Source organism: Brevundimonas vitisensis (assembly GCF_016656965.1).
GTDB classification, from domain to species: Bacteria; Pseudomonadota; Alphaproteobacteria; order Caulobacterales; family Caulobacteraceae; genus Brevundimonas; species Brevundimonas vitisensis.
In genome coordinates this window covers 57,672-115,224 of sequence record NZ_CP067977.1, presented here as the reverse complement: position 1 = coordinate 115,224, position 57,553 = coordinate 57,672, and the positions used below count along the sequence as shown (strand labels likewise).

The following is a 57,553-nucleotide window of genomic DNA, read 5'->3' as shown; positions in this document are numbered from 1 at the left end:
CGATTCCAGGCGTTTCGGGCTGTTTCTTCGCTTGAGAATGCACCCAGCTGGACCAGGGGACGGCTGGCTTCGCGGGGGGGCATGGCCGGGCGCAGTCCGGCGGCCTGGGCCGAACGTTGCGGCGCGATCCGGTGGGAGACTTCTCTGACCACGGCGTCCGCGACCACGGGTGCGGCAGCGGCTGCGATCTGGGGAGCCGCGGCCTGGGTTCCGCGCTCCATCGCCTCGCGGACATCCCACAGCTGATGGGGGTCATAGACCTCGACCTTCAGCGGCGCCGGGGTGGCGGGCCGCAAGCCGAGGTCGCGGGCCGTTCTGACCGGGGCGGTCGCCTCCTGGCCTGGGCGCTCCAGGCTGACGGGGATGGCCGCGATGCTCTCGGCCAGAGCCTCGAAACGCTGCGGGTCGCTCTCGACCATCCCACAGGCACTCACGACCAGCCCGAGGGCGGAGACCAGCACTGGACGGATCACAGGGGGCGGCGTCATAAGCACGACCCTAAACACGCCCGCTTCACACCCGGTTCACGAACACACTTAAATCTCAGGGTTAATACGCAAACCATGACCGATGCTGCCCCCGCCCTGCCCCTCGTCCGGACCGTGGCGGAACTGCGCGCCGTCGTCGCCGATTGGCGTCGTCAGGGCTTCAGCGTTGGCTTTGTGCCGACGATGGGGGCGCTTCACGAAGGGCATCTGGGTCTGGTGCGGGAGGCCGGGGCTCTGGCGGACCGGGTCGTCGCCAGCGTGTTCGTCAACCCGACCCAGTTCGCGGCCCACGAAGACCTGGGCACCTATCCTCGGCAGGAGGAAAGGGATGCCCAACTGCTCGCGTCCGCCGGCTGCGCCCTGATGTTCGCTCCGTCGGTCGAGGAGATGTATCCGCAAGGCTTCGCCACCGGCGTCACCGTGGGCGGTCCGTCACAGGGCCTGGAAACCGACTTTCGTCCGCACTTCTTCGCAGGGGTGGCCGTAGTCGTCGCCAAGCTGCTGAACCAGGCCCGCGCCGACGTCGCCGTGTTCGGAGAGAAGGACTATCAGCAACTGATGGTCATCCAACAGATGACCCGCGACCTGGACATTCCAACCCGGATCGTCGGTGCCGCTACGGCACGGGACGGTCACGGCCTGGCCCTGTCATCCCGTAACGCCTACCTCAGCCAGGACGAGCTTGAGGTTGCGCGTCGCTTGAACGGCGTCCTGGCCGAAGCGGCCGTCCAGGCCTCTTCCCGCCGCCCGCTGCCCGCCGTCGAGCGTGACGCCTATTCCGCTTTGCTGAAGGCTGGCTTTGAGCGCGTCGATTACGTCGCGGTGCGCCGCGCCGAGGACCTGTCGGTGTTTTCTGATGGTGTCGTCGACGGACCCGGCCGTATCCTGGCCGCCGCCTGGCTGGGCCGCACGCGACTGATCGACAACATGGCCGTGGCCGCCCCGCCTGGTTGAGCGCGCAAAGGCCACCTGTCAGTTGCAGATGGGTGACGTCAGCCGACTGTGAGGCTAGACCGCCATAGAACCGCCACGTCCGTCCGTTGCACAAGGGCGGCAAGACTCGACGCACGCCGCCAAGGACCGCCGCATGACCCTGCCCGCCGACGCCTCCCTGCTGAACCCGGTCGAGCTGTTTCTGACTGCCGATTGGGTGGTCAAGGCCGTGATGATCGGACTGGCCGCTGCCTCTGTCTGGTCCTGGACGATCATTATCGACAAGGCCTTCCGCTTCGCCGCCCTGAACCGTCAGGCGGATCAGTTCGAGACGGCGGTTTCATCCGGTCGATCGCTGGAGGATGTCGCCGCCCAGGCCGGGCCCGCGCCGAACCATGCCCTGCCCCGGATGCTGGTCCAGGCCATGACCGACTGGCGCGACGCCCGCTCGCGGGGAGGCCTGACAGATCACCAGACAGGCCTGCTGATCGCCCGCATCGACCGGGCGCTGGACAGCCTGATCGCGCGGGAAAGCCAGCGGCTCGAGAACGGCCTGGGCGTGCTGTCAGTGGTAGCCACTGCCTCGCCCTTCATCGGGCTGTTCGGCACGGTCTGGGGCATCATGAACGCCTTTGACGCCATCGCCACGGCGGGCAACACCAATCTGACCACCGTGGCCCCGGCCATCGCAGAGGCCCTGTTTGCCACGGCAATCGGCCTGGCGGCCGCCATCCCAGCCTACATCGCCTACAACAAGTTTTCGATCGACGCTGGCAAGTTCACCGGCCGGCTTGAGACCTTCGCCGACGATCTGCAGGCCGCCATCGCCCGCCGCCTGGGTTCCCCTGCCACGCCCGTCGCACCCCCGCCGCCTGCGCCGTCGGGTGACTTCAGCCTGCGCCGGAGCGTCTGACCATGGCCATGGGTGCCGCAGGCGGAACCGGTGGAGGGCGCGGACGCCGCCGCCGTTCACGCAAGAAGCCGCTCAGCGAGATCAACGTCACGCCTCTGGTGGACGTCATGCTGGTGCTGCTGATCATCTTCATGATCTCGGCTCCTCTACTGACCGTGGGCGTGCCATTGGAGTTGCCCAAGACGGAAGCCAGCGCCGTGGATGCCTCCGACGAGCCCGTCACGATCTCGATTGATCAGAACGGTGCCATCTTCATCGCCGACAGCGAGACCAGCTGGGACGGTCTGATCCAGGCCGTCGCCGATGAGGGTGGGGCCGACGCGCGCGAACGTCCGATCTTTGTGCGGGCTGATGGCCGTGCGCCCTATCAGGCGGTGGCGCGGGTCATGGCCCGGTTGTCGGCTTCTGGTTTCACGAAGCTGAACCTGATCACCGACACGGCCGCCTCCTCCACCCCGGCGGAGCTCTGAGGACGGTGGCGCGGCCCAGCCCGGCCATCATCGGATCGGTTGCCCTGCATCTGGGGGTGGCGGCCCTGGCCCTGGTCTCATGGCCGCAGAAGCCGCCGCGTCCGGTGACCTCGGCCGTGCCCGTCTCGATCGTTTCCGACGAGGTGGTGATCCGTGCCGCGCCCGCCGACAATCCTTCCGAGGAACTGATCACCGAGGACGCCGCCACCGCGCCCCCGCCGCCACCGGTCGAGACGCCGCCGACACCGGCCCCCACACCGACGCCGACCCCTCGTCCCGCGCCGACCCCGACACGCCCCGCGCCTTCGCCCCGGCCGGTGCCACCCCGCACCCAGCCCCAGCCCACGCCCCGCCCGGCCCAGCCGGCTCCGACCCCGCGCCGCGAGGAACCGTCGCTCGACCTCAACAATCTGGCGGGCGAGCGACGCAATCCGGGCACGCGCGGCAACCAGCGCGCCACGGGCCAGCAGGACACCGGCACCGCCCCGCGTGCGGTCGGCCGCGCCGATCTTCAGGCCCTGGGTCGCCAGATCACGCCGCACTGGATCTTCAACTGCGACCTGCCCGGCGCAGATGCGCTGGAAATCCGGGTCATCGTGCGCCTGAGTGCAGACGGCCGGGTGGTCGGCACACCGCGCATCCAGCGCGCCCGCAGCGACGCTGCGTTCCGTGCCGTGTCCGACAGCATGCTGCGCGCCATCCGCGCTGCTGCGCCGTTCGATATGCCGTCCGGCTATCAGGAGCAGGACATCCCCTTCTCGTTCCGAACCGCCACCCAGTGCGGGAACCGCTGACGGAAGCTGATGGTTCGGCATCGCTCGCCAACCGTCCCCAAAGTCGCCTCATTCACGCTCAAGCTGGCGATTGTCATAGGGGACGGCCATAACAGGTCGATCCACCCCATTGTCTGCCGGAGATTGCTCGTGCGCCTGAAGGTTCTTCTGTCACTGGTCGCTTCGCTGTCGGTTCTGGCCCCTGTCGCGGCCCTGGCCCAGGAGCCGACCGGCCCGACCGAGGACGTCATCGTCGACCAGGGCGTCATCCGTCCCTATCCGATTGCAGTCCTGCCCTTTGCCGGACAGAACGGTGCCGAACTATCCAGCGTCATTCGTGGCGACCTGCGGCGCTCGGGCTTTTTCGATCCGCTGGATCCCAACAGCTTCATCGAGACGGGCCTGACGCTGGCCAATCGCCCCAACTTCCCCCAGTGGACGAGCGTGGGAGCTCAAGCGGTGTTGTATGGCTCGGTCACGCCCCGACCGGATGGCCGCAACGATTTCGGCTTTCGCCTCTATGATCCCTATCGCCAGTGCCAGCTGGCCGCCTATCAGTTCACCGCCACTCCCGAACAGTGGCGCCGGATCGCGCACAAGATCGCCGATGTCGTCTATGGCCGGATGACCGGCGAGCAGGGCCTGTTCGACAGCCGGGTCATCTTCGTCGCCGAAAGCGGCACCCAGCTGAATCGCGTCAGCCGTCTGGCCATCATGGACCAGGATGGATACCTGCCGGTCTTCCTGACCCAAGGAGACGAGGTGATCATGTCGCCCCGCTTCTCCTTCTCCAACCCGGACGAGATCACCTATGTGGCACTGGGCAAGGACTACAGCCGGATCTACCTCTACAACCTGACCACGGGCCGCCGCGAAAGCCTGGGCGAGTTCGACGGTCAGGTTCTGGCGCCCCGCTTCTCGAACGACGGGTCGAAGGTCGCCTTCTCCATCATTCGCGGCGGGAATACTGACATCTATGTGATGGACCTGGGCACCCGTCAGCTGTCGCGCCTGACTTCGGATCCCGGCATCGACACTTCGCCCTCCTTCTCTCCGGATGGCAGCCAGATCGTGTTCAACTCCGACCGGTCGGGCACGCCGCGCCTCTATGTCATGCGCGCCGATGGATCCGGCCAGCGCGCCATTTCGCGCGGCGGCGGCATCTATACCGCCCCGGCCTGGAGCCCGACGGGCAATCTCATCGCCTTCACCAAACAGGCCGGCGGCCGGTTCTCGACCGGCATCATGAATGTCGATGGCTCCGGCGAGCGGATGCTGTCCTCCAGCTATTTCGAGGAAGGGCCCTCGTGGGCACCGAACGGCCGCTATGTCATGTTCGCGCGCCAGACCCGCGCCGGCGAAACCCGTCTGTGGACCGTCGACCTGTCGGGCCGTGTCGTGGCTCAGTCCGGCTATGACGGACGCGGCTCCGACCCCGCCTGGTCGCCGCTGCTGGACGAACAGCCCGCAGGCCTGGGCGTCACCCAGGGGGCCGACAGCTGCCCCACCTGAGGCCTGCCATGCACCCAACCGCTCAATCCGACGTTACCTGAGCTGGACCATCCCGACGACACCCTCTAGCTCTCACGAATACGGCTCAGCTTAACGCCTCGCCTCTCTGTCAGGATCACAAGGAGACCGACCGATGAACACGCCCCAGATCGTCCGACTGACCGCCGTCGCTGCACTGATGGCCGCCATGGCTGCCTGCGCACCGCGCACCACTGCCGACGCTGGCGGCGGCGCTGTGCCCGGTGGCACCGGCCCCGTCTATGACAACACCCCCCGCGGCGACGGCAATATCGGCGGTGCCAACGTGCCGCCCGCGCCCGGATCGGAACAGGATTTCATCGTTAACATCGGCGACCGCGTCTTCTTCGACCTCGACAGCTATGAAATCCGCTCGGAAGCCTACCCCCGACTGAATGCCCAGGTCAGCTGGCTGCAGCGCTATCCGCAGGTCACGATCCGGATCGAGGGCAATGCCGACGAACGCGGCACGCGCGAATACAACATCGCCCTGGGGGCCCGCCGCGCCGAGGCGGTCCGCAGCTATCTGGTCGAGCGGGGCATCTCGCCGGGCCGGATCGACACCATCAGCTATGGCAAGGAACGCCCGATCGCCGAGGGCTCGAACGAAGAGTCCTGGGCCCGCAACCGCAACGCCCACACCGCCATCGTGTCGGGCGCGGTTCGCTGATCTGACGGCACCGATGAGCAAGGGGAGGCAGGCCGACAGGCCGCCTCCCCTTTTTTTGTCTGGCGTTCAGCCGATGGCGCCGACGCAGCCTTCTGGCCCGCCCGGCGTCAGAGCCCCTTCCACCAGGGTCAGAGTCCAGCCGTGATGCGTATCCAGGCCCCAGCGGCGCGCGCCGGATCCGTCGCCGGCATCTCCGCCGACATTGACCACGACGCGACGACCTTTGGGCAGGGCCGCCGGGTCGATCAGGCCAACGGCCAGGGCCGTCGGCGTGGATGACGGGCCAAAACCCTCAAACACGCTGAGCGTCGACCATTCGTCGCGCAGGCCGCGCCACCAGGGATCGCCAGCATTGATGGCCAGCACCGCTACGCCGTGCCCCTCGGCTGCAAAGGCCAGGGCCGCACGGGGATCACGCTCGGCCCGCAGGTCCGCTGCCGCCCCGAAGCGCAGACGCGCAGCGTCGAACGCCCGCGTCGGCTCGACCGGAGCCCAAACCCGGACGCCGATCCGGCCCTGACGCGCCAGGCCCCAGCCGACGATTTCGCGCCACAAGGCTTCGACCGCCTCGGCATTGGCCGGGTCGGCCTGTTTCATCATGCGCGCCATAACCGCCTGTTCGCGATCAGGGCGCAGTTTGACGTGGGGCCCTTGGGGCGCGTCCTTGGCCTTGCCCACGCGGTCGGCAATGGCCAGGCGCAGCTGGAACAGGGCCAGGATTTCATCGTCGAGCTGGTCGATTTCCTGGCGCAGGGCGGCCAGGGCGCGTTGCTCGGCGGTCTGGTCGCCCGGTTCGGTCGTGTTGGGCCACAGATGCTGGATACTGGAAGAGGTCACGGAAAGCGGTCTTTCGATACGGGATGCCTGAGGGGGTTCGCATTTTGCGGGCTGCCGCGCCTTGAGGAGCGGTCGCCGGCGAGGCCGTCAGGATCGAGTGCCCGACGCCTCAGCCGGCGTATCGAAAGCCGTAAAAATAGAGGCCATAGGCATAGGGGCCCGCAACCGCGCAAGCGCAGGTCGGAAAGGTCGCAGCGAGGGCGTGCGAAAGGGCCATGACCCTACATCCAGAAAAGATCGTGCGCGGTCAAGCGGCGCGACGGCTCAACAGGACGAACCGCGTGCGGTTTTCCGCCGAATCCTGAAGATCGTTGCGCAAAATCGACAACCCATAGACTTCCGCCGCGCCGGCGGGTGCCAGGGCGGCCCTGGTAGGGTCGCCGGCCTGGGCCACGTCGCGAGCGGCCCCGGCGGTGTCGAACACCTCGACCACCTTCAGCCCCAGCTGCTGCAATGCGCTGGTGCATTGCCTGAGGGCGACGGGATGGCTCTCGACGGTGCGGATTCCGGACAGGGATGCGCCCGGCACCGCCATCAGATGCAGCCCGATCCGCCGCCAGACCTCGCCCACCTGTTCCAGGCCGGAGGTCGCGACCAGGGTTGCGGCGGGTTCGACCACACCGATGGTCGAGTTCTCAACCGGGATCAGGGCACAGTCGCAGCTGCCCGACCGGACGGCATCGATCGCCTGGGCAAAGGTCTCGAAGCCCACGGCCTCGTCCCATGGCCTCAGCACCAGACACGCCTCATGGCTGAAGGCACCCGGTGCCCCCTGATACGCCACGCGTCCGGCGGAGTCGTCGTTCTGGGGGCGGCCGATGTCAGTCATTTCCGATCCCTTAGACAGCCGCGCGATGTTTTCGCAATACGAGACATGGCGTCTGCATGATCGGGAAGATAGGCTCGCAGCGCACAATCTCGAGGTGCCGATGACCCGCGCGACCCTGAACACCCGTCGCTCGATACTGGCCGGTCTGGGTGGGCTCGGACTGGTCGGCAGCGTGGCGGGCTGCGCGACTGCTTCGGGGACGGCGACCGGGCCTTCGGCCACTGCCTTTGCACCACGCCGGCTCGCCCCGATCCAGATGTCGCCGCAGAGGATCATTCGGATCACGGTCTGCACGCGTCCTTTCCGCGCCGCCGGCCCGCGCCTGGATGTCGAGCGGATCGGCGACACGAAAGTCGTCCACAACTACGGCCACGGTGGCAGCGGCTGGTCGCTGTCCTGGGGATCCAGCGCCATCGCCGCCGACAAGGCCATGGCCCTGGCCGGGGAAATGGGAAGCACGCCGACCATCGCCGTTATCGGCTGTGGTGCCCTGGGCCTGACCTCGGCGTTGCAGCTTCAGCGACGGGGTGCCCGGGTCGTCATCTATGCGGCGGAGCGGACACCCTTCACCCGATCGATGCGGGCAACGGGCAGCTGGACCCCCGACAGCCGCATCGCTGATGCCGACAAGGTCTCCCCCGACTTCCCCCAGCTGTGGGAGCGGATGGCCAGGGAGAGCTTTGCCACCCATCAGACCTGGCTGGGCACAGACGGAGACCCGGTGATGTTTCGCGACCAGTATCAACTGGCCGCCGCCTCTCGTCCCACCAGACCGGCCTCCCGGCCGCTGAAGCTGACTGGCCCCGCACCGGTGCGCTTTGCCGAGTACAGGGACCGCATCGCAGGCTTGGCCCCTCGCAGCGTCCCGATCCCGGTCGAGTCCACGCCCTTTGCGGTCGGATCGGCCCGCGTCGGTTCACAGATGCAGTTCAACATCTCCGAACTGGCGCGCCGCCTGATGGAGCAGGTTCTGGCCCAGGGCGGCCGGATTGAGACCCGGCTGTTCCATATTCCGACCGAGATCGCCGCCCTGCCAGAGACGGTTGTGGTAAACTGCACCGGATACGGTGCCCGGGCGCTGTGGAACGACCAGACCATAGTCCCCGTACGCGGCCAGATCGCCTGGCTCGCGCCTCAGGCCGAGGTCGACTACGGCCTCTATTACGACGGCGTGGTCGTGGTCTCGCGCGCCGATGGCATAGTGGTTCAGAGCACGCGCGGGGGCGACATGCTCGGCTATGGCGTCGAGGACGAAACCCCGGACAGGGTCGATGCGGAGGCGACGATCGCGCGCGCCGCCACCGTCTTTTCGCCGGTCAGGCCGCCTCGGCCCGGTTGACGCGACCGGACTTCAGCCGCTCCGCCACCAGGAAGGCCAGCTCCAGAGCCTGGTCGGCATTCAGGCGCGGGTCGCAGTGGGTATGATAGCGGCTGGACAGATCGTCCTCGGTCACCTTCTGGGCACCGCCCAGGCATTCGGTGACATTCTGGCCGGTCATCTCCAGATGCACGCCGCCAGGGTGGACACCCTCGGCCTCGGCCACGTCGATGAAGCTCTTCACCTCGCCCAGGATGCGATCGAAGGGTCGGGTCTTGTAGCCGTTGGCCGCCTTCAGCGTATTGCCGTGCATCGGATCGATCGACCAGATGACGCGCTTGCCGTGGTCCTTGGCCGCCTTCATCAGGCGCGGCAGGCGGTCGCCGACCTTGTCGTGACCAAACCGCCCGATCAGCGTCAGGCGTCCGGGCGTATTGTCCGGGTTCAGCGCATCGATCAGCGGCAGTAGGTCGTCCGGCTCCATGGTCGGGCCGCACTTGACGCCGATCGGGTTCTTGATGCCGCGCATGAACTCGACATGGGCCCCGTCCAGCTGGCGGGTCCGCTCGCCAATCCACAGCATGTGGGCCGAGGTGTCGAACCATTCGCCGGTGCCGCCATCCAGCCGCGTCAGCGCGCTTTCCAGGTTCAGCAGCAGGGCCTCGTGGCTGGTGAAGACCTCGACGCGGCTCAGGTCCGGATGGGTCTCGGGCGTGACACCGACCGCCTCCATGAAGGCCAGGGCCTCGCCGATCTTGTCGGCCAGTTCGCGGTACTTGGCCCCGTAAGCGTTGTCGGAGGCGAACCCGATCGTCCAGCGATGGATGTTGTACAGGTCCGCATAGCCCCCGCCCGCGAACGCCCGCAGCAGGTTCAGCGTCGAGGCGGACTGGTTATAGGCCTTCATCAGCCGCTGGGGATCGGGCACCCGCTCCTCAGGCGTAAAGCCCATGCCGTTGATGATGTCGCCGCGATAGCTGGGCAGCTCGACATCGCCGATCTGCTCCACCGAGGACGAACGGGGCTTGGCGAACTGACCGGCAATCCGGCCAACCTTCACCACCGGCTTGCGCCCCGCAAACGTCAGGACCACCGCCATCTGCAGGATCAGACGGAAGGTGTCGCGGATGTTGTCGGTCGAGAATTCCTTGAAGCTCTCGGCACAGTCGCCGCCCTGCAACAGAAAGGCCTTGCCCGCCTCCACGTCGGCCAGCCGGTCCTTCAGGCGGCGCGCCTCTCCGGCAAAGACCAGCGGCGGCATGGCGCGCAGCTCGTCTTCCACCCGCAGCAGGGCGGCGGGGTCCGGATAGTCCGTCGGCATCTGCACGACGGGCTTCGATCTCCAGCTATCGGGGGTCCAGCGTTGGGTCATCATGGCGGCAAGATAGGCGTGTGACGGTTCAGGGACAATGAAACTGCGTCAATATCGCGTTTCGACGTCTTCCTTTGCGTGCGCCGTCGCTGCCGGGCAACAGAAGCGGTTGCGGATTGCGCTGCCAGTCAACACATTGGCGGACCGTCGCCGGAGACTTTGCCGCCATGATCGCCCGCTTCTTCGCCATTCCCCTGTGGCAGCGCACGGCCGCCGGTTTTGCCCTGGGTATTCTGGCGGGCCTGATCATGGGTCCGGCAGCAGAGGTCTGGCTGCAACCGATCGGCGACGTCTATCTGAACCTGATCCGGATGGTGGTTGCCCCCCTGGTCCTGTTCACCATCGCCTCTTCGATCGCGAAGTTGGGCGAAGGCGTCGGGGCGGTGCGCCTGGGCGTACGCACTATCGCATGGTTTGCGGCGACGTCCTTTCTCGCGGTGCTGGTCGGTCTGGGTTTCGGCCATCTGTTCGATCCGGGCGTCGGCCTTTCCAACCTGCCGCTGGGTGAGGTCAAGGACCGGGTCATCCCCACCCCGCTGGACGTTCTGATCGGCATCGTCCCGACCAATCCCTTTGCCGCCCTGTCAGAGGGCAAGGTGCTGCAGATCATCTTCTTCTCGGCCCTGGTCGGCACGGCCCTGGTGGCGCTGGGCGACCGGGCCCAGGGCGTGCGGCGTCTGGTGGATGAGGGCGCGGCCATCATCTTTCGCATCACCCGCTGGGTCATCCAACTGACGCCCTTTGGCGTGTTTGGCCTGATCGGTTCGGTCGTCGGGGGCTATGGCTGGGAGGCCCTGCTGCCGCTGGGGAAATTCATCCTCGCCATCTATGCCGCCTGCCTGTTCCACATCCTGGTGGTCTATTCCGGATTGCTGAAGCTGCATGGGCTGAAGGCCACCAGCTTCTTTCGCGGGGCCTTCGCGGCCCAGCAGACGGCGTTTGCCACCTCCTCCTCGCTGGGCACCCTGCCCATTACTCTGCGCCAGACGGTCGAGCGACTGGGCGTGCCCCAGGCCTATGCGGCCTTCGCCGTGCCCCTGGGGGCCAGCGTCAAGATGGACGGCTGCGGGGCCATCTATCCGGCGATCGCCTCCATCTTCATCGCCCAGTATTTCGACATCGACCTCAGCCTGACCCAATATGTCCTGATCGGCCTGACGGCGGTCCTGGGATCGCTGGGCACGGCGGGTGTGCCCGGCACCAGCATCGTCATGCTGACCCTGACCCTCTCGACCGCGGGCCTGCCGCTGGAGGGCATCGGCTATATCGTCGCCATCGACCGGATCATCGACATGATCCGCACCGCCACCAATGTCACCGGCCAGATGCTGGTCCCCGTCCTGGTCGCCAGGGAGGAAAACATTCTGAACCAGGGCATCTATGACGGCCACGTCGCCTGGCTGCCCGGCGACCCGGACGCCGAGACCCCCGAAACCGTCAAGGCCGCCGGCATCTGACCCTTGCAAGCCCGAGGCGACCGGGCTATGTCCCCGCCTCCCGTTTCACCACGGGCCCGAGATGGATGCTTAGCTCAGCGGGAGAGCACCTCGTTCACACCGAGGGGGTCGCAGGTTCAATCCCTGCAGCATCCACCATTCTCTCCAGGCATTGGCTAGTCGTCGGGAACATCGCTTCCCGGAATGGCGGGTTGCTACCAGGTTCGGCAGTCAAAGGTCCGCTTTCGCGAAGAGGGCAGATAGCCGGGCCCGAACCACTGCGGACATTCCTGCAGGCGGGCTATTCAACCGGCGCAACAGCCAGCAACCGGAAAACGACGGCTGCGGTTGCTCCGACCAGTCCTGTCTTCCAAGCCATGTCTAGCGCGGCCACGACTGTCAAAACGTCCAAATCCGAAAATGCGAGAAGCATCAACGGCCAAGGTGCGGCTCCAAGAAAAAAGCCCAAAGCTGTCCCGGTCCAGCCATTCAGCCAGCCCCAGCGGTATCGCTGATGAGCGATAAGAAGCGGTGTGATCACGAAGATTTCTACGGCCAGTGACATCCAGCCACCGACCGTCAGAATGAGCCAGAGCACGCTTATGGACAGGCTGTTGCCGAACTCTGTGGGCAAAAGGACGAGCCAGAGCACGGTCAGGCCGATTAAAGGACCGGCGACGTAGGCGACCGTCGCAGCCCTCCAAGATCGAACCTGTAATCGCCTTTTGTGCATGACGAAGCTTAGACATTGGGATCGACAAAAGTCGAATGTCCGCCTGTTGCACCTATTATGCTGTCCGCTCCCGACCCAGAGCGGACGCTTTGCAAAATGCCCTGAATGCTGAGCATCCTTCGCGAATAAGGAAGGAGCGGTATGAAATGAAGGAACAGAAACCATCGCTGGCGCACAGGTTGGCGTGGCTGTTTCCGCCAGTCGGCATACTTGTTTTTGCCTTCGTAATCGAAGGGCCAAAGCTGTTTAATTTCAACGACCCCCGAAACATGTGGGGAGGTATCGCTATGTTCGTTTATTTCGTGGGCTACGCAGCAATTCTTGCGAGGGACGCGATCAGACGACGGCAATTGTAGGCGCGTGCTCTGCCGCATCACTATCACTTAGGGTTTGGCTCAGGCCAAGGTCCGCTTTCCACCCTCAGCAGACTTCGAGAATGTCTGTTTTCAGGACGGTGCGTCCCTGCCCCGTCGCGCGGATGGCTACAGGCTGACCTGCCTCCAAGAAAGTTTCCGCAATCACCTCGACTTGCCGTGAACGGACCTGGAAGGTCGCGTGGACATGAAGGAGTTCGACATGGCCGATGAGCGGCGGTTCGCGGGGATAGAGGCCGGGGGTACCAAATTCGTCTGTGCTCTCGCGACAGCGGACGGTCGAACCCTGGCGCGCGAGCGGATCGGGACCGCCGACCCGGCGCTCACCCTATCGCAGACTCTTGAATTCTTTGGCCGGGCCGGACGCGAACATGGCGCACCCACCGCAGCGGGCATCGCCAGTTTCGGCCCGCTGGACCTGGACCCCGCCTCCCCTGCCTATGGCCGCATCGTCTCCACGCCCAAGCCGGGCTGGTCAGACGTCAATATTCTGGCGGCCGTGCGGGACGGTCTGGGCGTGCCGACGCGCATCGACACCGACGTCAATGCCGCCGCCATGGCCGAGGGTCGCCACGGCGCGGCGAAGGGATGCCACACCCATGCCTATGTCACCGTCGGCACAGGCATCGGCGTCGGCCTGGTCGCCGGGGGGCGTTCGCTGATCGCGCGCGGCCATGCGGAGATGGGCCATATCCCGGTGCCCCGCGCGCCGGGCGACGACTTCACCGGGGTCTGTTCCTATCACGGCGACTGTCTGGAGGGGATGGCGTCGGGCCCCGCCATGGCGGCGCGATGGGGATGCCCGGCCCAGGATCTGGTGCCCGATCATCCCGCCTGGGCGATGCAGGCCCACTATGTCGCCGCCCTGTGCTGCACCCTGATCTATACCGTCCGGCCGGATCGCATCGTCATCGGCGGCGGGGTGTTCGAGCAGCCCAGCCTGCATGCCCATGTCCGGCGCATGCTGGAGCCCATGCTGGCCGGTTATGGCCTTTCGCCCCACGAGCGCGACCTGCACACCCTGATCGTGGCTCCGGGCCTGGTCGAGACACCGCCCGGCCTTCTGGGCGCGCTGGAACTGGCCCGTCAGGCGGCGGACGGTTGATCCGCCGCTGTAACCGGTTACGCTGACTGCAAAACAAGACAGGGACAGGAAACCGATGGCCGATGTGCGCCTGAGCGGGGTGAAGAAGCGTTTCGGCGCGACCGAGGTGCTGAAGGGCGTCGATCTGGACATCGCCGATGGCGAGTTCGTGGTCTTCGTCGGCCCCTCCGGCTGCGGCAAGTCCACCCTGTTGCGGACCATCGCCGGCCTGGAAGAGCTGGACGCCGGGGAAATCGCGATCGGCGGACGCTCCGTCACCGGCCTATCCCCGTCCGACCGGGGCATCGCCATGGTGTTCCAGTCCTATGCCCTCTATCCGCACATGTCGGTCTATCAGAACATGGCCTTCGGCCTGACCCTGGCCAAGACGGACAAGGCCGAGATCGACCGCCGGGTGCGCGCCGCCGCCGCCGTGCTGAACATCACCGACTATCTGGATCGAAAGCCCAAGGCCCTGTCGGGCGGACAGCGCCAGCGGGTCGCCATCGGCCGGGCCATCGTGCGCGAGCCGCAGGTCTTTCTGTTCGACGAGCCGCTGTCCAACCTCGACGCCGCCCTGCGGGTTCGCATGCGGTATGAGTTCGCCCGCCTGCATGCCGAGCTAAAGACCACCATGGTCTATGTCACCCACGACCAGGTCGAGGCCATGACCCTGGCCGATCGCATCGTGGTGCTGTCGGCAGGCCGGATCGAGCAGGTCGGCGCGCCGCTGGACCTGTACGAATACCCCGCCAATCTGTTCGTGGCCGAGTTCATCGGCAGCCCCAAGATGAACCTGATCGCGGCAGAGGTGCTGGATGCGACCGGCATGGGCGCGACGGTTCGGACGGCGGGCGGCGACGTGATCAATGTCGCGGTCGATGCGGCCAAGGCCCGCCCCGGCGATGCGGTGACCCTGGGCATCCGCCCCGAACACCTGACCCTGAGCGGCAGTGGCGGCACGATCCAGGCCAGGGCCGCCTTCGTCGAGACCCTGGGCCATGCCACCTATGCCTATGCCGCCCATGGACAGGCGACCGAGACACTGACGGTCCAGCTGCCCGGCGAGGTACGCCCGGCGGTCGGCGATGCCCTGACCCTGTATGTCCCGGCCCATCAGGCCCATCTGTTCGCCGCCGACGGCACGGCTTTTCGGCGCCTGGCGCTCTGAGGCGACACCTCGGCTCCATGGCACAGCTTGACCTGAGCCGGGCCTCAGCCGACCCTTGAGGCTCCCCCCCGCGGTTACAGCAAAGTTGCGTCATGATTCATCGCTGCCTCCCTGCCACCGGACTGGCCTTGCTTCTGATGGTCTCGGCCGCGCCGGCCCTGGCCCAGCAGGGCACCCCCGATGCCAGCGGGGTCGTTCGCACGGTGCCTCGCCCGCTGGACCGCCCCTACCCCGGCGTGATCCGGCATCAGGTCGATGCCAGCGACGTGGAGCGCAAGATCGTTCGGGTGCGCCAAACCATGCCGGTGACCGGCCCCGGTCCCCTGACCCTGCTCTATCCGAAATTCATTCCCGGCAATCACGCGCCGACCGGTCCGATCCAGCTGGTGGCGGGCCTGGCCGTCATGGGCAATGGCGAACGGATCGCATGGCAGCGCGACACCCTGGACCCCTATGCCTTCCACCTGGACATCCCGGCGGGCGTCGATGAGATCACCGTCGATTTCCAGTGGCTGACCCAGCCGGACAACAGCGTGTGGCGCGTGGTCATGACGCCCGAGATGCTGAACCTGCAATGGGAAAAGGCCCTGCTCTATCCGGCGGGCTACGCCCACGACCAGATCACCTTCCAGACCTCGATCCGCCTGCCTGATGGGTGGCAGTATGGCGTGGCCCTGGATACCGCCTCCTTTGCCGACGGCGTCGCGACCTTTGCTCCGATCAGCCTGGAGATGCTCGCCGACAGTCCCCTGTTCGCCGGGGCCCACTATCGCCGCATCGACATCGATCCGGGCGGCCGCACCCCGGTGCACCTGCATATCGTCGCCGACAATGCCGCCGCCATCGCCCCGACGCCCGAGCAACTGGCCGGGTTCGAGGCCATGGTGGATCAGGCCGACCTGTTGTTCGGCGTACGTCCCTTCGACCGCTACGAGTTCCTGCTGGGCCTGACCTCTCGCATGGGCGGCATCGGGCTGGAGCATCACCGTTCCAGCGAGAACACAGCCCCGCCCGGCTTCTTCACCGAGGAAGGCTGGGCCGACAACTACAACTCGCGCACCCTGCTGCCGCACGAGTTCGTCCACTCCTGGAACGGCAAATTCCGTCGCCCCGCAGATCTTCTGACGCCCAATCTGAATGAGCCGACCCAGAACAGTCTGCTGTGGGTCTATGAGGGCCAGACCGAATACTGGGGCGAGGTTCTGTCGGCCCGCGCCGGTCTGGTCTCCAAGGAAGAGGCTCTGGTCAATCTGGCCGACGTTGCCGCCTTCTACGATCATCAGCCGGGCCGTGAGTGGCGCCCCCTTCAGGACACGACCAACCACAACCTGCTCGGCTATCGCACCACCAATCCGTGGTCGTCCTGGATGCGCGGCACCGGCGACTATTACCGTGAGGCCCTGCTGGTCTGGCTGGATGTCGACACCCTGATCCGGGCTGAGACCGGCGGCCGCAAATCCCTGGACGATTTCGCCCGTGGCTTCTTCGGGATCGAGGACGGCGTGTGGGAGGCTCGGCCCTATCGGTTCGAGGATGTCGTGGCGGCGCTGAATGCCGTCCATCCTTATGACTGGGCCGGCTTCCTGCGGAGCCGGCTCGATGCCGTGGGACCGGACGCACAGGCACCTCTGGATGGTCTGGAGCGTGGCGGCTACCGCCTGACCTATGTCGAGGAACCGTCAGAGGTCGAGCAGCGCCTGATCGGCGGCCTGGCCAACAATTTCCAGTATTCGCTGGGCTTCAACCTGTCGGGTACCCGCATCACCGGCATCCGGTGGGGCGGCCCGATGTTCGAGGCGGGGGTCGGCCCTGGTTGGACCCTGACCACGGTCAATGGTGAGCCCGGCTCGGCCGAGGCCCTGCGCAATGCCGTGACGGCGGCCAAAGGCGGTACCGAACCCATCGTGCTGGGCCTTCGCAACGGTGATCGCGAACGCACCGTGAGCTTCGACTACCACGACGGACTTCGCTATCCGCGGCTGGAGCGTATCCCCGGCACCCCCGACCGCATCGGCGACATTCTGGCACCGCGATCGCGATAGGGGCGAGGACCTACATGCCCCAGCATTCGCGGGGCATAGGCGTGCGCTCCAGTGCGGCAAAGGTTTCGGTGCACTGCGTGATGACCTGATCTGGCGACAGGGCCGCCCATTCCCCCCGAAGGGTGAGCAGCTCGGTCGCCAGGTCCGCATCCGTCTTGCCCTGACCGCGCTTCAGGTCGCACTGGTTCATCTGGAACTTCAGAGAGGCGATCGGCTTGCAGGCCGTCGGCAGGCCCTCAAACAGGGCGATCGCGCGCGCGGCGGTCATTGGGCCCTCGTTGACCGGCGGCACCGGGGCGGCCGGAGCGGCGGGCACCTCAGGCGCAGAGGGGGTCTTCTGTTCGGCTTCGCTGCACGCTGCGATCAGGGCAGTCAGAGCGAGCATGAGGGCGGCGGTCGATTTCGGCATGACTATCCCCTGTCGGATCAGGCCGTGATGAGGTCACAGGCGTCCGGTCCTGTCCATTCCGGATGCAAAGAAAAACGGGCCGGAGGTTGCCCCCCGGCCCGTCCTGTCTTGTCTCCTTCCCCGTGAAGGGGAGGGAAATCCGCTTACTTGACCTGCACCTTGGCGCCGGCTTCCGTCAGCTTCTTGGCCACTTCTTCAGCCTGCTGCTTGGAGACGTTCTCGACAACGTTGGTCGGGGCGCCTTCCACCAGGTCCTTGGCTTCCTTCAGGCCCAGGTCCGCACGAACGCCGCGGACTTCCTTGATGACGTTGATCTTCTTGTCGCCGCCGTCCAGCAGGACGACGGTGAACTCGGTCTGCTCTTCAGCAGCTTCGGCGGGGGCGGCGGCACCGCCACCGGCCGGCATGGCCATGGCGACCGGAGCGGCGGCGGAAACGCCCCACTTTTCTTCCAGCAGCTTGGACAGTTCGGCGGCTTCGAGGACGGTCAGAGCGGACAGGTCTTCGACGATCTTGGAGAGGTCAGCCATTGTAGTCTTCCTTCGGATGGATTGGGTTTTCTAGGAGGTATGCGGAGATGGAAGGGGGCGCTTAGGCGGCGTCCTTGGTGGCATAGGCGTTGAACACCCGGGCCAGTTGGCCGGCCGGTGCCTGCAGCACGCCTGCGACCTTGGTCGCCGGCGCATTGATGAGGCCCAGCAGCGACGCGCGGATCTGGTCCAGCGAGGGCAGCTTGGACAGGGTGTCCACGCCCTTGGCGTCCAGAACGGTGTCGCCCATGAAGCCACCCTGGACGACGAAGCGATCGTTGCCCTTGGCGTATTCGGCCGTGACCTTGGCGGCCGTGACGGCGTCGGGGGCATAGGCGATGCCGACCGGACCCTTGAACAGGGCATGGTGCGGACTGCCGTCAGCGGCCTCGAGCGCCTTCAGAGCCAGGCGGTTCTTCACGACCTTGAACGCGCCGCCTTCTTTACGAAGACGGCCACGCAGATCTTCCATTTCCGCGACGGTCAGGCCCAGGTTGTGGGCCACGACCACGGCACCCGCGTCGTTGAAGACGCCCTTCAGCGTCTCGATCGACTCGGCTTTTTGAGCGCGGTCCATAGCGGTCTCCGTTCGCGGTTTCGACGCCGGGAACAGCCCCGACGCCGCATAACCCAGGACGCAGGCGATTGCTCGCTCACGGCTCGGGTCGTCAGATTGTCCGAAGGAAGCGGCGGATGCCGTCGTCCGCACAAGGCGGTCGATCGACGATCGTTCGCGAACCAATCTCCCCACGGTGCCAGAGGGCTCTCTGGCGATTACGGCGCGGGTGACCCCCGTGCCCCGAAGTTCTCGGACAGGTCCATCACGACCGAAGTCGCGACGGGAAGGCGCGCTCTATACACCGCTTGTGCCGAAAATCAACCGCTGCTCGCAGCGGTCCTGTCCTCAGCGGGCCCTTATCGCGTACGGCTCTTGCTCGCCGTCGGCAGGCCATTCGGATCGCAGGCGAACTCGGCGCAGTATTTGGTCATCAGTTCGATCAGGAAGGCAGACAGCACCGGTGTCATCAGCTCCTGCATTTCGATCCCGACTTCCATCTGCTTGACGGCGATGGATTGCCCCATGGGCCCTTCAAAAAAGGCCACCAGAGCTTCCAGCTCCGTCTCGGTGAAGCGTTCCGCATACAGGGGCACGACGTCGGCCATCAGCCCTTCCATGGCCCGCATCAAGATGCCGGGCATGTTCTCGGCCATCCAGGCCCGCTCGGCGGCGGGCAGATTGTCCGTCTTCAGGAGTTCGTCCCTGACCTGAGCTTCCAGAACGTCGGCCAGATGATCGCCCACGGACAACTGAACATACCGCTCGGCCAGGGCCATCCGCCGCGACGCGCCCTCATCCTGGGCCAGAGCAGGTCCCGCCACCATCAGAACGGCGGCAAACAGAACGGCGAACACTCTCATCACAGGACCACCCCAAAGACCTCTTTCTTCAGCACAGTCCCGGTCCGCAGCCGATCTGGCAAGGGCCACCCTTGCCGCACGCAACAAAAAAGAGGCGGCGACCCTGCGGTCACCGCCCCTTTCCTGCTCAGTTTTGCGCTGTGGATCAGGCCGTCAGCGAGGCCGGATCAACCTTCACGCCCGGTCCCATGGTCGAGGACAGGGTGATGCGCTTGACGTAGGTCCCCTTGGCGCCGGACGGCTTGGCGCGGTTCAGGGCCTCGACATAGGCTTTCACGTTGGCTTCCAGGGCGTCCTGGGTGAAGGAGGCCTTGCCGATGCCGCCGTGGGCGATACCGGCCTTTTCGACGCGGAACTCGACCGCACCGCCCTTGGCGTCCTTGACGGCCTGGGCGACGTTCGGAGTCACGGTGCCGACCTTGGGGTTCGGCATCAGGCCGCGCGGACCCAGCACCTTACCCAGACGGCCGACCAGACCCATCAGGTCCGGCGTGGCGATCACGCGGTCGAACTCCATGAAGCCACCGTTGATCTTCTCGAACAGATCCTCGGCACCCACGATGTCGGCGCCGGCGGCGGTCGCTTCGGCGGCCTTGGCATCCTTGGCGAAGACGGCGACGCGGACGTCACGGCCGGTGCCGGACGGCAGGTTCACGACACCGCGGACCTGCTGGTCGGCGTGACGCGGATCGACGCCCAGGTTGACGGCGATCTCGATGGATTCGTCGAACTTGGCCTTGGCGTTTTCCTTGACCAGTTTCACGGCCTCGGAGAAGGACACCAGGTCCTGGGTGACGCCGGTACGGGCTTTCTGAGCCTTGGTTTGCTTTGCCATGGTCTTAGCCCTCCACCACTTGGAGACCCATCGCGCGGGCCGAGCCTTCGATGATCTTGGACGCAGCGTCCAGGTCGTTGGCGTTCAGATCCTTCATCTTCTTCTCGGCGATCTCGCGGATTTGGGCGCGGGTCACCTTGCCGGCGGTCTCACGGCCCGTCTTGGCCGCACCGGACTTGATCTTGGCCGCTTCCTTCAGGAACCAGGTCGCCGGCGGCGTCTTGGTGAAGAAGGTGAAGCTCTTGTCCTGATAGACGGTGATGACGGTCGGCAGGGGCGTGCCCTTGGCGATCGTTTCGGTCCGGGCGTTGAACTCCTTGACGAAGCCCATGATGTTCACGCCGCGCTGACCCAGGGCCGGGCCGATCGGGGGCGAAGGCGTGGCGGAACCCGCCGGCACCTGCAGTTTGATATAGCCCAGAATCTTCTTGGCCATTGGTCTCTCCTATGGAGCCCCGAACCCAATCGGGGCGGATGAGCCGTGGTCCGGCATGGCTGCCTCCCACGGATTTGTCCCGCCGCCGAAGCCACGGGAGGCGCGCGTGTAGCAGAAGGGCGGATGGGGGGCAACGTCTTCTCCCTCCCAGTGCGCGGGAGGGAGACGTGAGCTCGCCTCTTAGCCTGCGGTCTTCTCGACCTGATTGTATTCCAGATCGACCGGCGTCGGACGGCCGAAGATGGACACCGCAACCCGCAGACGCGCCGCGCCTTCGTCCACGCTTTCCACCTGGCCGTCGAAGCTGGCGAAGGGTCCGTCGATGACCTTGACCGTCTCGCCGATGTCGAAGCGGATGGTGGGCTTGGGACGCTCGACGCCCTCCTCTACCTGGCCGATGATCTGCTGGACCTCACGCTCGCTGACCGGCAGCGGCTTGGTGCCGCCCGCGGCGCCCAGGAAGCCGGTGACCTTGGGCGTGTTCTTGACCAGGTGATAGGCGTCGTCGGTCATCTCCATCTTCACCAGCACATAGCCGGGGAAGAATTTGCGCTCGGCGTTCACCTTGCGGCCGCGGCGGATCTCAACGACGTCCTCGGTCGGGACCAGAATCTCGCTGAAGCAGTCGGCCAGGCCCTGCTGGCGCGCCTGATCGCGCAGGTGCTCGGCGACCTTCTTCTCGAAGTTCGAATAGGCGTGGACGATGTACCACTTGTGGCGGGGATTGGCGGGCGCGGGGGTCGCGACGTCGGTCATGAGCGCGTCTCCTTACGAGCCGAAAGCGATAATAGCGCGGAAAGCGATGGTCAGCAGCGAATCGACCACGAAGAAGAAGACAGCAGCCAGCAGCACCATGATGAAGACCATCACCGAGGTGATCCAGGTCTCCTTGCGGCTCGGCCACACGATCTTGCGCCCTTCGGCGCGGACCTGGGCAAAGAACTGCATCGGCGAGACGCGCGGCTTGGCCGGACCTGCGTCCACCGTCACCGTCTGGCCCGCCGGGGCGGTCTGGGGTCCCGGACGGCGACCGCCCGGAGTTTTGGCCTTGGCCATTATCGTCTCTTCAAACACATGATCCTGTCACCCCAGATGGGAAGACCCGACCGGTTGCGACAGAGGGAAGGATGGCAGGAGTTGGGGGACTCGAACCCACGACCCCCGGTTTTGGAGACCGGTGCTCTACCAGCTGAGCTAAACTCCTAGACAAATCCCGAAGTCCCATGAGCGAACTCACGGGCGATCGACTTCGCCAGAGCGGGGCGTATGCCCGACCCGGCGAGGCATTTCAAGCGCGAACACGGTCTGGCCGGTTCAGTCGTCTGCGCGCTCGGCGATGGCGGCGGCTTCGGCAGCCTTGTTGACGACCTGTTTGAACAGCAGCTTGTCGATCCGGCGGTCGTCCATATCGACGACCTCCACCTCGAACCGGCCGATCTGCAGGACTTCGCCTTCATCCGGCACGCGCGACAACTGGTGCAGCACCAGGCCTGCCACGGTGTGGAAACCCTCGGCCTCGCCGAAATCCTCGCCCAGGATGTCGGCCAGTTCGTCCAGATCGGTCTGGCCGTCGACCATCCAGGTGCCGTCCTCACGCTCGCGTACATTGACGTCGGCATCATCGTGCCCCTCGTCGAAGTCGCCGGCGATCATTTCCAGCAGGTCAGTGGCCGTCACCACCCCCTCAAAGGCCCCGAATTCATCGACCAGAAAGGCCATGTGGACCTTCGACGCCTTCAGAATCTCCAGCGCTTTCAGCACCGAGGTCGACTGGGGGATGAAGGCGGGGATCTGGACGTGCTTCTCGATATTGAACTCGCCATTGTCCAGCAGGCTGTCCAGCAGGTCCTTTTTGTGCACGACGCCCAGCGGATTATCGACGTCGTTCTCCTTGGCCACCACGATGCGCGAATAAGGGCAGGTCCGCACTTCCTCGCGCAGAACGGCTTCCGAATCATCCAGCGCGACCCAGAACACCTCGTGGCGCGGGGTCATGGCGACGCGGATCGGCCGATCGCCCAGACGCAGGATCTCCTCGATCATCGTCTGTTCCTCGGGCTCGATCAGACCCGACGCCGTACCCTCGGCGATCATGGTCTCGACCTCCTCCTGGGTGACGTCGCTGCCGTCCCGGTCCTTGACCCCCAGCACCTTCAGAATGCCCGAGGTGGAGGCCGTCAGCAGGACAACGAACGGATGCAGCACGATTGCCAAGGTCGAGATGGGTGCCGCCATCTTGGCCGCGATGCTCTCGGGGAAGATCAGTGCCAGCCGTTTTGGCACCAGCTCGCCCACGATCAGCGAGATGTAGGTGATGCAGATGACGACAACGGCGGTAGCGAAGACTTCCGTATAGGCCGCCAGCGCGGGAACGGTCCGCTCCAGGATGAGGTTCAGCTCGCCCGCGATAGCGGCCTGACCATAGGCACCGGCCAGAATCCCGATGAGGGTGATGCCGACCTGGACAGCGGACAGGAAATGCGTCGGATCTTCCGACAGCTTCAGCGCAGCCCGAGCCCCCTTGTCGCCGCGTTCCGCCCTGCTTTGCAGCTTTGACCGGCGCGAGGAGACGACCGCCAACTCGGTCATGGCGAACAGGCCGTTGAGCACCACAAGGAGCAGAACGACGGCGATGGCGATGGCTAACATTTAGGGGGAGGTAACCTGCGCGGCGCAGCGTTCGGCATCCGCAAAGACGACATTAGGCCAGGACAGGCCTTTGCGCCATGGATTCTTCGCTCAGCGCGTCGGCCCCGCCTCGACCGAGCCATAGGCACCCGCGGACCCGTCGTCGGGGCCGAGGGCGGCACAGGCCGACATGCCCAGCAGTGTGCCGATGAACAGTCCGATATGAAGCGCACGCCGCATGGGTTAACAAAATCCTAACATCCGTCTTGCGAACGTAGGGATCAGTCGGCGGTTCCCGGCAAGGAGGTTCGCCCGCAGCGCGAGAGAACATGGCGCGAGGCGTCAGCTCTCTTGCCGAGGATAGGTCAGGGTCGCACGCACCCCAGGATGGCCCGGCTCGATCAGGAACTGTCCCCCCAGTTGTCCGGCCAGGCCGCGCACGATGTTCAGGCCGAGGCTGCGGGTCTTGTTCAGGTCAAAGCCGGCGGAGAGCCCCTGACCGTCGTCCCGAACCTCCAGGACCCGCTCCTGCCCGACCTCGCTCAGGCCGATTTCGATCCGCCCTGCCCGGCTCGGCAAGGCATGTTCAAGGGCGTTGTTCACGCATTCCAGCATGGTCAGCATGACTGGCGTCGCTTCCTCTGCCGTCAGGGTCAGCCGCCCGTCCCTGACGTCAACGACGACGTCCTCCCGGGCAGCTGCGGCCAAGGCATCGGCACACAGGTCCCGCGCGACCTCATCGAAAGGCGTAGCCCGTCCATCAGCGTCAGACAGGCCCCTTTGCACCTTAGCGATCAGGGCCGTGCGGGTGGCGGCCTCATTCAGGACGCGCTTGGCCTGGGTATCCGAAGTGATTCCGGCCTCCAGCTTCAGCAGCGCACTGACGACCTGAATGTTGTTCGACACCCGGTGCTGCAGCTCGCGGTAAAGCAGGTCCCGACTGTGGGCCAGGGCCGTGCTGCGCTTGACCTCCTCCTCAAGGTCCCGCGTCGCCGAGGTCATGCCGACGATAAAGAAGATGTCGACCGCCACCACGAAGGCGAAGAAGCCCAGGGCAACCCCGGTCGCTACACTCCAATCGAAGCCCGGGGCCCCGATCCAGAACCACCACGCCGACAGGCCCGACAACACGGACGTCAAAATTGCCGGACGCAGACCCGCGAAATAGGCCACCACCACCACGGCGGGGAAAAAGGTCAGATAGGGGAAGCCCGGCGGGAACCAGTCGGCCAGGCCTGCGCGCAACAAGAACGCAGCCAGCCAGGCACCCACGGCCAGTCCATAGCCGAGCACCGGTTTGCTTCTGAAGGACTCGGCCTGCACGTTTCACCCTCTTCCAGTCCGACAGCCTCGCCAAGAGCGCCAGAAAAAGCAAAGAAATTAAGCTCAGCTACGCAACGGCGCATGAACTGTCCGACAGCGTACATCAGACATTTCGCCCAACAGAAACCCCCGCCGGTTTCCCGACGGGGGTCTTTGTAGTGGGCCTTAGGCGCTTGCGCGCGGCTTTAGGCCATTCGTCTGCGCTCGGCAGCGGGGCCAAGCAGGCCCCGCCTTGGAGCATCCAGCCTCTATCAGGCCAGGATCTTGGCCACGACGCCGGCGCCGACGGTGCGGCCGCCTTCACGGATGGCGAAGCGCAGCTTCTCTTCCATCGCGATCGGGGTGATCAGCTCGACGTTCAGCTCGGCGTTGTCGCCCGGCATGATCATCTCGACGCCTTCCTTCAGCGTCACGATGCCGGTCACGTCCGTCGTGCGGAAGTAGAACTGCGGGCGGTAGTTGGTGAAGAACGGCGTGTGACGGCCACCCTCTTCCTTGGTCAGGATGTAGGCCTCGGCCAGGAACTTGGTGTGCGGCGTGATCGAACCGGGCTTGCACAGAACCTGACCGCGCTCGACGTCTTCACGCTTGGTGCCGCGCAGCAGCACGCCCACGTTGTCGCCCGCCTGGCCCTGGTCCAGCAGCTTGCGGAACATTTCCACGCCCGTGCAGGTCGTCTTCTGAACCGGACGGATGCCCACGATCTCGACTTCCTCGCCGACCTTGACGATGCCGCGCTCGACCCGGCCCGTCACCACGGTGCCGCGGCCCGAGATCGAGAACACGTCTTCCACCGGCATCAGGAACGGCAGGTCCACCGGACGCTCCGGCTGCGGGATGTAGGCGTCCACCGTCTCCATCAGCTTCAGAACCGACTGCTCGCCGATCTCCGGATTCACGCCGTCGGTCGCGGCCTTGGCCGAACCCGCCGTGATCGGAATCTCGTCGCCCGGGAACTGGTAGCTCGACAGCAGCTCGCGGATCTCCATCTCGACCAGCTCGAGCAGCTCGGCGTCGTCGACCAGATCCACCTTGTTCATGTACACGACCAGCGCCGGCACGCCGACCTGACGGGCCAGCAGGATGTGCTCGCGCGTCTGCGGCATCGGGCCGTCAGCGGCCGAAACCACCAGGATCGCGCCGTCCATCTGCGCCGCGCCCGTGATCATGTTCTTCACATAGTCGGCGTGGCCAGGGCAGTCGACGTGAGCATAGTGACGGTTCTCCGTCTCATATTCCACGTGCGCCGTGTTGATCGTGATGCCCCGCGCCTTCTCTTCCGGCGCAGCGTCGATGTCCGCGTAGTTCATCGCCTTGGCACCACCGGCCTTCGCCAGCGTCATCGTGATCGCCGCCGTCAGCGTCGTCTTGCCGTGGTCAACGTGACCAATCGTGCCGATGTTGCAGTGCGGCTTAGTCCGCTCAAACTTTTCCTTGGCCATTCTCTTCTCTCCGTCCCCTGAACAGGGGGCTTATCCTAGGGTTTTCAGGGGGCCCGGCGGGTTCGACCCGCCGGGAACCTAAAGGGATTTAGGCGGAATATTTCTTGATCACTTCGTCGGCGACGTGTTGCGGCACCGGCTCATAGTGGTCGTACTGCATGGTGAAGGCCGCCCGGCCCTGCGACATCCCGCGAAGGGTGTTCACATAGCCGAACATGTTGGCCAGCGGCACGAAGGCGTTCACGACGGTGGCGTTGCCGCGCATGTCCTGACCCTGGATCATGCCGCGACGGCCGTTCAGGTCGCCGATGACCGAGCCGAGGTAATCCTCGGGGGTCACGACCTCGACCGCCATGATCGGCTCGAGCAGCTTGGGCGAACCCTTCTCCTTCAGTTCGCGGAAGGCGGCGCGGGCCGCGATTTCGAACGCCAGCACGCTGGAGTCGACGTCGTGGAACTTGCCGTCCGTCAGGGTGGCCTTGAAGTCGATCAGCGGGAAGCCAGCCAGCAGGCCGTTGTCCTTGGCCGACTCGATGCCCTTCTGAACGCCCGGGATGTATTCCTTGGGCACCGCACCGCCGACGATCGAGTTCTCGAACACGAAGCCCGAGCCGGGCTCGCCCGGTTCGAAGGTGATCATGACGCGGGCGAACTGACCCGTACCACCGGTCTGCTTCTTGTGGGTGTAGTCGATCTCGGCCTTGCGACCCAGGGACTCGCGATAGGCCACCTGCGGCGCGCCGATGTTAGCCTCGACCTTGTAGGTACGCTTCAGGATGTCGATCTTGATGTCGAGGTGCAGTTCACCCATCCCCTTCAGGATGGTCTGACCCGACTCGTGATCGGTCGAGACGGTGAAGGACGGATCCTCCGACGCCAGCTTGGCCAGGGCGACGCCCAGCTTCTCCTGATCGGCCTTGGACTTCGGCTCGACCGAGATCTCGATCACGGGGGCCGGGAATTCCATCTTCTCGAGGATGACCGGCGACTTCAGCGGATCGCAGAGGGTATCGCCCGTGCGGGTTTCCTTCAGGCCGGCCAGGGCGACGATGTCGCCAGCATAGGCTTCCTTGATGTCCTCACGGTTGTTGGAGTGCATCTGGAGCATGCGTCCGACGCGCTCCTTCTTGTCCCGGCTGGAGTTCAGCAGGCTCTGGCCGGTTTCCATCTTGCCCGAATAGATGCGGCAGAAGGTCAGCGAGCCGACGAAGGGGTCGTCCATGATCTTGAACGCCAGGACCGACAGAGGCTCGTCGTCCGACGCCTTACGCGTGACGGGCTCTTCGGTCTTGAAGTCGATGCCGGCGGTCGGCGGGATGTCCAGCGGCGACGGCAGATAGTCGACCACGGCGTCCAGCAGCGTCTGCACGCCCTTGTTCTTGAAGGCCGAGCCGCACAGGATCGGATAGAAGGCACCGGTCAGCACGGCCTTGCGGATGCACTTCTTGATGACCTCTTCCGAAGGCTCATTGCCCTCAAGGTAGGCTTCCATCGCCTCGTCATCCAGCTCGACGGCGTTGTCGATCAGGTACTGGCGCGCTTCATTGGCTTTTTCGACCAGATCATCAGGGATCGGCACGTCCTTGTAGGAGGCGCCCAGGCCGTCGTTGTCCCAGACCACGCCGGTCATGCGGACCAGGTCCACCAGGCCCGTCAGGTTGGACTCGGAGCCGATCGGGAACTGGATCGGCACGGCCTTGGCACCCAGACGGTCGCGGATCGACTCGACCGACTTGTCGAAGTCAGCACCGATCTTGTCCATCTTGTTGACGAAGACGATGCGCGGAACCTTGTACTTGTCGGCCTGACGCCAGACGGTTTCGGTCTGCGGCTCGACGCCGGCATTGCCGTCCAGCACCGTCACGGCACCGTCGAGCACGCGCAGGGACCGCTCGACCTCGATGGTGAAGTCCACGTGTCCGGGCGTGTCGATGATGTTCAGGCGCTTGCCCTGCCAGAAGGCGGTCGTCGCGGCGGACGTGATAGTGATGCCTCGCTCCTGCTCCTGGTCCATCCAGTCCATGGTGGCAGCGCCGTCGTGGACTTCGCCGATCTTATGGTTCTTGCCGGTGTAATACAGGATCCGCTCGGTCGTCGTCGTCTTGCCCGCGTCGATGTGGGCCATGATGCCGAAGTTGCGGTAGTCCTCGAGCTTGTGAGTGCGGGCCATGAAAGCGTGCCTTGAAGGGGTGGTTCAGGACGCAGGGTGCGCCCTCGGGGAGATCGATCGGTTTCGGATAATGGAGCGCGGGCGATTTAGCTTAAATCGCCCGCGTCGGATACCCGATAGATAGTCAGCGCAGATGACGCTTTGAAGGCGTTACCAGCGGTAGTGCGAGAAGGCGCGGTTGGCTTCGGCCATCTTGTGGGTGTCTTCGCGCTTCTTGACCGCGGTGCCGCGGTTGTTCGAAGCGTCCAGCAGCTCGGCGGCCAGCTTCTCGGTCATGGTGTTCTCGCCGCGCTTGCGGGCGGCGTTCACCAGCCAACGGATGGCCAGAGCACGGCGGCGGTCCGGACGGACCTCGACCGGCACCTGATAGGTGGCACCACCGACGCGACGCGAACGGACTTCGACCGACGGCGCGACGTTGTCCAGGGCGCTGTGGAAGGTCGCGACCGGCTCCTGGTCCTTCTTCTTTTCGGCCAGGATGTCGAACGCGCCATAGACGATGTTCTCGGCGACGGCCTTTTTGCCCTCGTACATGACGTAGTTCATGAACTTGGTGACGATCAGATCCTTGTACTTGGGATCCGGCAGGACTTCGCGTTTCTGGGCGCGGTGGCGACGTGACATGGGCTGGGCCTTCTAAATCGATATCGGACAGCCGGTCCGGGCCTACGGGCCCGGCACCGACGAATGGAATGGAGGGGTCGCTTACTTCGGACGCTTGGCACCGTAGTGCGAACGGCGCTGCTTGCGGTCCTTGACGCCTTGCGTGTCGAGCACGCCGCGCAGGATGTGATAGCGAACGCCGGGCAAGTCCTTCACGCGGCCGCCGCGGATCAGGACCACCGAGTGCTCCTGCAGATTGTGGCCCTCGCCGGGGATGTAGCACACCGCCTCGATGCCCGTGGTCAGGCGCACCTTGGCGACCTTACGCAGAGCGGAGTTCGGCTTCTTCGGGGTCGTCGTATAGACGCGGGTGCAGACGCCGCGGCGCTGCGGGCAGCCCTTCAGCGCGGGAACCTTGTTCCGGACGGGCTTGGGGGCGCGCGGCTTGCGCATCAGCTGGTTGATCGTGGGCATTGAAGTCTCGTCTCTTTCAATCGGTGGGGGCGTGTGCCTGTCGGCCGGAGCGCCCCGAATGCCTTCTTTTTGAACGGAACGTGATGCTCCGTCCGGGTGTTTATCTCGAGCCGTCCGTGCTTCGATCGCACCCCCGGCATCCGGGCGAACCGGAAAACACAAAGGGCCGGAACGCGCGCTTTGGGCGTTCCGGCGGGCACAGCCCGTCCGCTCGATTGTCACGATCACTGCCGACCAGCGAACCGATCAGCCTCGAAAGTAGGCGGCGTTTACGCCAGGGGTGGTCTGCGGTCAAGGGCGGCACCCTTGGGGCGATGCCCGACCCCCTTGCGACGGAAACCGTGACGATTGCCGTTAACTGCCTAAGACGCCCTCCCCGTTTGCCAGAACAAAGACGCACGACATGACCGCAACGCCGATCTCGCCAGGCCCCCTGCCAAAGAAGCCTCGCCCTCGTCGCCGCAACGGCATGACGCTGGCCCTGGCCATCGGCGCGGGTGTGCTGGCGCTGATCGCGATCTGGTTCTTCTTTCTTCGGGGGGGCGACGACGCCGACCCTTACCGCACCGAGGCCGTCTCGCGCGGCGAGATCGTGCGCAGCGTGTCAGCCTCCGGCACGCTGGAGGCCCTGGTCACCGTCGAGGTCGGCTCGCAGATTTCCGGCCAGGTGACACAGGTCCTGGTCGACTACAATGACCGGGTTACCCGCGGTCAGACCCTGGCTGTTCTGGACCCCCAGAATCAGCGGTCGGCCGTCGAACAGTCTCAAGCCCAGATCGCCTCGGCCCAGGCCCAGGTGAGCCAGGCCGAGGCCCAGGTCGCCCTGGCCCAGGCCGAATACGACCGCCAGAAATTCCTGTTCGACCGGGGCATCGTCGCCCAGGCCGCCCTCGATACGGCCTCGGCCTCACTCCGCACCGCCCGGGCCAGCGTTCAGAGCGCCAACGCCCAGGTCCGCCAGCAGCAGGCTTCCCTGCGCGCCAACCAGGCCACCCTGGGCCGCACTTCGATCACCGCTCCGATCAGCGGCATCGTTATCGATCGCCAGATCGAGCCGGGCCAGACGGTCGCCTCTGGTCTGAACGTCGCCGTCCTGTTCACCCTGGCCCAGGACCTTGGCCGGGTTCAGGCCCTGATCAGCGTGGACGAGGCCGACATCGGCTCGGTGCGGCTGGGCCAACCGGTGAGGTTCACGGTCGACGCCTTCGCCAACGACAATTTCACCGGCGAGGTGACCCAGATCCGAATGTTGCCGACCGCCGAGTCGAGCGTCGTCGCCTATACGGTCGTGGTCGAGGCCGACAATCCCGGCGAGCGGCTCCTGCCGGGCATGACGGCCAATGCCGACATCATCCTGGAACAGCGTCGCGGCGTGCTGCGGGTGCCGAACTCGGCCCTGCGCTTCACCCCGGCGGGGGTCGAGGCCGAACAGCCCACGCGCCGGGCTGGCGGCGGTTCTGGCGCAGCCGCCCCCCCCGGAGGCGGAGGACAGCGTTCCGGCGGGCGCGGCAACATGGCCGCCTCCATCATCGCCGAGCTGAACCTGGATGCCGCGCAACGGGCCAAGGTGCAGCCGATCCTGGATCGCGCTCAGCAGGAAGCCAGGGCCGCTGCTCGGGCCCAGGGTGGTGGCGGTCAACGCCGCCGCGGCAACAACCCGGCCATGGCCGCCGCCTTCAACAAGGCCTTCGACGAGATCAAACCCCTGTTGCGGCCGGACCAGCAGACGACGCTGGAGACCCTGCGCGGCCGTTTCGCGGGCGGCGGCGGACGCGGCACGGTCTGGGTCCTGGTGGACGGTGAGCCGGTTCAGCGTTCGGTTCGCACCGGGGCGACGGACGGCAGCTATACCGAGGTCCTCAGTGGTCTGAACGAGGGCGATCAGGTCATTACGGGTGGTGGTCCCCGTGCGGTCAACACCCAGGCCCAGGCCCAGGCGGCCCGCATGGCGGCCAGCGGCGGGGCCGGTCGCGGAGGTCCCCGTGGCTTCTGATATGCCAGCTCCCACCGCCATGATCGCCTTCGAGGGGCTGACCAAGACCTATGTCATGGGCGACGAGGTCATCTCGGCCCTGGGCGGCGTCTCGCTCAGCATCGCGCGCGGCGAGCATGTCGCCATCGTCGGCCCCTCCGGCTCGGGCAAGTCGACGCTGATGAATGTGCTGGGCGGGCTGGATCGTCCCACGGGCGGCATCTACCGGTTCGAGGACGAGCCGGTGGCCGATTTCGACGACGATCAGCTGGCCGATTTCCGCAATCGCCGCATCGGCTTCATCTTCCAGTCCTTCCAGCTCCTGCCCCGCCTTACGGCGGTCCAGAACGTCGAGCTGCCGATGATCTATGCCGGCATTGCCCCGGCTGCTCGCAAGGCCCGTGCCGTTGAACTGCTGCAGCGCGTCGGCTTGGGAAACCGCCTGAACAACCGCCCCACGCAGATGTCGGGCGGTCAACAGCAACGCGTCGCCATCGCCCGCGCCCTGGCCAACGGCCCTGACCTGTTGCTCGCCGACGAGCCTACAGGGGCCCTGGACACCGCCACCGGCCAGGAAGTCCTGGCCCTGTTCGATGAACTGAACGCCCAGGGTCTGACCCTGTGCATTGTCACCCACGATAACGAGGTTGCCGCCCGCGCTCGCCGCCGGATCGCCTTCCGCGACGGCCATATCGTCAGCGATGATGGGAGCCTGTGATGAACCCCATCGAACTGGTCCGCTTCGCCGTGGGTGCCATCGCCGCGCACCCCATGCGCAGTGCCCTGACGTCTCTGGGCGTCGTCATTGGCGTGGCCGCAGTGATCATGATGACCGCCATCGGATTGGGCGCGCAGAAGCAGGTGGAAGAGGCGCTTTCGAGCCTGGGCACCAATATGCTCGTGGTCCGGCCCGGCGCTCCCCGGGGCGCAGGTGGAGGCTTTGTGCGCGGGGCTGGCGGTTCGGGCGCGACGCTGACCGTCGATGACGCCGAAGCCATCGTGACCCTGGATGGGGTTCGCGCCGTCTCGCCGGCCATCAATGGCGGGGCGCAGCTGGTTTACAACGGAGCCAACTGGTCCAGCCGGATCGAAGGGGTCACGCCCGACTATCTGATCGCCCGCGACCTGGAGATTTCATCCGGCCAGATGTTTGACCAGGCCGCCGCCGAGAGCGGGCGCAAGGTCGCCGTCCTGGGCCAGACCGTCGTCAACGAGCTGTTCGGCGAAGGTGTCGATCCGGTTGGCCAGCGCATGCGCATCGGCCCCATTCCGTTCGAGGTGATTGGCGTCCTGGCCCCCAAGGGACAGTCAGGCTTTCAGGATCAGGACGACATCGTCGTCATTCCCTTGGACGCCGCGCGCTCACGCGTCATCGGCCGGGGGCCCAACTCCCGCGGCAACAGCGTGAACCAGATCTATGTGAAGGCCGTCGACGAAGAGGCCCTGTATCCGCTGGAACAGGACCTTGCCGAACTGCTGCGCGAACGCCACCGCATCCGCCCGGGACAGGAGGACGACTTCAGCGTTCAGAACCTGACGTCGATCCAGGAGGCAGCCCAGGCCTCCACCGCCACCTTCACCATCCTGCTGGCGGCCGTTGCGGGGGTATCGCTGGTGGTCGGCGGCGTGGGCATCATGAACATCATGCTGGTCTCGGTGACCGAGCGGACGCGCGAGATCGGCCTGCGGATGGCGATCGGAGCCAAGCGGTCGGATGTCCTGATCCAGTTCGCGCTGGAATCCGTTGCTCTATCGCTGCTGGGCGGCCTGCTCGGGCTGGCGCTGGGCGTCGGCGGGGCCCTGCTGATGGCCCAGTTCGGCGATTGGCCGTCGGCGATCCCGGCCTGGGCGGCTCCGCTGGCGATCGGCTTTTCGACGTTTGTGGGCGTGGTCTTCGGGGCCTATCCCGCCTGGCGCGCGGCTCAGCTTGATCCGATCGACGCATTGCGCCGCGAATAGGCCACCAGATCGACACCGTTGCCCCCTCACCTGACCTCAGTCGGGTGGCGAGGGCATATGGCGGGGCAGACAGCACAAAGGGCGCGCCATCAAACGCTGACGCTGATCGCGGTTTCGGCCGTGGCTCACGGCGCGGTGCTGGGTGCTTTGGCCCTGCGGACCTTCGACCCTCTGCCCACAGGCCGTACCGATCCGCCGTTGATCTATCTGGACATTGAGCCGCGTCCTCTTCTTCCGGGCGAGACGGCTCGCACGCCTCGCCCGACCGCCAGCCCGCCTGAGCTTGCCGAGACGCAGCCAGACCGGACCGTCAACACACGCCAGACCGTCCCGACGCCGGATCGCGAAGACGATGAAGATCCAGACGCCCCCATCGTGCGGCCTTCGGATCGAGCCGGGGGTGCCCCCGCCCCCTCCCCTGGTCTGGATGACGGCTGGCGCGTGGCACCGGGTGGTACGCGCGAGAGTGTCGGGCGATCGCTGCGAGGATCTGTCGTGGGCTGCGACATGCGCAACGGCCGTATGAGCCCGGCTGAACAGGCCATCTGCGACGAGCGCTTCAACGCCGCAGCCGGCCGCGCCGCGCCGATCACCGGCAGCGACGACGCCGAACGCGATGCCCGGTTCGCGCGGGAGGGAGCTGGCCGACTGGCCGAGTATGAAGCCCGCCGCCGTCCCCTGTCGGGCGGCACCGGCGTGGTCGGCCCCTCCGACGGTGTGGGCTCGAACTTCGGCACCGGAACGGCCGGGGCACACCTGGATCCCTCATTCCAGCCGGATTCGAACCAGAACATCCGCACACGCCGCGACGGTTCCCGCGCCAGCGGCACCCCTCTGACCCCCGGCGGCAGCTCTCCTCGCGAGAGGCGGTGACGGACAAGCTCGCCCCGCTGGCTGAACGGTAGACGCCCCAAGAAAAAAGGCGGCTCCGTTGCCGGGGCCGCCTTTGTTCCTAGTCAACCGCGAACGGGTGATCAGCTTTCGCTGCTCTCCAGTTCCAGGGCCAGATCCGCCGGAAGCGGCTCGACGGCAGCTTCGCGGGTCTGGGTCAGGACGTCGTCGCGCTGGTTGGCGATCTTCTGCAGCGAGCGCAGATACGCACCCGTACCGGCCGGGATCAGGCGGCCGACGATGACGTTCTCCTTCAGGCCTTCCAGAGTATCGACCTTGCCGTTGACCGAGGCGTCGGTGAGGACGCGGGTCGTCTCCTGGAAGGACGCCGCCGAGATGAAGCTGCGGGTCTGCAGCGACGCCTTGGTGATACCGAGCAGGACCGGCTGGGTGGTCGCGATACGGCCACCACGCTTCTCGACCTTGGCGTTTTCCAGCGCGGCCTCGGCCACCTCCACCGTGTCGCCACGGATAAGGGTGGTCTCGCCCGAGTCCAGAATCTCGACCTTCTGCAGCATCTGGCGAACGATCACCTCGATGTGCTTGTCGTTGATCGGCACGCCTTGCAGTCGATAGACCTCCTGCACTTCGTTCACGAGATACTCGGCCAGCGCCTCGACGCCCTGGATGCGCAGCAGATCGTGCGGATCGGGGTTGCCGTCGATGATGTAGTCGCCCTTCTGGATCAGATCGCCGTCGTGGACGGAGATGTGCTTGCCCTTCGGGATCAGGAACTCGACCGCGTCCATCTGCACGCCGTCGGCATTGACTTCCGGCGTGATCTTGATGCGGCGCTTGTTCTTGTAGTCGCGTCCGAATTCGACGCGGCCGTCCATCTCGGCGATGACCGCGCAGTCCTTCGGACGACGGGCTTCGAACAGCTCGGCCACCCGCGGCAGACCGCCGGTGATGTCGCGCGTCTTGGCACCCTCGGTCGGAACGCGGGCGATGATCTCACCCGGCTTGACGACGTCGCCATTGGACACGGACAGAACCGCGCCCACCGGCAGCAGGTAACGGGCGTCGGAGCCCGAGGCCAGCTTGGCATAGCCCTCACCCTGGGTGACCCCCAGGGCCGGACGAAGGTCCGCGCCGCGCGGGCTGGCACGCCAGTCGGAGACCACGCGCTGGGCAATGCCGGTCGCTTCGTCGGTCTCTTCCTTGACGGACAGGCCCTCGACCAGGTCTTCGAGGCGGATCGCCCCGCCGACCTCGGTGAGGATCGGGGTGGTGTAGGGATCCCACTCCGCCAGACGCTGACCCTTGGCGACATCGGCACCCTCGGTGACCCGCAGACGCGCGCCATAAGGGATCTTGTGGCTTTCGCGATCCTTGCCGTCGACCACGATGGTGACGACGACGTTGCGGCTCATGGCGACCAGATCGCCGTGCGCGGCCGTGACGGTCGGGCCCGTGATCTTGGCCTTCCCGGGGTTGGTCGCCTCATAGAAGGAGGTTTCCGCCACCTGCGCCGTACCGCCGATGTGGAAGGTCCGCATCGTCAGCTGGGTGCCCGGCTCACCGATCGACTGGGCCGCGATGACCCCGACCGCTTCGCCGATGTTGACGTTGGTGCCGCGCGCCAGGTCACGGCCATAGCAGTAGGCGCAGATGCCGGCTTCGGCTTCGCAGGTCAGGGCCGAGCGGACCTTGACCGACTGAACGCCGGCAGCATCGATGGCCTCGACCTCTTCTTCCTGCAGATAGGTATCCGCCGCGAAGAGCACATTATCAGTGCCCGGCTCCTTGATGTCCTCGGCCGCATAACGGCCCAGGACCCGCTGGCCCAGCGAGACCAGGACGTCGCCGCCCTCGACCACGGCACGCAGGGTGATGCCGCGCGTCGAGCCGCAGTCCTCTTCGGTGACGATGGAGTCCTGCGCCACGTCGACCAGACGACGCGTCAGATAGCCGGAGTTGGCGGTCTTCAGCGCGGTATCGGCCAGACCCTTACGGGCACCGTGGGTGGAGTTGAAGTACTCCAGCACAGTCAGGCCTTCCTTGAAGTTCGACACGATCGGCGTCTCGATGATCTCGCCGGACGGCTTGGCCATCAGGCCGCGCATCCCGCCGAGCTGCTTCATCTGGGCCTGCGAACCGCGGGCGCCGGAGTTGGCCATCATGAAGACGGAGTTGATGTCCGGCGCCATGCCGGCGGCCAGAACGCGCGGCTGCGCGATCTCGCCCATCATCTCGTCGGCGACGCGGTCCGTGGCCTTGGCCCAGGCGTCAACGACCTTGTTGTACTTCTCGCCCTTGGTGATCAGACCATCGGCGTACTGCTGCTCGTATTCCTCGGCCAGCTTGCGGGTCTCGTCGACGATGACCGTCTTCTTGGCGGGAATGACGATGTCGTCCTTGCCGAAGGAAATGCCGGCGCGCGCCGCTTCCTTGAAGCCCAGGCCCATCATCTGGTCGGCGAAGATGACCGTCGCCTTCTGACCGCAGTGGCGATAGACCTGATCGATCAGGTTGCCGATCTCCTTCTTGGTCAGGTTCTTTTCGAGCAGGCGATAGCCGATGTTGGGGTTGCGCGGCAGAAGCGCGCCCAGCTTCATACGGCCCGGCGTCGTGTCGATGACCTTGGTCACCTCCGCGCCGGATGCATCGTGCTCGGTCCAGCGCGCTTTGATGCGGCTGTGCAGGGTCACGACCCCGGCGTCGAGAGCCGCGTCGATCTCAGCGGGGCTGCCGAACAGCTTGCCTTCACCCGGCTCGCCGTCCTTGACCAGCGACAGGTAGTACAGGCCCAGAACGATGTCCTGCGACGGCACGATGATCGGCTTGCCGTTTGCGGGCGACAGGATGTTGTTCGTCGACATCATCAGGACGCGCGCTTCCAGCTGGGCTTCCAGGCTCAGCGGAACGTGGACAGCCATCTGGTCGCCGTCGAAGTCGGCGTTGAAGGCGGCGCAGACCAGCGGGTGCAGCTGGATGGCCTTGCCCTCGATCAGTTTCGGCTCGAACGCCTGGATGCCCAGACGGTGAAGCGTCGGAGCCCGGTTCAGCATGACCGGGTGTTCGCGGATCACCTCTTCCAGGATGTCCCAGACCTGCGGCTGCTCGCGCTCGACCATCCGCTTGGACTGTTTGACCGTGCCCGAAAGGCCCTTGGCGTCAAGACGCGCATAGATGAACGGCTTGAACAGCTCGAGCGCCATCTTCTTGGGCAGGCCGCACTCATGCAGCTTCAGGTCGGGGCCGACCACGATGACCGAACGGCCCGAATAGTCGACGCGCTTGCCCAGCAGGTTCTGACGGAAGCGGCCCTGCTTGCCCTTCAGCATGTCGGCCAGCGACTTCAGCGGACGCTTGTTGGCACCGGTGTTGACACGGCCGCGACGGCCGTTGTCGAACAGGGCGTCGACCGATTCCTGCAGCATCCGCTTTTCGTTGCGGATGATGATGTCCGGAGCGCGCAGCTCCATCAGCCGCTTCAGGCGGTTGTTACGGTTGATGACCCGGCGGTACAGATCGTTCAGGTCCGAGGTGGCGAAACGGCCGCCGTCCAGCGGCACCAGCGGGCGCAGTTCCGGCGGGATGACCGGCACGACCGTCAGGATCATCCACTCGGGCTTGTTGCCGCTTTCCAGGAAGGCTTCGATCAGCTTCAGGCGCTTGGAGGCCTTCTTGGCCTTCATTTCAGAGGGGCTGTCGGCCAGTTCGCCGCGATGCTTTTCAGCTTCGGCGTGCAGGTCGATGCCCATCAGCAGGTTGCGCACGGCCTCGGCGCCGATCTCGGCGGTGAAGCCGTCATCGCCGTACTCGTCCTGATAGCGGTAGAACTCGTCCTCGGTCAGCAGTTGGTTCTGCTTCAGCGGGGTCAGGCCCGGCTCGGTGACGATGTAGTTCTCGAAATACAGAACGCGCTCGACGTCCTTCAGCGCCATGTCCAGCATCAGCGAGATGCGGCTGGGCAGCGACTTCAGGAACCAGATGTGGGCGACCGGGCTGGCCAGTTCGATGTGGCCCATCCGCTCGCGGCGAACGCGGGCCAGGGTGACCTCCACGCCGCACTTCTCGCAGATGATGCCTTTGTACTTCATGCGCTTGTACTTGCCGCACAGGCATTCGTAATCCTTGGTCGGGCCAAAGATACGGGCGCAGAACAGGCCGTCACGCTCGGGCTTGAACGTGCGGTAGTTGATGGTCTCGGGCTTCTTGATCTCGCCGAACGACCACGACCGGATCTTCTCCGGGCTGGCGAGGGCGATCTTGATCTGGTCGAAGGTCGGAGTGACCGGGACCGCGTTGAAGATGTTCAGGACGTCCTGGTTCATCTTGATTTCCTTGCTGCGGCGAGGGGCCGCGAAAATAGAGAGAGGGTGGCGATTGGCGAGTGGCTAGCGGCGAGTGATGCGGGAGGGGCGGCGGCGATATTCTCGCCACTCGCCCCCTTCACTCGGCCCTGTGCCCTCAGCCGTTCTCCAGCTCCACGTTCAGGCCCAGCGAGCGCATTTCCTTGACCAGGACGTTGAAGCTCTCCGGAATGCCGGCCTCGAAGCTGTCGTCACCGCGGACGATGGCTTCATAGACCTTGGTCCGTCCGGCCACGTCGTCGGACTTCACCGTCAGCATTTCCTGCAGGGTGTAGGCCGCGCCGTAAGCTTCGAGCGCCCACACCTCCATCTCGCCGAAGCGCTGTCCGCCGAACTGCGCCTTACCGCCCAGCGGCTGCTGGGTGACCAGCGAGTATGGGCCGATCGAACGGGCGTGGATCTTGTCGTCCACCAGGTGGTGCAGCTTCAGCATGTAGATGTAGCCGACCGTAACCGGACGCTTGAACTGCTCGCCCGTCAGGCCGTCATACAGGATCGACTGGCCCGAACGGTCCAGACCGGCTTCTTCCAGCAGACGCTCGATGTCGCCGATGTGCGCCCCGTCGAAGACCGGCGTGGCGAAGGGCACGCCCTTGGACAGGTTGCGGGCCAGCTCGACCAGCTCGTCCTCGTCCTGCGGCAGCGGGGTATCGGCACCGTAGATTTCCGACAGGCGCTGCACCAGGGCTTCCTTCTGGCCACCCTGTTGCCAGGCTTCCATCAGGTTCTGGATCTGCTTGCCCAGACCGGCCGCGGCCCAACCCAGGTGGGTCTCGAAAATCTGGCCGATGTTCATGCGCGAAGGCACGCCCAGCGGGTTCAGAACCAGGTCGACGTGGGTGCCGTCTTCCAGGTGCGGCATGTCCTCGACCGGCAGGATCTTGGAGATGACACCCTTGTTGCCGTGACGTCCGGCCATCTTGTCGCCGGGCTGCAGCTTGCGCTTCACAGCCACGAAGACCTTGACCATCTTCATCACGCCGGGGGGCAGTTCGTCGCCGCGCTGCAGCTTCTCGACCTTGTCCTCGAAGCGACGGTCCAGCGCCTTGCGGGCGTCTTCGAACTGGCGCTTCATCGCCTCCAGCTCGCCCATCGCCTTTTCGTCGTCGAGGGCGATCTGCCACCACAGGCCGCGCGACAGCTCGTTCAGCTTTTCTTCGGTGACTTCGCCGCGGCCCAGGCCCTTGGGACCCGAGGTCGCCGTCTTGCCGACGATCAGAGGCTTCAGGCGGCCATAGACGTTGCGTTCCAGGATCTTCAGTTCGTCGTCGCGGTCCTTGCCCAGGCGCTCGATTTCCGAACGTTCGATGGCGACCGCACGCTCGTCCTTATCGACGCCGTGACGGTTGAACACGCGCACGTCCACGACCGTGCCGGCCACGCCGGGCGGCAGGCGCAGCGAGGTGTCGCGCACATCCGAAGCCTTTTCGCCGAAGATGGCGCGCAGCAGCTTCTCTTCGGGGGTCATCGGGCTTTCGCCCTTGGGCGTGACCTTGCCGACGAGGATGTCGCCCGGCTGGACCTCGGCACCGATCGCCACGATGCCCGCTTCGTCGAGGTTGCGCAGGGCCTCCTCGCCGACGTTGGGGATGTCGCGGGTGATCTCTTCCGGACCCAGCTTGGTGTCGCGGGCCATCACCTCGAACTCGTCGATGTGGATCGAGGTGAAGACGTCGTCGCGCACGATGCGCTCCGAGATCAGGATCGAGTCTTCGAAGTTGTAGCCGTTCCAGGGCATGAAGGCGACCAGGGCGTTGCGGCCCAGGGCCAGTTCGCCCAGGTCCGTCGACGGGCCGTCGGCGATCACGTCGCCGGCCTGAACCACGTCGCCCACGCGCACGATCGGGCGCTGGTTGATGCAGGTCGACTGGTTCGAACGCTGGAACTTGCTCAGACGATAGATGTCGACGCCCGAACGTCCGGCATCCAGTTCATTGGTGGCGCGAACCACGATGCGGGTGCCGTCGATCTGCTCGACGACGCCGTCACGACGCGCGACCACGACGGCTCCGGAATCGCGGGCCACGACGGCTTCCATGCCGGTGCCGACCAGCGGCGCATCCGACTGCACCAGCGGCACGGCCTGACGCTGCATGTTCGCGCCCATCAGGGCCCGGTTGGCGTCGTCGTTTTCCAGGAACGGGATCAGGGCAGCGGCGACCGAAACGACCTGTTTCGGCGACACGTCCATCATGTCCACGTCGGCGCGGACCAGCAGCTGCGATTCACCGTTGATCCGGCCGGGGACCAGGTCCTCGACGATCTCGCCGTTCTTCAGCTCGATGTTGGCCTGGGCGATCGTGTACTTCGCCTCTTCCATGGCCGAGATGTAGACCACCTCGTCCTGGGCCTTGCCGTCCTTGACCCGGCGGTACGGGCTTTCGATGAAGCCGTACTTGTTCACGCGGGCGTGGGTGGCCAGCGAGTTGATCAGGCCGATGTTCGGGCCTTCCGGCGTTTCGATCGGGCAGATCCGGCCGTAGTGGGTCGGGTGCACGTCGCGGACTTCAAAGCCCGCGCGCTCGCGGGTCAGACCGCCCGGGCCAAGCGCCGAAAGGCGACGCTTGTGGGTGATTTCCGACAGCGGGTTGGTCTGGTCCATGAACTGCGACAGCTGCGACGAGCCGAAGAACTCGCGCACGGCCGCAGCGGCCGGCTTGGCGTTGATCAGGTCGTGCGGCATGACCGTGTCGATATCGACCGAGCTCATGCGCTCCTTGATCGCCCGCTCCATCCGCAGCAGGCCGACGCGGTACTGGTTTTCCAGCAGCTCGCCGACCGAACGGACCCGGCGGTTGCCCAGGTTGTCGATGTCATCGATCTCGCCGCGGCCGTCCTTCAGCCCGACCAGGATCTGCAGCACCTTCAGCACGTCTTCCTTGCGAAGGACGCGGATCTCGTCGGAGACCTCGGGGGTCTCCAGGCGCATGTTCATCTTGACCCGGCCCACGGCCGACAGGTCATAGCGTTCGCTGTCGAAGAACAGCGAGTTGAACATCGCTTCGGCCGCCTCCGGGGTCGGCGGCTCGCCCGGACGCATCACGCGATAGACGTCGAACAGCGCGTCCTCGCGGCCGGTGTTCTTGTCGACCCGCAGGGTGTTGCGCATGTAGGCGCCGACCGTAACGTGGTCGATGTCCAGCACGTCGATGGTGGTGAAGCCGCGCTCTTCCAGCAGCTCGATCGTAGGCGCGTCCAGTTCGTCGCCGGCCTCGGCGTAGATTTCGCCGGTTTCAAAGTTGACGGCGTCGTTGGCCAGATAGCGGCCCAGCAGGGCATCGGCGGCCAGCGACAGCGACTTCAGGCCACCGTCGGCCAGCTTCTTGGCAGCGCGAGCGCTGATCTTGGCACCAGCAGCGGCGACCACTTCACCCGTGTCGGCGTCGATCAGGTCGAACTCGGGCTTAACCCCGCGCCAGCGCTCCGGCTTGTAGGGGGTGACCCAACCTTCGCCGCGCTTCTCATAGGGAACGGTGTCGTAGAAGGTCCGCAGGATCTCCTCGCCGTCCATGCCCAGGGCCATCAGGAAGGTCGAGGCAGGCAGCTTGCGACGGCGGTCGATGCGGACGAACACGATATCCTTGGCGTCGAACTCGAAGTCCAGCCACGAGCCACGGTACGGGATGACCCGCGCGGCGAACAGCAGCTTGCCCGAAGAGTGCGTCTTGCCCTTGTCGTGGTCGAAGAAGACGCCCGGCGAACGGTGCATCTGCGAGACGATCACGCGCTCGGTGCCGTTGACGATGAAGGTGCCCTTATCCGTCATCAGGGGGATGTCCCCCATATAGACGTCCTGCTCCTTGATGTCCTTGACCGAGCGGGCGCCGGTTTCCTCGTCCGCTTCGAACACGATCAGGCGCAGCTTGACCTTCAGCGGCGCGGCATAGGTCATATCGCGCTGGATGCATTCCTCGACGTCGTACTTCGGGTCCTCGAACTCATAGGACACGTATTCCAGCACGGCGCGTTCGTTGAAGTCCTTGATCGGGAACACCGACTTGAAGACCGCCTCGATGCCCTGGTCCTTGCGCGGGCCGCTGCGGACCTCGCGCTGCAGGAACTGCTCGTAGGAGGCGCGCTGAACCTCGATCAGGTTCGGCATCTGCACCGCTTCGGGGATTCGCCCGAACGAGTGACGTATGCGCTTCTTGCCAGTGAAAGACGTGGCGGAGGCGATCTGACCGGCCAGGGCGAGATCGGCAGTGGACTTGGCCATTCTATATTCCCAATCGCGGGCCGCTCTCGGAGAACGACGACCGCTTCAAATGCAGCAGCAGCCGCGCCGGCGCACGGGGGCGCTGTCGCGGCTTCAGGTTCTTCGGCGTCCACCCTCGGCCCCGAAGAGCCAGGACACCATCGATGTGAAGCTCCCTTGGGGAGGAGCACGCCTTCGCTCGGTCGGAGGGCGACGGACCGGGCCTCGGCGCTTTCGCGCATATCGGGGGATATCTGCGGGACCGGCACATATACGCGCTTCTCAGGCGAAATAAAGACCTTGCGTAAGATTTGGGCGCTCTGTCGATCCGCCCTCCCCTCGCGCCTTTTGTCCCTTGCCCGGCCGTCCCTGACGGCCTGCGGGCCGCGGACTGCAACCCTTCTGAACCAGGCAAGCGCGGGCTATAGAAGGGCTATGACTGCCTCTCATCGTTGCGGCTGGTGCGGCACCGACCCCCTCTATGTCGCCTATCACGACACCGAATGGGGCGTGCCCGAATACGATGCCCGCGCCCTGTGGGAGAAACTGGTGCTGGACGGGTTCCAGGCGGGGCTGGCCTGGATCACCATACTGCGGAAGCGCGAGACCCTGCGCGCCGCCTTCGCTGACTTCGACCCTCGCATCGTCGCCCGCTTCGACGACACCGACCGCGCCCGCCTGCTGTCCGACCCCGGCATCATCCGCTCGCGCGCCAAGATCGACAGCGCCATCCGCAGCGCCCAGCTGTTCGTGGACATGCAGGATAGGGGCGAGGACTTCTCGGCCTGGCTGTGGTCTTTCGTCGACGGTGCCCCGATCCAGAACCGCTGGTCCAGCCTGTCTGACGTGCCTGCACAGACGCCTCAGTCGGTCGCCATGGCCAAGGCCCTGAAGGCGCGAGGCTTCAACTTCTGCGGCCCCGTTATCGTCTATGCCTTCATGCAGGCCACCGGCATGGTCAACGACCACATCACCTGCTGCTTTCGCTGCGACGAGGTCAGAGACTTGTCCCGGACCTTCTGATCAGCCTATCCCACTGACTAACGGCGGCCATAGCCATGCCGCCGTCGACTCATTTCCTTGAGGTGTTGGCGATGACCTGCAGGACTCTTGGACAGGCTCTGGTTGCCGCCTTTGTCATGGCGACACTGGCCACTGTTGCACACGCCCAAGAGGCTTACAGGCCGGGCGAAACCTTTCGGGACATCCTGTCCGATGGTGTCTCGGGGCCGGAGATGGTTGTCGTGCCGCAAGGGCGATTTCTCATGGGCTCGCCGGCCAGTGAAGAGGGCCGAGAATTCACCGAGGGTCCGCAGGTCGAGATCACGATCCCCAGGCCCTTCGCCGTCGGCAAATATGAACTCACTTGGGACGAATGGGAGCAATGCGTCGCAAGGCAGGGCTGTCAGGACAACACCCGCAAGGGTTTCAGTGCGACTTCGGATCCCGACTGGTGGGGTGATGCCGGCTATGGGCGCGGCCGCCGCCCTGTCATCAATGTCAGCAAGGAAGATGCCGAGGCTTACGTCGCCTGGCTGAGTGCAGAGACGGGCGAGACCTACAGACTGCTCAGCGAGGCCGAGTGGGAATATGCGGCGCGATCAGGATCGACGGGTCGATTCTCCTGGGGCGAGGCCGAGCCGACGTGCGAGGCCGGACAGGAAAACAGGGCCAATTTCAACGGGCCTCATTCCGTGGGATTTCTTGCTGGCTGCACTGGCCGCCGAACCGAAACCGTCGGCTTTTCAGCGCCCAACGCCTTCGGCCTCTACGACATGCATGGCAATGTGCGCGAGTGGACGAAGGATTGCTTCCATGTCGGTCTGGAAGGGATTCCGACAGATGGTTCGCCCTGGCTGACCGATTGCGCCCGGGGCGGCGAAGGCAATGTTTTCCGCGGCGGTTCGTTCACCGGCGGGGTTGCCCAAATGCGTTCCGCAGCCCGCCAGGCGACCCCGCGCCGCGAGGTCAACCTGGGCTTTCGGATCGCTCGCGAACTGGATTGATCAAGGGCTAGGCCGCCGGATCCGGCCTTAGGCACCAGCAAACGACCGCTGATGTCGGTGCCCCTAGCTGCACGACTGAGGCGCAGCCGCCCGCTGTTCGGCTTCGGCGCTGGCCTCCGACAGCAATCGGTCGCGGGATGCCAGATCGGAAGGATCCAGCACGACAGACTGCAGAGCGGCACCGTTGGGGCCTCTGATTGCCACGGTGACCCGGCTGGCCGACTCGATGGACTCGGTCAGTTCTGGGTTCAGCCGGCCGCCCCATGGCGTCTTGACACTCAGTTGGGCGAGGCCAAGACCCATGAAGCCTTGGAACGGTGCGGTCCAGCGCCGTCCCGATGCATATTCAAGAGAGCCGGTCGCCCTTGCCGGAAGGCCGGAGCCGTTCTGGCTGGAATAGTTCAGGGTCACGGAGGTGACGGGTCCAAGCCCCTCGCTGACCTGTGCCACATACCCAAGCTTCACGGACAGTCCCCGGCTCAGATCCGATCCAGGGGCCGCAAGAATCCACTCCGCTTCACGACTCTCAATCGTTCCGGCCTCGCCGACATGAAGGCGCACGAGGACGGAATGTCCACGCTCTATGTCGTTAGCGATGGCGAGACACGTCCCTGGGCCAGCTGTTGCTGGGGACGCTCCGGCCAGAATAACGAGCATCGCTGCGCCTAAACGACCGATCATTGGCAACCCTCCCAGCCTCTGCGACACCATTAGCAAAACTAGCTTGCTGCTCGCCATAGCGACAGCGCCCTGTCTAGGTTGGCTGTCCGATCAGGATCAGCTTATGACCCTCCCAATGTGTTCATCCACACACCCCGTCATAACCGACATGGGCTTGCCCTCATGACTTCCGCCAAGCCCGACCACCCCGGCCCGTCGCTGGATCTGGAAACGGCTGCACAGCTGGCTTTTGGCGGGCTCGTCTGCGGTGTGGACGAGGCGGGGCGGGGACCGTGGGCTGGGCCGGTGTCGGCGGCGGCGGTCATCCTGAACCCCGACGACCTGCCGCCGGGCATCGACGATTCCAAAGCCCTGACCGCCAGGGCGCGCGAGCGGCTGGAGATCGAGATCAAGGCCCGCGCCCTGGCCTGGGGCGTCGGCTTTGCCTCGGTCCAGGAGATCGACAGCCTGAACATTCTCAAGGCTACCGGCGTGGCCATGTGCCGGGCGATCGAGGCGCTGTCGATTGCCCCCGTCGCCGCCCTGGTGGACGGCAACCATGCCTTTGCCCTGCCCTGCCCGGTGCGCACCGTGGTCGGCGGCGACGGCCTGTCCCTGTCGATCGCGGCGGCCTCCATACTGGCCAAGACCGCCCGCGACCGGTTGATGATCGAACTGGACGCCGAATACCCCGGCTATGGCTTTGCCGGGCACAAGGGCTATCACGCCGCCGTCCATGTCGCGGCCCTGCACACCCTGGGTCCCTGCCCCGCCCACCGCCTCAGCTGGGCTCCCATACGGGCGCTGACCGCACGATCGGCCGAGATCGGTTCAGAATCCCGTTGAACCGCAAGATCATTGCGGCATAAGGCCCAGATGACTGCCCTGGCCACACTGACCGTCGACCTGAACGCGCTCGCGCACAATTTCCATGCGCTGAAGGCTGCCACCGGTGTGCCCGTCCATCCTGTGGTCAAGGCCGACAGCTATGGCCTGGGGGCCGTTGCCTGTGCCCGGCGGCTGCTGGCCGAGGGGGCCGACACCCTGTTCGTCGCTCGCGCGGCCGAGGGCGTAACCCTGCGCGAGGCCGTCGGCCCGGCCCCTGTCATCTATGTGCTGGACGGCTGCGTGCGCGGGACGGCCACGGCCCTGACCCAGGCGGATTTGCGTCCCATCCTCAACCACGCCGATCAGTTGTCTGACTGGCAGGCCGCGGGCGGCGGCCCCTGCGGATTGCAGATCGACACCGGCATGAACCGCCTGGGCTTCCGGCCCGAGGACGCGCCCGAACCCTTCGAAGGCCTGGCCCTGGTCATGAGCCATCTGGCCTGCGCCGACGATCCGGCCCAGCCGATGAATGCGCGACAGCGTGACGCCTTCGCCGCCGTCGCGGCCCGCTATCCCGGTGCCCTGCGGTCCTTTGCCAATTCCGGTGGTTGCTTCCTGGGCCCCGACTACGCCTTCGATGCCGTGCGCCCCGGCATCTGCCTGTACGGCGGCGGCCCCGAAGGACGGCCCGATGCGCGCTTGAAACCCGTCGCCACCCTGACGGCCCAGATCCTTCAGATCCGCGACGTCCCGGCGGGCGAAAGCGTCGGCTATTCGCGTGGCTATGTCGCTGCCACGCCCCGCCGCATCGCCCTGTGCGCCTCCGGCTATGCCGACGGGGTGGCCCGCTCCAACAGCCCCCTGGGTGCCGTCTGGCTGAACGGGACCCTCTGCCCGCTGCTGGGCCGCGTCTCCATGGACGTCATCGCCATCGACGTCACCGAAGCGGAGGCCACCCTGGGCGACACCGCCGAGCTTTTCGGCCCGAACCGCAGCCTCGACGACGCCGCCACCGCCGCCGGCACCATCGCCTATGAACTGCTGACCTCCGTCACCGCCCGCGTCGCGCGCCGATACGTGGGCTAAGCAAGACCCCTCCGTCACGGCGCGAAGCCGAGCCGCGCCACCTCCCGATCCGCGTTCGGCGAACAGGGATGAGACAGAGGGTACACCTCTCCTCCCCATCTCTGATGGGGAGGGGGACCGCGGAGCGGTGGAGGGGGCCTTTCCGCTTCACGGACAGAGACGTCAGTGCAACATGATCGTTGTTAACGTCGGCCTGCTTCGCTAACCCCTGAAGGCAACTCGCCACGGAGCCGTCCATGCCGCGCACGACCGACCGTTTCGACGGTGCCTCGACCTATATCGCCACCGACGATCTGAAGATCGCGGTCAATGCGGCCATCGCCCTGGAGCGGCCCCTGCTGATCAAGGGCGAGCCCGGCACCGGCAAGACCGTCCTGGCCTTTGAGTTGGCCGAGGCTCTGGGCGCACCGCTGATCACCTGGCACATCAAGTCGACCACCAAGGCCCATCAGGGGCTCTATGACTACGACGCCGTCAGCCGCCTGCGGGACAGCCAGCTGGGTGAGGCCCGCGTCCACGACGTGCGCAACTATCTGAAGCCCGGCAAGCTGTGGGAGGCCTTCACCGCCCCGGTCCGCCCCGTCCTGCTGATCGACGAGATCGACAAGGCCGACATCGAGTTCCCGAACGACCTGCTTCAGGAACTGGATCGGATGGAGTTCTTCGTCCAGGAGACGGACGAGACCATCAAGGCCCAGGTGCGCCCGATCGTCATCATCACCTCCAACAACGAAAAGGAGCTGCCGGACGCCTTCCTGCGCCGCTGCTTCTTCCACTACATCCGCTTTCCCGACGCCGAGACCATGCAGTCGATCGTCGAGGTCCACTTCCCGGGCATCAAGCCGCGCCTCGTCGCCTCCGCACTGAAAACCTTCTACGAAATCCGCGACACGCCGGGCCTGAAGAAGAAGCCATCGACATCCGAACTGCTGGACTGGCTGAAACTGCTGCTGGTCGACGACATCGATCCGGAAACGCTGCGCGAGCGGTCGCCGAACAAGCTGATCCCGCCCCTGCACGGAGCGCTGCTGAAGAACGAGCAGGACGTGCACCTGTTCGAACGCCTGGCCTTTTTGAACCGGCGAGAGGGCGCACGCCCCGGCGGTTGACCATTCGAAGGTCATCGAACAGGTTTCGTCAGGGCCGTTACCGCGATTTCACTGGATTACGGCGAAAGCAGGCGCAGGATAGGGACGTAATGGAAAAGACGATGCCCCGTCCTGTCCTGAAATCCCGAGCTGTCGGCGGAATGTCGATTGCGCTGCTGCTGGCACTGACGGCTGCCGGCTGCGACGGCGAGTCCAGCGTCCGCATCTCCTCGACCCGCAGCGATGACGATGGGCGCGGTGTCCTACGGGTGGTCGAAAGCCTGCAGTGTCCCCAGACGCTGGGCCCCCTGACCCGCAAGGGATCGGCTCAGGCTGGCGGGACCATCTGCACCTATGGCGGGCCACGCGGTGCCGAGGTCTCCCTGCATCTGGTGCGGTTGGATGACGAAACGGTCGACGGCGTCCTGGCCCAGTTCGAGAGCAGGCTGAGGCGGGATATGCCGCCGTCGATGCCGACGAACGCCGCCGCTGCGCCTGCCCAGACGACTGCGCCGGGCCCCGAGGGCGACACCGCGACGGTTCAGGCACCCGGCGTCACCATTCAGGCCAAGGGCGATGACGCCACCGTGCGCCTGCCGGGAATGAGCATTGTCACCGAGGGCGAGACCGCCAATGTCCGCATCGGCGGCATCAGCATTAAGGCCGACGACTCGGCTGGGCAGGTAGAGGTCGCGTCCGGCCAGGGCAGCGTCGCGCTTCAAACCCAGGGCGACGGCACCGAGGTCCGCACCCGTGCGGGCGGCGAATCGACCCGCGCCACCTGGATTCTGACTGACGACCGGCCGTCTCAGGCGAGGTGGCGGCTGGTGGGTTATGAGGCCCGTGGCCCGATCAACGGCCCGATCGTCGTGGCGACCGTTCGTACCAAGGACCGCGACGGCGATCCCATCATGGATGCGGCCAAGGATCTGGTGACGCTGAATGTGGGCGAATAGTCCCGATCGCCACTCTTACCCTTGATCGCCGCGCCCTGATGGGTCACCTGACCTGCCGTCGCCACCAGGACAGACCTTTGGCCCCGCGCTCCACCTCTTCCGACAAAGCTCCCAGAGCCTGGCAGCGCATGCTGTCCGGCCGCCGCCTCGATCTGCTCGACCCTTCGCCCTTCGATATCGAAATCGAGGACATCGCTCACGGCCTGGCCCGCGTCGCCCGCTGGAACGGCCAGACGACCGGCGAACACGCTTTTTCGGTGGCCCAGCATTCCTGCGTCGTTGAGGAGATCGCCGCCCACATCAAGCCGGGGCTGGAGCCGAAATGGCGTCTGGCAGCACTGCTGCACGATGCTTCCGAATACGTCATCGGCGACATGATCTCGCCGTTCAAGGCCGCGCTGGGCGTCAGCTACAAGTCCTTCGAGGCACGGCTGGAAGACGCCATCCATGTCCGGTTCGGACTGCCGCCCAAAACGCCTCAGCCGATCAAGAAGCTGATCAAGAGTGCCGACAAAGCCTGCGCCTATTTCGAGGCCACGCAACTGGCCGGGTTCAGTGCCAAGGAAGCACTGGGCTTCTTCGGGTCCCCACCGCCCGGCTATGATCTGATTATCGATCCGCTGCCTGCCCCGATCGCTCAGGCCCGCTATCTGGAACGGTATCGCGTCCTGGCCGAGGCCGTCGGCCTGCTGCCGGGTCCCGACGCCTGGCATACGGAATAGTCGATGGCGCAGGCGGGCGAGATCGGCGTTCGGATCGGCCTGTCGGCAGTGGTCATCGCCCTGCGTGACCGTCAGGCCGTCGTGCTGACCACCCCCGGCGACGAGGGAGGCCATCAAGCCGAGGCCGCTCTGCCCTTCGGTCCCTTCGACCCGGTGCGGGACCGCACTTTCGAACTGGCCCTGCGCGCCTTCGTGACCGCCCAGACCGGGTTCCGCCTGGGTTATGTCGAACAGCTCTATACCTTCGGGGACGCCGGGCGCAGCTCGCCACGGGCCACGCCCGGCCCGGAACGCAACCGCGAGGTCTCCGTCGGTTATCTGGCCCTGACGGTCGATGCGGCCGAAGTGCCCGACGCCGATGCCCGCTGGTCTCCGATCAACGACTTCTTTCCTTGGGAAGACTGGCGCACCGGTCGCCCGGCAGTGCTGGATCGCCTGGGTGATAGCCTGAACCAGTGGGCGGGCTCCGACCCGGCCCGCCGCAGCCGGGCGGATGCCCTTTTCGCTCTGTCGCCTGAAACGCGCTGGGCCGAGGGCCGGGTCCTGGAGCGGTATGAACTGCTGTACGAGGCCGGGCTGGTTGCCGAGTCCGCCCGCGATCGGGATCGGCCGCCGCCAGGGCACGCCCTGGGTCGCTCCATGGCCTCGGACCACCGGCGCATCCTGGCCACGGCCCTGGGGCGCCTGCGCAGCAAGCTGAAATACCGGCCTGTGCTGTTCGATCTGATGGACGAGACGTTCACTCTGTCAGGACTGCAGATTGCCGCCGAAGCGGTGGCGGGGGTCCCCCTGCACAAACAGAATTTCCGCCGCGGCGTCGAACGTACCGGTCTGGTCGAGGCGACGGGCCGCCTGTCCACCGGCACGGGCGGCAGGCCTGCCGAACTGTTTCGCTTCACCGGCGCAGATCCGCGGGACGGCCAGGCCCCCGGCCTGGCGCTGCCGGTGCTGAGGTAAAGCCAATCAGGCGATTGACAGCGCTGTCTTTCCTGCGCCTATCTAGGGTCGAAGCCGGCAGTGACCGGGCGGGAGGCAATATGATGAAACGTGCTCACGGCGTACTGGCCGCTGTTTTCCTGGCGCTTGCCGCCTGCGCATCGACCCCTTCGGATCAACAGACCGTTCCTGCCGGCTTCGTGCCGATCGATGCCGACGATCAGGTCGCGGCCATGGGGCGCGGGGTCAACATCATCGGATACGACCCGATCTGGACCGGGCGTGGCGAACCCCGGTTCGAGATGCGCCATTTCGAGATCATCAAGGACGGCGGCTTCCAGACCGTGCGGGTCAACCTGCATGCGTTTGAGCACATGGATTCGCAAAACCGGCTGGATGCCGATTGGCTGGCGACCCTGGACCGGGTCGTCGCCGGTGCTCTGGCTCAGGGCCTGACCGTCATCCTGGACGAGCACGACTTCAATGCCTGTGCCGAGGACGTGGTGGCGTGCCGGCCCAAGCTGCTGGCTTTCTGGAGCCAGATCGCAGAGCGGTACCGCGATGCGCCCAACACCGTCGTGTTCGAGCTGTTGAACGAGCCGAACCGGGCCCTAGACCCGCTCTGGAACGATCTGCACCCCGAACTGCTGGCCGTGGTTCGTCAGAGCAATCCGACGCGAAACGTCATCATCGGTCCGATCTTCTGGAACAATGTGAACTATCTGGATCAACTGGTCCTGCCGGAGGACGACCGCCATCTGATCGTGACGGTGCACTACTACCTGCCCTTCGCTTTCACGCATCAGGGTGCCCCCTGGACGCCCGAAAATCCGGAAACGGGCATTGCCTGGGGCAGCCCGGCCGATCGGGCGGCTTTGGCCGCCGATTTTGACAAGGTGGAGGCCTGGAGCCAGCGCCATGACCGGCCCATCCTGCTGGGAGAGTTCGGCGTGTACGACAAGGCTGAGCTGCAGTACCGCGTGGCCTGGACCGATGCCGTCTCGCGCGCGGCAGAGGCCCGCGGCTGGGCCTGGACCTACTGGCAATTCGACAGCGACTTCGTCGTCTATGACGTCGATGGCGACCGCTGGAACACTCCGATCTATCAGGCCCTGATCCCGGAGGCGCGCTGAGGCGAAATCATCGCCAATCAGGGCTTGCGGCGGCGCGAAAGGGCCATTAGACATCGCGCCTCGCTCGACCAAGCGACTTCGGCCCCGCGGAGAGGTGGCAGAGTGGTCGAATGTACCGCACTCGAAATGCGGCGTGCCTGGAAGGGTACCGTGGGTTCGAATCCCACCCTCTCCGCCACCTCTTCTGAGATAGTGTTACTATACAGTACCTTAGTAGAACTCGGCGAGTGGGTACCAACTCTGGTCCCAACGACTATCAGCAGCCTCGCAGACGCAGGGACTCGCCACTTCCTTTTTCGCGGCTAGGTCGAAATAGTTGAGCACCATGACGAGGAACAGTGTGTTTTCAACCCATCCAAAGCGGTCGGCGACAAACTCGCATCAATGTGCCGATCAAAAAGGTCCTTCGACGCTTCGCGGAAGCGATCCATTAGTCGCTGAACGGAAATCTGGTCTTGTGCCATGCTGCTGGATCGTAGAGCGCGGTAGGTCCGCTAGCCACCCATCAGCGACCCTCCGCTACCGATCCATTGCGGACTTTACCTTTCTTCAGTGGGCCTGGACTTCGCAGCTTCCGCCCGCATTCCGAATCTCACTGCGGGGATCAATGCGAGACCGACCACGGGAACGATGATCAGCCCGTACGGCCAGCCAAAGAAGAAGAATATGGCGAGCAACATGAGAGCAGTCAGCGTCCACAGCTTCCAACCGAGGGTCCGCAGATACGCGATGAATGTCGGTAACCCCATAAAACAACCTTAGCTGAGTAGCGTCCGCTTTCCACCCTCAGGCGACCGTCCGCTCCCGACCCAAAGCGGACATTGGGGCGTTTCAGAACTCTCGCATCACCTACATAGGACTGGCAGTGTTGCCTGAAGCGTGTCCCAGCAGAAGCGCGACCGGGCGATTGCCGCATCGCTTTCGATCAAAACGAGTGCTATGCGCACCTCATGCTGAAGTGGCTTGCAGTTACCACCCGACGGTTTGCGGTATTCGCCATCCTGTTGATGGCAGTCACCTTTGCCATGCCTGCTGCGGCAAGCCACGTTTGCGTCTCTCCAACGCCCGACCTCGCAATCTGCGCCGACGTTGCGTCGTCTGATCCCGCTGACGATTGTGCGGGTTGCCCGGACTGTGGGCCGGCTTGTGCGGGCGGGTGCTGTCACGCGCCGCATCCCGGTATGGCCGCAGATTTGATGGATCCGCAGACACCGGTCACATTCCAGCGACCCTCCACGTGGGCGCATGCCCTGCGCGCGCCAATGGATCGGCCGGCTGGGCCTGAGCGTCCGCCCAGACCCTGATCTCGACCGGGCGTGAGCCCGGCTGCCCCTTGAACAGTCGCGCGCCATGGCGTGCGGCCGAGCGCAGCGCCGACAGACGTCGGGCGAGGAACGATCATGCATATCAACAGACACGGGCTAATGACGGGAGCCGCCGTCTTGGCCGCTTTGGGCATCGGTTTCGCCGGGGCGCAATTCATCGACCGCCCGACGGCGGCGACCGAGGCGGAGCACGCCGACGACAATCATGAGGACGAGGGCGGCAGTCCCATCGTCGTCCTGAGCCCCCAGGCCGCCGAACGCGCGGGCGTCACCGTCGTCGGGGTCGAGCGCGGTGGGGGTTCGGAACTGAAGCTGCCGGGCCGGGTCGCCTTTGCGCCGGGGGCTGAGGCCAGCATCGATTCGCCACTGGCGGGCGGCGTCGTGCGGGTTCATGTCGGACCCGGCGATCGCGTTTCGGTCGGCTCGCCCATCGCCACGCTCAGAAGCACCGAGGGGGCCGGATCTCGCGCCACCGTCGATGCCGCCGCCGCTTCTGCCCAGGCCGCCGTAGCGGCCGAGCGGCGCGACCGGCAGTTGTTCGAACAGGGCTGGATCGCCCAGGCACGACTCGACATCACCACCGCAGAAGCCCGCCGGGCGGAGGCCGAACTGCGGGCGGCGCGCGCCCGGGTCGGGGTTTATGGCACCCCCGGCACGGATGGCAGCGTCGTGGTTCGCAGTCCGCTGGCCGGCATCGTCACCCATATCAGTGCGGCCCCGGGGCAGTTCCTGCACGAAGAAGCACCGCAGATCGCAACGGTGGCGGACGTGCGCCGGGTGGAGCTGGTATTCGACGCCCCACCGTCGGCTGCAGCGGTCCTGCGCATCGGCGACAGGCTGGAGATCGCCGTGCCGGGGGCCGAGCCAGCGACGGGCGTCATCAGCGCCATAGCGCCGGTCAATGCCGAAGGTGTCGTCATCGTCCGCGCCACGCCTACCGGCAGCCTGCCGCCAGCGGGGACCGTACTGTCCGCACGCATCCTGTCGTCAGGACCCGGCCCAGGCCTGACGGTGCCCGCCGACGCGGTCCAGACCGTGGAGGGTCAGCCCTCGGTCTTCGTCGTCGAGGGGGCCGGGTTTCGTGCCCGTCCAGTAGTCACGGGCCGGACGGCTGGCGGGCGGGTCGAGATCGTCTCGGGCCTGACAGGAGCCGAGCGGATCGCGGGTCAGGGGGCGTTTTTGCTCAAGGCCGAACTGGCCAAGGGCGACGCGGAGCATGGGCACTGACTATGCTGAACCGTATCATCGACATCTCCGTTCGTTTCCGCTGGCTGGTGGTGGCCCTTGCCGTAGCGTTGGCCCTGTTCGGCACTCGCGAGCTGCTGCAACTGCCGATCGACGCCGTGCCGGACATCACCAATCGGCAGGTCCAGATCACCACCGTTGCCCCGGCGCTGGGGCCTGAAGAGGTTGAGCGTCAAGTGACCTTTCCGCTGGAGACCACCCTGGCCGGTCTCCCGGGGTTGGTCGAAACGCGGTCCCTGTCGCGTCATGGCTTTTCACAGATCACGGCTGTCTTCACCGATTCGACCGACATCTATTTCGCGCGCAATCTAGTGAATGAGCGGATCCAGGCCGCCAGCGCGGACCTGCCGCAGGGCCTGTCGCCCTCAATGGGGCCGGTAGTCACGGGGCTGGGCGAGGTCTTCATCTGGACGCTGGAATTCGAGGGCGCGCCGGCTCGCCCCGGTGCGGTCTATGTGACGCCTGACGGCGAGCGGCTGACGACCGACGAGGAGAAGGCGACCTATCTGCGGACCGTGCAGGACTGGATCGTCGCGCCCCAGCTTCGCACCGTGCCAGGTGTGGCCGGGATCGATGTGTTGGGCGGCTACGTCAAGGAATACGCGGTGCATCCCGATCCGGCACTGCTGGCGGCTTATGGCGTCGGGCTGGTGCAGCTGGTCGAGGCGCTTGAGCACGCCAACCGGATCGCGGGGGCCGGCTACGTCAACCGGGCGGGAGAGGCCTATGTCGTTCGGGCCGACGCGCGGCTGAAGAGCCTTGACGACCTGGCCCAGACGCCGATCCTGAACCAGGGCGGTCGGGTCATCCGGGTCGCCGACGTGGCGACGGTGGAGATCGGACGTGCCCCCCGCTTGGGATCGGCCAGCGCCGATGGGCGCGAGACCGTAGTCGGCACGGCCCTCATGCTGCAGGGCGAGAACTCGCGTGCGGTTGCGCAGAGGGTGGGCAAGCGGATCAATGAACTCGGCACCAGCCTGCCGCCCGGCGTGGTAATCCGACCGGCACTGGACCGTACCGAACTGGTCGAGGCCACGATCAGGACCGTCGAGCATAATTTGGCGCTGGGCGCGCTGCTGGTGGTCGCCGTGCTGTTCTTTGCGCTGGGCAATGTGCGAGCAGCGATGATCACGGCTCTGGTGATCCCGCTGAGCTTCCTGTTCGCGGCCTCGGCAATGAACCGGTTCGGCATCAGTGCCAATTTATTGAGCCTGGGAGCCCTGGATTTTGGCCTGATCGTGGATGGGGCCGTGGTCGTGGTCGAGAACACCCTGCGGCGCCTGGACCTAAAGCGGGACGAAGCCGGACGGACCCTCACCCTCGGCGAGCGGCTTTCGGTCGCGGCGAGTGCGGCGCGTGAGATGGCGCGACCGGCCGCCTTCGGCCAGGCCATCATCCTGCTGGTATATGCCCCACTGCTGATGTTCGAGGGGGTCGAGGGCAAGATGTTCGGCCCCATGGCCGCGACGGTCATGCTGGCCCTGCTCGCGGCATTCGTCCTCAGCTTCACCTTCGTTCCGGCGATGGCGGCCCTGCTTGTGCGGGAACCGAGGGCGGCGCATCAGGAGACCCGCCTGACCCGCGCGGCCAAGGCCCGCTATCGCCCCCTGCTGAAAGCCGCCATGGCGCGGCCACGTGCAGTGATGGTCGGGGCCGGGATCGCCCTGGTTCTGGGCGCGGTCACCTTCATGACCCTGGGGCGCGAGTTCGTGCCCCAGCTCGACGAGGGCGATGTGCTGGTCCAGGCGCTGCGCGTGCCCTCGACCTCGCTGGAACAGAGCCAGGAGATGCAGTTCGGGGTCGAACGGACGCTGATGGCCATGCCCGAGGTGAGACGGGTCTTTACGCGCACGGGCACGGCCGAGGTGGCGTCCGACCCCATGCCGCCGTCCATTTCCGACACCTTCGTGATCCTCAAGGATCGCAGCGACTGGCCAGACCCTGGCCTGGACAAGGCGAGTCTGGTCGAACGGATGGAGCAGAACCTGTCGACCCAACTCGGCAACAGTTACGAGTTCACCCAGCCGATTGAGATGCGGTTCAACGAACTGATCGCGGGGGTTCGCTCCGACGTGGCGATCATGGTTTATGGCGATGATTTCGAGGCCATGACCCGCAGCGCTGAAAACGTGGCGGGGGTCCTGCGCGACATCGACGGGGCCGCAGATGTGCGGGTCGAGCAGGTCTCTGGCCAACCGACCATCACCGCCAGCGTGGACCGCACCGTGGCGGCCGCCCAAGGGGTTCATGCCTCGGACGCCGCCGATGCCCTGGCCATCGCCTTCGCCGGGCGATCGGCCGGTCAGGTGCTGGGGGGGGCCGCCGGTTCGACGTCGTCGTTCGGCTGGGCGACACGCTTCGCAACGACCCGACCGTGATGGAGCAACTGCCTGTCATGCCCGAGGACGCCACTACGGGCGCGCCGACTGTGCCCCTGTCGGCTGTCGCCCGTTTCGATATCGCCGATGGCCCGAACCAGATCAGCCGCTCGAACGGCAAGCGGCGGATGATCGTCCAGGCCAATGTGCGCGGTCGCGACCTGGGCAGCTTCGTCGCCGAGGCCCAATCCCGGGTTGCCGACGAAGTGACACCTCCGGCCGGGGGCTGGCTGGACTGGGGAGGTCAGTTCGAGAACCTGCAACGGGCCTCTGCCCGGCTGGGCCTGATCGTGCCGATTGTGTTTCTGACCATTGGCGGGCTGCTGTTCTGGGCTTTGAGGTCGGCCAAGGATGCGGCACTGGTGTTCGCGGGTGTGCCGCTGGCTTTGGTCGGCGGAGCCCTGACGCTGGCGTTGCGAGGCATGCCGTTCTCGATCAGTGCGGCCGTGGGGTTCATTGCCGTGTCCGGCGTGGCGACGCTGAACGGTCTGGTACTGATGCAGGCCATTCAGGAGCGCTTGGCTCAGGGAGCGGCCCCGTCCGTCGCGGCCTTGGAAGGTGCGGTCGACCGGATGAGGGCGGTCATGACCACCGCCCTGGTCGCCGTCCTGG

The 57,553-nt window shown here is 65.7% G+C and carries 48 protein-coding genes, 3 tRNA genes and 1 pseudogene (2 of these 52 only partly in view); 28 read left to right on the top strand and 24 right to left on the bottom strand.

Going from position 1 to position 57,553, the window contains the following annotated elements:
* Positions 1-488, bottom strand: partial view of an SPOR domain-containing protein gene (locus JIP62_RS00595; RefSeq protein ID WP_201103045.1) — the 5' portion only. It extends 175 nt beyond the left edge of the window; only the first 488 of its 663 coding nucleotides appear in the window; its start codon is at positions 486-488; the stop codon falls past the left edge of the window.
* 75 nt (positions 489-563) lie between these two features.
* Here JIP62_RS00595 and panC point away from each other — a divergent pair, with 75 nt between their 5' ends.
* From panC to pal, 6 genes are all read left to right on the top strand, one after another.
* The gene (gene panC / locus JIP62_RS00590) at positions 564-1,442 is read left to right on the top strand and encodes a pantoate--beta-alanine ligase (protein ID WP_201103044.1); all 879 of its coding nucleotides are present in this window, start codon (positions 564-566) and stop codon (positions 1,440-1,442) included.
* A gap of 133 nt (positions 1,443-1,575) precedes the next feature.
* Positions 1,576-2,334, top strand: a complete 759-nt coding sequence (gene tolQ / locus JIP62_RS00585) for a protein TolQ (protein WP_201103043.1) — start codon at positions 1,576-1,578, stop codon at positions 2,332-2,334.
* Positions 2,335-2,336: 2 nt separating this feature from the next.
* On the top strand, positions 2,337-2,804 hold the full coding sequence (locus JIP62_RS00580; protein WP_201103042.1) for an ExbD/TolR family protein: 468 nt from the start codon (positions 2,337-2,339) through the stop codon (positions 2,802-2,804).
* Positions 2,805-2,809: 5 nt separating this feature from the next.
* Positions 2,810-3,598, top strand: a complete 789-nt coding sequence (locus JIP62_RS00575; protein WP_201103041.1) for an energy transducer TonB — start codon at positions 2,810-2,812, stop codon at positions 3,596-3,598.
* Positions 3,599-3,727: 129 nt separating this feature from the next.
* Positions 3,728-5,089: a Tol-Pal system beta propeller repeat protein TolB gene (tolB, locus tag JIP62_RS00570; RefSeq protein WP_201103040.1), complete on the top strand. Its 1,362-nt coding sequence runs from the start codon at positions 3,728-3,730 to the stop codon at positions 5,087-5,089.
* Between the two features lie 133 nt (positions 5,090-5,222).
* On the top strand, positions 5,223-5,777 hold the full coding sequence (gene pal / locus JIP62_RS00565) for a peptidoglycan-associated lipoprotein Pal (protein ID WP_201103039.1): 555 nt from the start codon (positions 5,223-5,225) through the stop codon (positions 5,775-5,777).
* A 66-nt stretch (positions 5,778-5,843) separates the two neighbouring features.
* On the opposite strand, the gene JIP62_RS00560 is transcribed toward pal, so the two are convergent.
* Both JIP62_RS00560 and JIP62_RS00555 read right to left on the bottom strand, forming a co-directional pair.
* Positions 5,844-6,614, bottom strand: a complete 771-nt coding sequence (locus tag JIP62_RS00560) for a chorismate mutase (protein WP_201103038.1) — start codon at positions 6,612-6,614, stop codon at positions 5,844-5,846.
* A 247-nt stretch (positions 6,615-6,861) separates the two neighbouring features.
* A complete protein-coding gene (locus JIP62_RS00555; protein WP_201103037.1) occupies positions 6,862-7,443 on the bottom strand; it encodes a prephenate dehydratase domain-containing protein in 582 nt (193 codons plus the stop codon).
* 100 nt (positions 7,444-7,543) lie between these two features.
* Between JIP62_RS00555 and JIP62_RS00550 the strand changes: the two genes are divergently transcribed.
* Positions 7,544-8,782 (top strand): FAD-dependent oxidoreductase, encoded by a 1,239-nt coding sequence (locus tag JIP62_RS00550; protein WP_201103036.1) that lies wholly within the window; start codon positions 7,544-7,546, stop codon positions 8,780-8,782.
* Here the strand turns inward: JIP62_RS00550 and JIP62_RS00545 are convergent.
* Complete coding sequence (locus JIP62_RS00545) at positions 8,760-10,133, bottom strand: class II 3-deoxy-7-phosphoheptulonate synthase (protein WP_201104437.1); 1,374 nt, start codon at positions 10,131-10,133, stop codon at positions 8,760-8,762. The genes JIP62_RS00550 and JIP62_RS00545 overlap by 23 nt on opposite strands.
* Positions 10,134-10,300: 167 nt before the next feature.
* Between JIP62_RS00545 and JIP62_RS00540 the strand changes: the two genes are divergently transcribed.
* Complete coding sequence (locus JIP62_RS00540; RefSeq protein ID WP_201103035.1) at positions 10,301-11,590, top strand: dicarboxylate/amino acid:cation symporter; 1,290 nt, start codon at positions 10,301-10,303, stop codon at positions 11,588-11,590.
* A gap of 63 nt (positions 11,591-11,653) precedes the next feature.
* Positions 11,654-11,728, top strand: a tRNA-Val gene (locus JIP62_RS00535).
* A gap of 142 nt (positions 11,729-11,870) precedes the next feature.
* Here the strand turns inward: JIP62_RS00535 and JIP62_RS00530 are convergent.
* A complete protein-coding gene (locus tag JIP62_RS00530; RefSeq protein WP_201103034.1) occupies positions 11,871-12,221 on the bottom strand; it encodes a hypothetical protein in 351 nt (116 codons plus the stop codon).
* Between the two features lie 642 nt (positions 12,222-12,863).
* Between JIP62_RS00530 and JIP62_RS00525 the strand changes: the two genes are divergently transcribed.
* From JIP62_RS00525 to JIP62_RS00515, 3 genes are all read left to right on the top strand, one after another.
* Positions 12,864-13,781, top strand: coding sequence for an ROK family protein (locus JIP62_RS00525; RefSeq protein ID WP_201103033.1), 918 nt, complete (start codon positions 12,864-12,866; stop codon positions 13,779-13,781).
* 55 nt (positions 13,782-13,836) lie between these two features.
* Positions 13,837-14,931 (top strand): ABC transporter ATP-binding protein, encoded by a 1,095-nt coding sequence (locus JIP62_RS00520; protein ID WP_201103032.1) that lies wholly within the window; start codon positions 13,837-13,839, stop codon positions 14,929-14,931.
* Positions 14,932-15,023: 92 nt separating this feature from the next.
* Entirely contained in the window at positions 15,024-16,973 is a 1,950-nt protein-coding gene (locus JIP62_RS00515) for a M61 family metallopeptidase (protein WP_201103031.1), read from the top strand.
* A 10-nt stretch (positions 16,974-16,983) separates the two neighbouring features.
* On the opposite strand, the gene JIP62_RS00510 is transcribed toward JIP62_RS00515, so the two are convergent.
* The 16 genes from JIP62_RS00510 to rpsL all read right to left on the bottom strand — a co-directional run bounded on the left by JIP62_RS00510 (position 16,984) and on the right by rpsL (position 29,242).
* Positions 16,984-17,382 carry a hypothetical protein gene (locus JIP62_RS00510; RefSeq protein ID WP_201103030.1) on the bottom strand — a complete coding sequence of 133 codons (399 nt, stop codon included), beginning with the start codon at positions 17,380-17,382 and terminating at the stop codon, positions 16,984-16,986.
* 143 nt (positions 17,383-17,525) lie between these two features.
* Complete coding sequence (gene rplL, locus JIP62_RS00505; protein WP_201103029.1) at positions 17,526-17,912, bottom strand: 50S ribosomal protein L7/L12; 387 nt, start codon at positions 17,910-17,912, stop codon at positions 17,526-17,528.
* A 61-nt stretch (positions 17,913-17,973) separates the two neighbouring features.
* Positions 17,974-18,489, bottom strand: a complete 516-nt coding sequence (gene rplJ, locus JIP62_RS00500; protein ID WP_201103028.1) for a 50S ribosomal protein L10 — start codon at positions 18,487-18,489, stop codon at positions 17,974-17,976.
* Between the two features lie 338 nt (positions 18,490-18,827).
* Entirely contained in the window at positions 18,828-19,331 is a 504-nt protein-coding gene (locus JIP62_RS00495) for a DUF2059 domain-containing protein (protein ID WP_201103027.1), read from the bottom strand.
* A gap of 145 nt (positions 19,332-19,476) precedes the next feature.
* Positions 19,477-20,166, bottom strand: coding sequence for a 50S ribosomal protein L1 (gene rplA / locus JIP62_RS00490; protein WP_201103026.1), 690 nt, complete (start codon positions 20,164-20,166; stop codon positions 19,477-19,479).
* A 4-nt stretch (positions 20,167-20,170) separates the two neighbouring features.
* On the bottom strand, positions 20,171-20,602 hold the full coding sequence (gene rplK / locus JIP62_RS00485; protein ID WP_201103025.1) for a 50S ribosomal protein L11: 432 nt from the start codon (positions 20,600-20,602) through the stop codon (positions 20,171-20,173).
* Between the two features lie 180 nt (positions 20,603-20,782).
* Complete coding sequence (gene nusG / locus JIP62_RS00480; protein WP_201103024.1) at positions 20,783-21,358, bottom strand: transcription termination/antitermination protein NusG; 576 nt, start codon at positions 21,356-21,358, stop codon at positions 20,783-20,785.
* Between the two features lie 12 nt (positions 21,359-21,370).
* Positions 21,371-21,658, bottom strand: a complete 288-nt coding sequence (gene secE / locus JIP62_RS00475; protein WP_201103023.1) for a preprotein translocase subunit SecE — start codon at positions 21,656-21,658, stop codon at positions 21,371-21,373.
* A gap of 72 nt (positions 21,659-21,730) precedes the next feature.
* Positions 21,731-21,806: transfer RNA gene (locus JIP62_RS00470), tRNA-Trp, on the bottom strand.
* A gap of 110 nt (positions 21,807-21,916) precedes the next feature.
* The gene (locus JIP62_RS00465) at positions 21,917-23,251 is read right to left on the bottom strand and encodes a hemolysin family protein (RefSeq protein WP_201103022.1); all 1,335 of its coding nucleotides are present in this window, start codon (positions 23,249-23,251) and stop codon (positions 21,917-21,919) included.
* Between the two features lie 90 nt (positions 23,252-23,341).
* A complete protein-coding gene (locus JIP62_RS15185; RefSeq protein WP_269145463.1) occupies positions 23,342-23,470 on the bottom strand; it encodes a hypothetical protein in 129 nt (42 codons plus the stop codon).
* A 102-nt stretch (positions 23,471-23,572) separates the two neighbouring features.
* Entirely contained in the window at positions 23,573-24,523 is a 951-nt protein-coding gene (locus tag JIP62_RS00460; RefSeq protein ID WP_230974797.1) for a sensor histidine kinase, read from the bottom strand.
* Positions 24,524-24,804: 281 nt separating this feature from the next.
* Positions 24,805-25,995, bottom strand: a complete 1,191-nt coding sequence (gene tuf / locus JIP62_RS00455; RefSeq protein WP_201102799.1) for an elongation factor Tu — start codon at positions 25,993-25,995, stop codon at positions 24,805-24,807.
* Between the two features lie 88 nt (positions 25,996-26,083).
* Positions 26,084-28,165 (bottom strand): elongation factor G, encoded by a 2,082-nt coding sequence (gene fusA, locus JIP62_RS00450; RefSeq protein ID WP_201103020.1) that lies wholly within the window; start codon positions 28,163-28,165, stop codon positions 26,084-26,086.
* Between the two features lie 150 nt (positions 28,166-28,315).
* Positions 28,316-28,789, bottom strand: a complete 474-nt coding sequence (rpsG, locus tag JIP62_RS00445; RefSeq protein WP_201103019.1) for a 30S ribosomal protein S7 — start codon at positions 28,787-28,789, stop codon at positions 28,316-28,318.
* Positions 28,790-28,870: 81 nt separating this feature from the next.
* Positions 28,871-29,242 (bottom strand): 30S ribosomal protein S12, encoded by a 372-nt coding sequence (rpsL, locus tag JIP62_RS00440; RefSeq protein ID WP_166604991.1) that lies wholly within the window; start codon positions 29,240-29,242, stop codon positions 28,871-28,873.
* 403 nt (positions 29,243-29,645) lie between these two features.
* Between rpsL and JIP62_RS00435 the strand changes: the two genes are divergently transcribed.
* From JIP62_RS00435 to JIP62_RS00420, 4 genes are read left to right on the top strand one after another with little or no spacing between them, the layout of a single operon-like run.
* Positions 29,646-31,235 (top strand): efflux RND transporter periplasmic adaptor subunit, encoded by a 1,590-nt coding sequence (locus JIP62_RS00435; protein WP_201103018.1) that lies wholly within the window; start codon positions 29,646-29,648, stop codon positions 31,233-31,235.
* Positions 31,225-31,932, top strand: a complete 708-nt coding sequence (locus JIP62_RS00430) for an ABC transporter ATP-binding protein (protein WP_230974796.1) — start codon at positions 31,225-31,227, stop codon at positions 31,930-31,932. The genes JIP62_RS00435 and JIP62_RS00430 overlap by 11 nt, the downstream gene beginning before the upstream one ends.
* Positions 31,932-33,173 (top strand): ABC transporter permease, encoded by a 1,242-nt coding sequence (locus JIP62_RS00425; RefSeq protein WP_201103017.1) that lies wholly within the window; start codon positions 31,932-31,934, stop codon positions 33,171-33,173. The genes JIP62_RS00430 and JIP62_RS00425 overlap by 1 nt, the downstream gene beginning before the upstream one ends.
* 57 nt (positions 33,174-33,230) lie before the next feature.
* A complete protein-coding gene (locus JIP62_RS00420) occupies positions 33,231-34,046 on the top strand; it encodes a hypothetical protein (RefSeq protein ID WP_201103016.1) in 816 nt (271 codons plus the stop codon).
* Between the two features lie 101 nt (positions 34,047-34,147).
* Here JIP62_RS00420 and rpoC read toward each other — a convergent pair whose 3' ends face one another.
* Positions 34,148-38,344 (bottom strand): DNA-directed RNA polymerase subunit beta', encoded by a 4,197-nt coding sequence (gene rpoC / locus JIP62_RS00415; RefSeq protein ID WP_201103015.1) that lies wholly within the window; start codon positions 38,342-38,344, stop codon positions 34,148-34,150.
* A gap of 136 nt (positions 38,345-38,480) precedes the next feature.
* Positions 38,481-42,599 carry a DNA-directed RNA polymerase subunit beta gene (gene rpoB / locus JIP62_RS00410; protein ID WP_201103014.1) on the bottom strand — a complete coding sequence of 1,373 codons (4,119 nt, stop codon included), beginning with the start codon at positions 42,597-42,599 and terminating at the stop codon, positions 38,481-38,483.
* Positions 42,600-43,013: 414 nt separating this feature from the next.
* On the opposite strand from rpoB, the gene JIP62_RS00405 reads away from it, so the two are divergent.
* Positions 43,014-43,601: a DNA-3-methyladenine glycosylase I gene (locus JIP62_RS00405; RefSeq protein ID WP_201103013.1), complete on the top strand. Its 588-nt coding sequence runs from the start codon at positions 43,014-43,016 to the stop codon at positions 43,599-43,601.
* Between the two features lie 71 nt (positions 43,602-43,672).
* Positions 43,673-44,584 (top strand): formylglycine-generating enzyme family protein, encoded by a 912-nt coding sequence (locus JIP62_RS00400; protein ID WP_201103012.1) that lies wholly within the window; start codon positions 43,673-43,675, stop codon positions 44,582-44,584.
* 63 nt (positions 44,585-44,647) lie between these two features.
* Here JIP62_RS00400 and JIP62_RS00395 read toward each other — a convergent pair whose 3' ends face one another.
* The gene (locus JIP62_RS00395) at positions 44,648-45,049 is read right to left on the bottom strand and encodes a hypothetical protein (protein WP_201103011.1); all 402 of its coding nucleotides are present in this window, start codon (positions 45,047-45,049) and stop codon (positions 44,648-44,650) included.
* A gap of 378 nt (positions 45,050-45,427) precedes the next feature.
* Here JIP62_RS00395 and JIP62_RS00390 point away from each other — a divergent pair, with 378 nt between their 5' ends.
* The 10 genes and pseudogenes from JIP62_RS00390 to JIP62_RS00345 all read left to right on the top strand — a co-directional run.
* Positions 45,428-46,090 (top strand): ribonuclease HII, encoded by a 663-nt coding sequence (locus JIP62_RS00390; protein ID WP_201103010.1) that lies wholly within the window; start codon positions 45,428-45,430, stop codon positions 46,088-46,090.
* Positions 46,091-46,120: 30 nt separating this feature from the next.
* Positions 46,121-47,158: an alanine racemase gene (gene alr, locus JIP62_RS00385; protein WP_201103009.1), complete on the top strand. Its 1,038-nt coding sequence runs from the start codon at positions 46,121-46,123 to the stop codon at positions 47,156-47,158.
* Positions 47,159-47,394: 236 nt separating this feature from the next.
* Entirely contained in the window at positions 47,395-48,267 is an 873-nt protein-coding gene (locus JIP62_RS00380; RefSeq protein WP_201103008.1) for an AAA family ATPase, read from the top strand.
* Between the two features lie 140 nt (positions 48,268-48,407).
* Positions 48,408-49,202: a methyltransferase type 11 gene (locus tag JIP62_RS00375; RefSeq protein WP_201103007.1), complete on the top strand. Its 795-nt coding sequence runs from the start codon at positions 48,408-48,410 to the stop codon at positions 49,200-49,202.
* A 128-nt stretch (positions 49,203-49,330) separates the two neighbouring features.
* Entirely contained in the window at positions 49,331-49,924 is a 594-nt protein-coding gene (locus tag JIP62_RS00370) for a YfbR-like 5'-deoxynucleotidase (RefSeq protein ID WP_201103006.1), read from the top strand.
* 3 nt (positions 49,925-49,927) lie between these two features.
* Complete coding sequence (locus JIP62_RS00365; protein ID WP_201103005.1) at positions 49,928-50,881, top strand: NUDIX hydrolase; 954 nt, start codon at positions 49,928-49,930, stop codon at positions 50,879-50,881.
* Between the two features lie 80 nt (positions 50,882-50,961).
* On the top strand, positions 50,962-51,993 hold the full coding sequence (locus JIP62_RS00360) for a glycoside hydrolase family 5 protein (protein WP_230974795.1): 1,032 nt from the start codon (positions 50,962-50,964) through the stop codon (positions 51,991-51,993).
* Positions 51,994-52,081: 88 nt separating this feature from the next.
* Positions 52,082-52,171, top strand: a tRNA-Ser gene (locus JIP62_RS00355).
* A gap of 1,246 nt (positions 52,172-53,417) precedes the next feature.
* Positions 53,418-54,545 (top strand): efflux RND transporter periplasmic adaptor subunit, encoded by a 1,128-nt coding sequence (locus tag JIP62_RS00350; RefSeq protein ID WP_230974794.1) that lies wholly within the window; start codon positions 53,418-53,420, stop codon positions 54,543-54,545.
* Positions 54,546-54,547: 2 nt separating this feature from the next.
* Positions 54,548-57,553: pseudogene (locus JIP62_RS00345) on the top strand (efflux RND transporter permease subunit) (it continues 167 nt past the right edge of the window).

What these genes read in the sequence shown, in the direction of transcription:
- panC (WP_201103044.1), top strand. Translation starts at nt 564, where the DNA reads ATGACCGATGCTGCCCCCGCCCTGCCCCTCGTCCGGACCGTGGCGGAA.
- tolQ (WP_201103043.1), top strand. Translation starts at nt 1,576, where the DNA reads ATGACCCTGCCCGCCGACGCCTCCCTGCTGAACCCGGTCGAGCTGTTT.
- JIP62_RS00580 (WP_201103042.1), top strand. Translation starts at nt 2,337, where the DNA reads ATGGCCATGGGTGCCGCAGGCGGAACCGGTGGAGGGCGCGGACGCCGC.
- pal (WP_201103039.1), top strand. Translation starts at nt 5,223, where the DNA reads ATGAACACGCCCCAGATCGTCCGACTGACCGCCGTCGCTGCACTGATG.
- JIP62_RS00555 (WP_201103037.1), bottom strand. Translation starts at nt 7,443, where the DNA reads ATGACTGACATCGGCCGCCCCCAGAACGACGACTCCGCCGGACGCGTG.
- JIP62_RS00550 (WP_201103036.1), top strand. Translation starts at nt 7,544, where the DNA reads ATGACCCGCGCGACCCTGAACACCCGTCGCTCGATACTGGCCGGTCTG.
- JIP62_RS00545 (WP_201104437.1), bottom strand. Translation starts at nt 10,133, where the DNA reads ATGACCCAACGCTGGACCCCCGATAGCTGGAGATCGAAGCCCGTCGTG.
- JIP62_RS00540 (WP_201103035.1), top strand. Translation starts at nt 10,301, where the DNA reads ATGATCGCCCGCTTCTTCGCCATTCCCCTGTGGCAGCGCACGGCCGCC.
- JIP62_RS00525 (WP_201103033.1), top strand. Translation starts at nt 12,864, where the DNA reads ATGAAGGAGTTCGACATGGCCGATGAGCGGCGGTTCGCGGGGATAGAG.
- JIP62_RS00520 (WP_201103032.1), top strand. Translation starts at nt 13,837, where the DNA reads ATGGCCGATGTGCGCCTGAGCGGGGTGAAGAAGCGTTTCGGCGCGACC.
- JIP62_RS00515 (WP_201103031.1), top strand. Translation starts at nt 15,024, where the DNA reads ATGATTCATCGCTGCCTCCCTGCCACCGGACTGGCCTTGCTTCTGATG.
- JIP62_RS00510 (WP_201103030.1), bottom strand. Translation starts at nt 17,382, where the DNA reads ATGCCGAAATCGACCGCCGCCCTCATGCTCGCTCTGACTGCCCTGATC.
- rplL (WP_201103029.1), bottom strand. Translation starts at nt 17,912, where the DNA reads ATGGCTGACCTCTCCAAGATCGTCGAAGACCTGTCCGCTCTGACCGTC.
- rplJ (WP_201103028.1), bottom strand. Translation starts at nt 18,489, where the DNA reads ATGGACCGCGCTCAAAAAGCCGAGTCGATCGAGACGCTGAAGGGCGTC.
- JIP62_RS00495 (WP_201103027.1), bottom strand. Translation starts at nt 19,331, where the DNA reads ATGAGAGTGTTCGCCGTTCTGTTTGCCGCCGTTCTGATGGTGGCGGGA.
- rplA (WP_201103026.1), bottom strand. Translation starts at nt 20,166, where the DNA reads ATGGCAAAGCAAACCAAGGCTCAGAAAGCCCGTACCGGCGTCACCCAG.
- rplK (WP_201103025.1), bottom strand. Translation starts at nt 20,602, where the DNA reads ATGGCCAAGAAGATTCTGGGCTATATCAAACTGCAGGTGCCGGCGGGT.
- nusG (WP_201103024.1), bottom strand. Translation starts at nt 21,358, where the DNA reads ATGACCGACGTCGCGACCCCCGCGCCCGCCAATCCCCGCCACAAGTGG.
- secE (WP_201103023.1), bottom strand. Translation starts at nt 21,658, where the DNA reads ATGGCCAAGGCCAAAACTCCGGGCGGTCGCCGTCCGGGACCCCAGACC.
- JIP62_RS00465 (WP_201103022.1), bottom strand. Translation starts at nt 23,251, where the DNA reads ATGTTAGCCATCGCCATCGCCGTCGTTCTGCTCCTTGTGGTGCTCAAC.
- JIP62_RS15185 (WP_269145463.1), bottom strand. Translation starts at nt 23,470, where the DNA reads ATGCGGCGTGCGCTTCATATCGGACTGTTCATCGGCACACTGCTGGGC.
- tuf (WP_201102799.1), bottom strand. Translation starts at nt 25,995, where the DNA reads ATGGCCAAGGAAAAGTTTGAGCGGACTAAGCCGCACTGCAACATCGGC.
- fusA (WP_201103020.1), bottom strand. Translation starts at nt 28,165, where the DNA reads ATGGCCCGCACTCACAAGCTCGAGGACTACCGCAACTTCGGCATCATG.
- rpsG (WP_201103019.1), bottom strand. Translation starts at nt 28,789, where the DNA reads ATGTCACGTCGCCACCGCGCCCAGAAACGCGAAGTCCTGCCGGATCCC.
- rpsL (WP_166604991.1), bottom strand. Translation starts at nt 29,242, where the DNA reads ATGCCCACGATCAACCAGCTGATGCGCAAGCCGCGCGCCCCCAAGCCC.
- JIP62_RS00435 (WP_201103018.1), top strand. Translation starts at nt 29,646, where the DNA reads ATGACCGCAACGCCGATCTCGCCAGGCCCCCTGCCAAAGAAGCCTCGC.
- JIP62_RS00425 (WP_201103017.1), top strand. Translation starts at nt 31,932, where the DNA reads ATGAACCCCATCGAACTGGTCCGCTTCGCCGTGGGTGCCATCGCCGCG.
- JIP62_RS00420 (WP_201103016.1), top strand. Translation starts at nt 33,231, where the DNA reads ATGGCGGGGCAGACAGCACAAAGGGCGCGCCATCAAACGCTGACGCTG.
- rpoC (WP_201103015.1), bottom strand. Translation starts at nt 38,344, where the DNA reads ATGAACCAGGACGTCCTGAACATCTTCAACGCGGTCCCGGTCACTCCG.
- rpoB (WP_201103014.1), bottom strand. Translation starts at nt 42,599, where the DNA reads ATGGCCAAGTCCACTGCCGATCTCGCCCTGGCCGGTCAGATCGCCTCC.
- JIP62_RS00405 (WP_201103013.1), top strand. Translation starts at nt 43,014, where the DNA reads ATGACTGCCTCTCATCGTTGCGGCTGGTGCGGCACCGACCCCCTCTAT.
- JIP62_RS00400 (WP_201103012.1), top strand. Translation starts at nt 43,673, where the DNA reads ATGACCTGCAGGACTCTTGGACAGGCTCTGGTTGCCGCCTTTGTCATG.
- JIP62_RS00390 (WP_201103010.1), top strand. Translation starts at nt 45,428, where the DNA reads ATGACTTCCGCCAAGCCCGACCACCCCGGCCCGTCGCTGGATCTGGAA.
- alr (WP_201103009.1), top strand. Translation starts at nt 46,121, where the DNA reads ATGACTGCCCTGGCCACACTGACCGTCGACCTGAACGCGCTCGCGCAC.
- JIP62_RS00380 (WP_201103008.1), top strand. Translation starts at nt 47,395, where the DNA reads ATGCCGCGCACGACCGACCGTTTCGACGGTGCCTCGACCTATATCGCC.
- JIP62_RS00375 (WP_201103007.1), top strand. Translation starts at nt 48,408, where the DNA reads ATGTCGATTGCGCTGCTGCTGGCACTGACGGCTGCCGGCTGCGACGGC.
- JIP62_RS00370 (WP_201103006.1), top strand. Translation starts at nt 49,331, where the DNA reads ATGCTGTCCGGCCGCCGCCTCGATCTGCTCGACCCTTCGCCCTTCGAT.
- JIP62_RS00365 (WP_201103005.1), top strand. Translation starts at nt 49,928, where the DNA reads ATGGCGCAGGCGGGCGAGATCGGCGTTCGGATCGGCCTGTCGGCAGTG.
- JIP62_RS00360 (WP_230974795.1), top strand. Translation starts at nt 50,962, where the DNA reads ATGATGAAACGTGCTCACGGCGTACTGGCCGCTGTTTTCCTGGCGCTT.
- JIP62_RS00350 (WP_230974794.1), top strand. Translation starts at nt 53,418, where the DNA reads ATGACGGGAGCCGCCGTCTTGGCCGCTTTGGGCATCGGTTTCGCCGGG.